57 protein-coding genes, 2 pseudogenes and 1 other annotated feature (2 of these 60 cut by a window edge) are annotated in these 57,671 nt (G+C 45.5%); of the genes and pseudogenes, 43 read left to right on the plus strand and 16 right to left on the minus strand.

Features of this window, described 5'->3' with window-relative positions:
• From CDO84_RS00275 to CDO84_RS00290, 4 genes are all read left to right on the plus strand, one after another.
• A protein-coding gene (locus tag CDO84_RS00275; protein WP_040084329.1) for a DUF4885 domain-containing protein crosses the window boundary here: on the plus strand, nucleotides 1–15 show its end. It extends 1,170 nt beyond the left edge of the window; 15 of the gene's 1,185 nt are visible here — the last part of the coding sequence; its start codon lies off the left edge, out of view; its stop codon occupies nucleotides 13–15.
• Nucleotides 16–330: 315 nt separating this feature from the next.
• Complete coding sequence (locus tag CDO84_RS00280) at nucleotides 331–1,719, plus strand: amino acid permease (RefSeq protein WP_014662593.1); 1,389 nt, start codon at nucleotides 331–333, stop codon at nucleotides 1,717–1,719.
• A 111-nt stretch (nucleotides 1,720–1,830) separates the two neighbouring features.
• On the plus strand, nucleotides 1,831–2,079 hold the full coding sequence (gene csgA / locus CDO84_RS00285) for a sigma-G-dependent sporulation-specific acid-soluble spore protein CsgA (protein WP_003234887.1): 249 nt from the start codon (nucleotides 1,831–1,833) through the stop codon (nucleotides 2,077–2,079).
• Between the two features lie 18 nt (nucleotides 2,080–2,097).
• The gene (locus CDO84_RS00290; RefSeq protein WP_003234886.1) at nucleotides 2,098–2,289 is read left to right on the plus strand and encodes a DUF5370 family protein; all 192 of its coding nucleotides are present in this window, start codon (nucleotides 2,098–2,100) and stop codon (nucleotides 2,287–2,289) included.
• Nucleotides 2,290–2,315: 26 nt separating this feature from the next.
• On the opposite strand, the gene blaOXA is transcribed toward CDO84_RS00290, so the two are convergent.
• Entirely contained in the window at nucleotides 2,316–3,119 is an 804-nt protein-coding gene (gene blaOXA / locus CDO84_RS00295) for a class D beta-lactamase (RefSeq protein WP_040084328.1), read from the minus strand.
• Nucleotides 3,120–3,291: 172 nt separating this feature from the next.
• On the opposite strand from blaOXA, the gene cypC reads away from it, so the two are divergent.
• Nucleotides 3,292–4,545 carry a CYP152 family fatty-acid peroxygenase CypC gene (gene cypC / locus CDO84_RS00300; protein WP_040084327.1) on the plus strand — a complete coding sequence of 418 codons (1,254 nt, stop codon included), beginning with the start codon at nucleotides 3,292–3,294 and terminating at the stop codon, nucleotides 4,543–4,545.
• Between the two features lie 39 nt (nucleotides 4,546–4,584).
• Here cypC and CDO84_RS00305 read toward each other — a convergent pair whose 3' ends face one another.
• Nucleotides 4,585–4,845, minus strand: a complete 261-nt coding sequence (locus CDO84_RS00305) for a hypothetical protein (protein ID WP_003234883.1) — start codon at nucleotides 4,843–4,845, stop codon at nucleotides 4,585–4,587.
• A gap of 266 nt (nucleotides 4,846–5,111) precedes the next feature.
• Between CDO84_RS00305 and CDO84_RS00310 the strand changes: the two genes are divergently transcribed.
• Nucleotides 5,112–6,731, plus strand: a complete 1,620-nt coding sequence (locus CDO84_RS00310; RefSeq protein ID WP_040084326.1) for a glutamate/serine transporter AimA — start codon at nucleotides 5,112–5,114, stop codon at nucleotides 6,729–6,731.
• 206 nt (nucleotides 6,732–6,937) lie between these two features.
• Complete coding sequence (locus tag CDO84_RS00315) at nucleotides 6,938–8,566, plus strand: Na/Pi cotransporter family protein (protein ID WP_040084400.1); 1,629 nt, start codon at nucleotides 6,938–6,940, stop codon at nucleotides 8,564–8,566.
• Between the two features lie 25 nt (nucleotides 8,567–8,591).
• On the opposite strand, the gene CDO84_RS00320 is transcribed toward CDO84_RS00315, so the two are convergent.
• Both CDO84_RS00320 and glpT read right to left on the minus strand, forming a co-directional pair.
• Nucleotides 8,592–9,482, minus strand: a complete 891-nt coding sequence (locus CDO84_RS00320; RefSeq protein WP_040084324.1) for a glycerophosphodiester phosphodiesterase — start codon at nucleotides 9,480–9,482, stop codon at nucleotides 8,592–8,594.
• Between the two features lie 98 nt (nucleotides 9,483–9,580).
• Nucleotides 9,581–10,915, minus strand: coding sequence for a glycerol-3-phosphate transporter (glpT, locus tag CDO84_RS00325; RefSeq protein ID WP_040084398.1), 1,335 nt, complete (start codon nucleotides 10,913–10,915; stop codon nucleotides 9,581–9,583).
• Between the two features lie 292 nt (nucleotides 10,916–11,207).
• On the opposite strand from glpT, the gene CDO84_RS00335 reads away from it, so the two are divergent.
• The 3 genes from CDO84_RS00335 (at nucleotide 11,208) to CDO84_RS00345 (ending at nucleotide 13,710) form a co-directional block, all read left to right on the plus strand.
• Nucleotides 11,208–11,456 (plus strand): YbeF family protein, encoded by a 249-nt coding sequence (locus CDO84_RS00335; RefSeq protein ID WP_040084322.1) that lies wholly within the window; start codon nucleotides 11,208–11,210, stop codon nucleotides 11,454–11,456.
• 89 nt (nucleotides 11,457–11,545) lie between these two features.
• On the plus strand, nucleotides 11,546–12,463 hold the full coding sequence (locus CDO84_RS00340; protein ID WP_040084320.1) for a bifunctional helix-turn-helix transcriptional regulator/GNAT family N-acetyltransferase: 918 nt from the start codon (nucleotides 11,546–11,548) through the stop codon (nucleotides 12,461–12,463).
• On the plus strand, nucleotides 12,460–13,710 hold the full coding sequence (locus CDO84_RS00345; protein WP_040084315.1) for an MFS transporter: 1,251 nt from the start codon (nucleotides 12,460–12,462) through the stop codon (nucleotides 13,708–13,710). Before CDO84_RS00340 ends, CDO84_RS00345 begins: the two co-directional genes overlap by 4 nt.
• 34 nt (nucleotides 13,711–13,744) lie before the next feature.
• Here the strand turns inward: CDO84_RS00345 and CDO84_RS00350 are convergent, their stop codons facing one another.
• From CDO84_RS00350 to CDO84_RS00360, 3 genes are all read right to left on the minus strand, one after another.
• A complete protein-coding gene (locus CDO84_RS00350) occupies nucleotides 13,745–14,161 on the minus strand; it encodes a hypothetical protein (protein ID WP_040084314.1) in 417 nt (138 codons plus the stop codon).
• A 291-nt stretch (nucleotides 14,162–14,452) separates the two neighbouring features.
• Complete coding sequence (locus tag CDO84_RS00355; RefSeq protein ID WP_014662605.1) at nucleotides 14,453–15,373, minus strand: DMT family transporter; 921 nt, start codon at nucleotides 15,371–15,373, stop codon at nucleotides 14,453–14,455.
• A complete protein-coding gene (locus tag CDO84_RS00360; RefSeq protein WP_014662606.1) occupies nucleotides 15,370–16,197 on the minus strand; it encodes an AraC family ligand binding domain-containing protein in 828 nt (275 codons plus the stop codon). Before CDO84_RS00360 ends, CDO84_RS00355 begins: the two co-directional genes overlap by 4 nt.
• 190 nt (nucleotides 16,198–16,387) lie before the next feature.
• Between CDO84_RS00360 and purT the strand changes: the two genes are divergently transcribed.
• From purT to trhO, 11 genes are all read left to right on the plus strand, one after another.
• Nucleotides 16,388–17,557 carry a phosphoribosylglycinamide formyltransferase 2 gene (gene purT / locus CDO84_RS00365; protein WP_269429582.1) on the plus strand — a complete coding sequence of 390 codons (1,170 nt, stop codon included), beginning with the start codon at nucleotides 16,388–16,390 and terminating at the stop codon, nucleotides 17,555–17,557.
• 144 nt (nucleotides 17,558–17,701) lie between these two features.
• Nucleotides 17,702–18,643, plus strand: a complete 942-nt coding sequence (gene mpr, locus CDO84_RS00370) for an extracellular metalloprotease Mpr (protein WP_014662610.1) — start codon at nucleotides 17,702–17,704, stop codon at nucleotides 18,641–18,643.
• A complete protein-coding gene (locus tag CDO84_RS00375; protein ID WP_040084312.1) occupies nucleotides 18,606–19,004 on the plus strand; it encodes a YbfJ family protein in 399 nt (132 codons plus the stop codon). The genes mpr and CDO84_RS00375 overlap by 38 nt, the downstream gene beginning before the upstream one ends.
• A gap of 171 nt (nucleotides 19,005–19,175) precedes the next feature.
• Entirely contained in the window at nucleotides 19,176–20,060 is an 885-nt protein-coding gene (locus CDO84_RS00380) for an enantioselective carboxylesterase CesB (protein WP_040084311.1), read from the plus strand.
• 198 nt (nucleotides 20,061–20,258) lie between these two features.
• Nucleotides 20,259–20,792, plus strand: coding sequence for a CDP-diacylglycerol--serine O-phosphatidyltransferase (gene pssA, locus CDO84_RS00385; RefSeq protein ID WP_040084308.1), 534 nt, complete (start codon nucleotides 20,259–20,261; stop codon nucleotides 20,790–20,792).
• Entirely contained in the window at nucleotides 20,783–21,271 is a 489-nt protein-coding gene (locus CDO84_RS00390; protein WP_014662613.1) for a DedA family protein, read from the plus strand. The genes pssA and CDO84_RS00390 overlap by 10 nt, the downstream gene beginning before the upstream one ends.
• On the plus strand, nucleotides 21,264–22,055 hold the full coding sequence (locus CDO84_RS00395; protein ID WP_040084306.1) for a phosphatidylserine decarboxylase: 792 nt from the start codon (nucleotides 21,264–21,266) through the stop codon (nucleotides 22,053–22,055). Before CDO84_RS00390 ends, CDO84_RS00395 begins: the two co-directional genes overlap by 8 nt.
• Nucleotides 22,056–22,109: 54 nt before the next feature.
• Nucleotides 22,110–22,388, plus strand: coding sequence for a hypothetical protein (locus CDO84_RS00400; protein ID WP_040084304.1), 279 nt, complete (start codon nucleotides 22,110–22,112; stop codon nucleotides 22,386–22,388).
• Between the two features lie 104 nt (nucleotides 22,389–22,492).
• Complete coding sequence (locus CDO84_RS00405) at nucleotides 22,493–23,833, plus strand: erythromycin esterase family protein (protein WP_040084303.1); 1,341 nt, start codon at nucleotides 22,493–22,495, stop codon at nucleotides 23,831–23,833.
• Between the two features lie 108 nt (nucleotides 23,834–23,941).
• The gene (locus tag CDO84_RS00410) at nucleotides 23,942–24,820 is read left to right on the plus strand and encodes a helix-turn-helix transcriptional regulator (RefSeq protein ID WP_040084301.1); all 879 of its coding nucleotides are present in this window, start codon (nucleotides 23,942–23,944) and stop codon (nucleotides 24,818–24,820) included.
• A gap of 208 nt (nucleotides 24,821–25,028) precedes the next feature.
• On the plus strand, nucleotides 25,029–25,997 hold the full coding sequence (gene trhO, locus CDO84_RS00415) for an oxygen-dependent tRNA uridine(34) hydroxylase TrhO (RefSeq protein ID WP_040084299.1): 969 nt from the start codon (nucleotides 25,029–25,031) through the stop codon (nucleotides 25,995–25,997).
• A gap of 34 nt (nucleotides 25,998–26,031) precedes the next feature.
• Here trhO and gltP read toward each other — a convergent pair whose 3' ends face one another.
• The 3 genes from gltP to nagB form a co-directional block, all read right to left on the minus strand.
• Nucleotides 26,032–27,276, minus strand: coding sequence for a glutamate-aspartate/proton symporter GltP (gltP, locus tag CDO84_RS00420; protein WP_014662618.1), 1,245 nt, complete (start codon nucleotides 27,274–27,276; stop codon nucleotides 26,032–26,034).
• Between the two features lie 144 nt (nucleotides 27,277–27,420).
• Nucleotides 27,421–29,316: a glucose-specific PTS transporter subunit IIBC gene (gene ptsG / locus CDO84_RS00425; RefSeq protein WP_040084298.1), complete on the minus strand. Its 1,896-nt coding sequence runs from the start codon at nucleotides 29,314–29,316 to the stop codon at nucleotides 27,421–27,423.
• A 20-nt stretch (nucleotides 29,317–29,336) separates the two neighbouring features.
• On the minus strand, nucleotides 29,337–30,086 hold the full coding sequence (gene nagB, locus CDO84_RS00430; protein ID WP_040084296.1) for a glucosamine-6-phosphate deaminase: 750 nt from the start codon (nucleotides 30,084–30,086) through the stop codon (nucleotides 29,337–29,339).
• 218 nt (nucleotides 30,087–30,304) lie between these two features.
• On the opposite strand from nagB, the gene gamR reads away from it, so the two are divergent.
• The 3 genes from gamR (at nucleotide 30,305) to CDO84_RS00445 (ending at nucleotide 32,601) form a co-directional block, all read left to right on the plus strand.
• Nucleotides 30,305–31,012 carry a transcriptional regulator GamR gene (gene gamR / locus CDO84_RS00435; protein ID WP_014662621.1) on the plus strand — a complete coding sequence of 236 codons (708 nt, stop codon included), beginning with the start codon at nucleotides 30,305–30,307 and terminating at the stop codon, nucleotides 31,010–31,012.
• A gap of 33 nt (nucleotides 31,013–31,045) precedes the next feature.
• Nucleotides 31,046–31,321: a DUF1648 domain-containing protein gene (locus tag CDO84_RS00440; RefSeq protein ID WP_014662622.1), complete on the plus strand. Its 276-nt coding sequence runs from the start codon at nucleotides 31,046–31,048 to the stop codon at nucleotides 31,319–31,321.
• A gap of 209 nt (nucleotides 31,322–31,530) precedes the next feature.
• The gene (locus CDO84_RS00445; RefSeq protein ID WP_040084294.1) at nucleotides 31,531–32,601 is read left to right on the plus strand and encodes a branched-chain amino acid aminotransferase; all 1,071 of its coding nucleotides are present in this window, start codon (nucleotides 31,531–31,533) and stop codon (nucleotides 32,599–32,601) included.
• Between the two features lie 35 nt (nucleotides 32,602–32,636).
• Here the strand turns inward: CDO84_RS00445 and mmuP are convergent, their stop codons facing one another.
• The 4 genes from mmuP to CDO84_RS00465 all read right to left on the minus strand — a co-directional run bounded on the left by mmuP (nucleotide 32,637) and on the right by CDO84_RS00465 (nucleotide 37,685).
• A complete protein-coding gene (gene mmuP, locus CDO84_RS00450) occupies nucleotides 32,637–34,049 on the minus strand; it encodes an S-methylmethionine permease (protein WP_040084293.1) in 1,413 nt (470 codons plus the stop codon).
• A gap of 120 nt (nucleotides 34,050–34,169) precedes the next feature.
• Entirely contained in the window at nucleotides 34,170–35,117 is a 948-nt protein-coding gene (mmuM, locus tag CDO84_RS00455; protein WP_040084291.1) for a homocysteine S-methyltransferase, read from the minus strand.
• A 126-nt stretch (nucleotides 35,118–35,243) separates the two neighbouring features.
• Nucleotides 35,244–36,680: an alanine/glycine:cation symporter family protein gene (locus CDO84_RS00460; protein WP_014662627.1), complete on the minus strand. Its 1,437-nt coding sequence runs from the start codon at nucleotides 36,678–36,680 to the stop codon at nucleotides 35,244–35,246.
• Between the two features lie 21 nt (nucleotides 36,681–36,701).
• Nucleotides 36,702–37,685 (minus strand): glutaminase, encoded by a 984-nt coding sequence (locus CDO84_RS00465; protein ID WP_014662628.1) that lies wholly within the window; start codon nucleotides 37,683–37,685, stop codon nucleotides 36,702–36,704.
• A 301-nt stretch (nucleotides 37,686–37,986) separates the two neighbouring features.
• On the opposite strand from CDO84_RS00465, the gene glnK reads away from it, so the two are divergent.
• From glnK to CDO84_RS00540, 15 genes are all read left to right on the plus strand, one after another.
• The gene (glnK, locus tag CDO84_RS00470; protein WP_081483657.1) at nucleotides 37,987–39,219 is read left to right on the plus strand and encodes a two-component system sensor histidine kinase GlnK; all 1,233 of its coding nucleotides are present in this window, start codon (nucleotides 37,987–37,989) and stop codon (nucleotides 39,217–39,219) included.
• Nucleotides 39,220–39,229: 10 nt separating this feature from the next.
• Nucleotides 39,230–40,174 (plus strand): glutamine utilization two-component system response regulator GlnL, encoded by a 945-nt coding sequence (gene glnL, locus CDO84_RS00475; RefSeq protein WP_040084290.1) that lies wholly within the window; start codon nucleotides 39,230–39,232, stop codon nucleotides 40,172–40,174.
• A gap of 225 nt (nucleotides 40,175–40,399) precedes the next feature.
• The gene (kdgD, locus tag CDO84_RS00480; RefSeq protein ID WP_040084289.1) at nucleotides 40,400–41,326 is read left to right on the plus strand and encodes a 5-dehydro-4-deoxyglucarate dehydratase; all 927 of its coding nucleotides are present in this window, start codon (nucleotides 40,400–40,402) and stop codon (nucleotides 41,324–41,326) included.
• A 29-nt stretch (nucleotides 41,327–41,355) separates the two neighbouring features.
• The gene (gene gucD, locus CDO84_RS00485; protein ID WP_040084287.1) at nucleotides 41,356–42,822 is read left to right on the plus strand and encodes an alpha-ketoglutaric semialdehyde dehydrogenase GucD; all 1,467 of its coding nucleotides are present in this window, start codon (nucleotides 41,356–41,358) and stop codon (nucleotides 42,820–42,822) included.
• Between the two features lie 84 nt (nucleotides 42,823–42,906).
• A complete protein-coding gene (gene gudP, locus CDO84_RS00490; protein WP_014662633.1) occupies nucleotides 42,907–44,274 on the plus strand; it encodes a glucarate transporter GudP in 1,368 nt (455 codons plus the stop codon).
• A gap of 36 nt (nucleotides 44,275–44,310) precedes the next feature.
• Entirely contained in the window at nucleotides 44,311–45,678 is a 1,368-nt protein-coding gene (gudD, locus tag CDO84_RS00495) for a glucarate dehydratase (RefSeq protein ID WP_040084285.1), read from the plus strand.
• Between the two features lie 69 nt (nucleotides 45,679–45,747).
• Nucleotides 45,748–46,449, plus strand: coding sequence for a FadR/GntR family transcriptional regulator (locus tag CDO84_RS00500; RefSeq protein ID WP_040084284.1), 702 nt, complete (start codon nucleotides 45,748–45,750; stop codon nucleotides 46,447–46,449).
• Between the two features lie 92 nt (nucleotides 46,450–46,541).
• A complete protein-coding gene (gene garD / locus CDO84_RS00505) occupies nucleotides 46,542–48,074 on the plus strand; it encodes a galactarate dehydratase (RefSeq protein WP_040084283.1) in 1,533 nt (510 codons plus the stop codon).
• 278 nt (nucleotides 48,075–48,352) lie between these two features.
• Nucleotides 48,353–49,273, plus strand: a complete 921-nt coding sequence (mphK, locus tag CDO84_RS00510; protein WP_040084396.1) for a macrolide 2'-phosphotransferase MphK — start codon at nucleotides 48,353–48,355, stop codon at nucleotides 49,271–49,273.
• A gap of 56 nt (nucleotides 49,274–49,329) precedes the next feature.
• Nucleotides 49,330–49,577, plus strand: a binding site (T-box leader).
• Nucleotides 49,578–49,674: 97 nt separating this feature from the next.
• On the plus strand, nucleotides 49,675–49,836 hold the full coding sequence (gene rtpA, locus CDO84_RS00515) for an anti-TRAP regulator (protein WP_003234807.1): 162 nt from the start codon (nucleotides 49,675–49,677) through the stop codon (nucleotides 49,834–49,836).
• Nucleotides 49,837–49,856: 20 nt separating this feature from the next.
• Nucleotides 49,857–50,795 (plus strand): DMT family transporter, encoded by a 939-nt coding sequence (locus tag CDO84_RS00520; RefSeq protein WP_040084282.1) that lies wholly within the window; start codon nucleotides 49,857–49,859, stop codon nucleotides 50,793–50,795.
• 96 nt (nucleotides 50,796–50,891) lie between these two features.
• Nucleotides 50,892–51,572 carry a two-component system response regulator YcbL gene (ycbL, locus tag CDO84_RS00525; protein ID WP_080478300.1) on the plus strand — a complete coding sequence of 227 codons (681 nt, stop codon included), beginning with the start codon at nucleotides 50,892–50,894 and terminating at the stop codon, nucleotides 51,570–51,572.
• Between the two features lies 1 nt (nucleotide 51,573).
• Entirely contained in the window at nucleotides 51,574–52,509 is a 936-nt protein-coding gene (locus CDO84_RS00530; RefSeq protein ID WP_040084281.1) for a HAMP domain-containing histidine kinase, read from the plus strand.
• A 91-nt stretch (nucleotides 52,510–52,600) separates the two neighbouring features.
• Nucleotides 52,601–53,524, plus strand: a complete 924-nt coding sequence (locus CDO84_RS00535; RefSeq protein WP_040084280.1) for an ABC transporter ATP-binding protein — start codon at nucleotides 52,601–52,603, stop codon at nucleotides 53,522–53,524.
• 18 nt (nucleotides 53,525–53,542) lie between these two features.
• Nucleotides 53,543–54,229: an ABC transporter permease gene (locus tag CDO84_RS00540; protein ID WP_080478301.1), complete on the plus strand. Its 687-nt coding sequence runs from the start codon at nucleotides 53,543–53,545 to the stop codon at nucleotides 54,227–54,229.
• Here CDO84_RS00540 and CDO84_RS21300 read toward each other — a convergent pair.
• Nucleotides 54,196–54,325: pseudogene (locus CDO84_RS21300) on the minus strand (hypothetical protein); the annotation flags it as partial. The gene CDO84_RS00540 and the pseudogene CDO84_RS21300 sit on opposite strands and share 34 nt — an antisense overlap.
• Entirely contained in the window at nucleotides 54,285–54,671 is a 387-nt protein-coding gene (locus CDO84_RS00545; RefSeq protein ID WP_014662645.1) for a YndM family protein, read from the minus strand. The pseudogene CDO84_RS21300 and the gene CDO84_RS00545, both read right to left, overlap by 41 nt.
• 366 nt (nucleotides 54,672–55,037) lie before the next feature.
• On the opposite strand from CDO84_RS00545, the gene cwlJ reads away from it, so the two are divergent.
• The 4 genes and pseudogenes from cwlJ to phoD all read left to right on the plus strand — a co-directional run.
• Nucleotides 55,038–55,466 (plus strand): cell wall hydrolase CwlJ, encoded by a 429-nt coding sequence (gene cwlJ / locus CDO84_RS00550; protein ID WP_014662646.1) that lies wholly within the window; start codon nucleotides 55,038–55,040, stop codon nucleotides 55,464–55,466.
• Between the two features lie 91 nt (nucleotides 55,467–55,557).
• Nucleotides 55,558–56,248 (plus strand): annotated as a pseudogene (locus CDO84_RS00555) (VWA domain-containing protein).
• A gap of 80 nt (nucleotides 56,249–56,328) precedes the next feature.
• Nucleotides 56,329–56,505 (plus strand): hypothetical protein, encoded by a 177-nt coding sequence (locus CDO84_RS00560; RefSeq protein ID WP_003234785.1) that lies wholly within the window; start codon nucleotides 56,329–56,331, stop codon nucleotides 56,503–56,505.
• Between the two features lie 18 nt (nucleotides 56,506–56,523).
• On the plus strand, nucleotides 56,524–57,671 hold the 5' portion of the coding sequence (gene phoD, locus CDO84_RS00565) for an alkaline phosphatase PhoD (protein WP_040084278.1). Its footprint extends 604 nt past the window's final position; the window shows 1,148 of its 1,752 coding nt (coding positions 1–1,148); its start codon is at nucleotides 56,524–56,526; its stop codon lies beyond the right edge, outside the window.

Genomic DNA, 57,671 nt, shown 5'->3' on the forward strand with positions numbered 1-57,671 from the left:
GGCGTAAATTATTAGGTAAGCTGTTCATTTGGAACAGCTTATTTTTTATGAAAATCTAAAAATTATAATTTTAATATTCAAATAATTTTATTATTTTTATATAGAAGATTTTAAATGAAGTGAATGATTCAAAACTTAGCACAAAGGTGTTTACCTGAAAAAAACAATTGTATTTTCCAGAGAAATTTATTATGATGAAATAAGTAATTTAGGAGATTATATAACAATTTTGAGTTTGAATTTTCTGATTGTTATTACTGATTGATGTGAGGGCAAGCAGATCTGCTGTTTTCTCATTTGTGAGTATTTTTGTGAGGAGGAGGAAGAGGAGTGGCAAATAAAGAATTAAAGAGGGGCCTGGGCGCGCGTCATATTCAGATGATCGCCTTGGGCGGCACGATCGGTGTTGGCTTGTTTATGGGGTCTGCCAGCACAATTTCATGGACTGGCCCATCTGTCCTTCTGGCTTATGCAATATGCGGAATTTTTATCTTTTTTATTATGCGTGCGATGGGTGAAATGCTGTATGTCGAGCCGAGCACAGGTTCTTTTGCGACATTCGGCCATCAATATATTCATCCGATGGCAGGTTATATAACAGCATGGAGCAACTGGTTCCAGTGGATTATCGTCGGCATGTCAGAAATTATCGCTGTCGGTACTTATATGAAGTATTGGTTCCCGGATTTGCCTGCTTGGATACCTGGTATCGTGGCAATGGTGATTCTTGGCGCAGCGAATTTAATTTCTGTTAAGTCGTTTGGTGAATTTGAATTTTGGTTTGCGATGATTAAAATCGTGACGATTATCTTGATGATTATTGCGGGGATCGGAATTATTTTCTTCGGTTTTGGCAACGGCGGAGATGCGATCGGATTGTCGAACCTGTGGTCTCACGGGGGCTTCTTTGCAGGAGGTTTCTCAGGTTTCTTCTTTGCACTGTCGCTTGTCATTGCGGCTTATCAAGGAGTTGAGCTGATCGGGATTACAGCGGGCGAAGCGAAGGACCCGCAAAACACGCTAAGAAACGCGATTCAAAGTATTATCTGGCGCATTTTGATTTTCTACATTGGCGCTATTTTTGTGATTGTGACGGTGTATCCTTGGGATGAGCTCAATTCACTCGGAAGTCCGTTCGTGTCAACGTTCTCGAAAATCGGAATCACGGCAGCGGCCGGCATTATTAACTTTGTCGTGATTACAGCGGCAATGTCGGGCTGTAACAGCGGCATTTTCAGTGCGGGCCGCATGCTGTATACACTGGGTGTAAATGGACAAGCACCGAAGTTCTTTACGAAGATTTCACGCAACGGTGTGCCGCTGTATGGCACAATTGCGGTGCTGATCGGTTTGGCTGTCGGTGTTGTACTAAACTATATCGCGCCGCCGAAGATCTTTGTCTATGTATACAGCGCAAGCGTGCTTCCTGGGATGATTCCTTGGTTTATCATTTTGATCAGTCATATCGGATTCAGAAAAGCGAAGGGCGCCGCATTAGATAAACATCCATTCAAGATGCCATTTGCCCCTTTTACAAACTATTTGACGATTGCTTTCTTGCTGATGGTTCTGGTAGGCATGTGGTTTAACGATGATACTCGTATCTCTCTGATTGTAGGCGTGATTTTCTTAGCGCTTGTGGTCATTAGTTATTATGTGTTTGGGATAGGCAAACGCACACAAGCCAATTTGACAAAAAGCCAACAAGCAGCTGAATAACGATAAAAAAGAGACATTCACGGATGTCTCTTTTTTTATTTTTCGCGTATGTATTTTCCCTGTTATAGCAAGCTATAGGGTAAAGATAGCAGAAGGAAAGGTGTTCATAAAATGGATGTTACACTCGGTTATTTGCGTGAATCACTTTCGAATCATCTTGAAAATGAAGTCTGCCAGCGGATTTGCAAGAAAATGCTGGCGAAGCGGTATGCGAATGAAGAGGAATTTGTAAAAGACTTAGATGATAATGAAATGTCTTTTTTGAACCATGTATTAGAAAAGGAAATTAAGTATGCGCAGAATGAACAGGATCAAAAGCGGGCTAAGGAATTAAATGAGGTGTATGAATTACTGCTTTGAGAAAGGCGGGAAAAAGGAATGGGAGCAATTGAACGAAGCGGATATACTTTTCAGCCGGAGTTTAGCGTTGTCCGTCAAAACGGAGCCATCCATGTGTACCATCAAGGAGAATTTGTGGAAGAAATCGAATTTGAATTTAATGGAGAATATCCTGATCATGATTTGATTGAAGAGCTTGTGAATCATTATTGTTTTGAGCATGAGATTTAGAGCCCTGCCATGCAGGGCTCTTTCATTTATGATGTGATCAAGCCATACTTTTTCAGGATATTCACGGTGATGTTTTTGGCTTTTGTGCCGGAATCATCGACATTGGTGACAAAGACATAAGAGCCATGCTCAGTTTTGATGAATCCAACAAACCAGCCTAATCCCATATCGGTCAGGCGGGTTCCGGTTTTCCCGTAAAGCGTGTAATGATCGCCTTCCTCTTGAATCATCATGCGCTTGACGGTTTTCATCACCGGTTTGTCAAATGGAAGCTCCTCTTTAAATAACTTCTTCAAAAAGGCTTCCTGTTCCAGCGGCGAAATTGTCAGAGAGCTTTGCAGCCAAAACTGATCGATTCCCCCGCTGATATCCTCGTTGCCGTAAGATAGTGTATGAAGCCATGTTTTCATTCTTTCCTCGCCGATATCCCGTGCTAATGCTTGATAATACCAGATTGCGGATTCGCGCATGGCCGAGCCAAGCGTATGGTCGCGGTTCCATGATTCGAATTCACGCTTGACCCCGTCCCATCGTTTAACATCGTATTCATCGCGTACAGCTTTGACCTGCAAACCGATTAAGGCATTTACGACCTTAAAGGTGGACTGCGGAGTTTGTCGTTGATTTGCCCGTTCTCTGTTGTAGACAAATGTCTGATCCTTTTGCAAATCGTGGAGAATGAAGGTTCCATCCGTATCCTTGAATTCATCATCGACATTCATTCTGCTGACATTCAAGTGTTTTTCATGAGCAGATGATGCTGCGTGGAAGGAGAAGCCGCCGATCCCTGCAATACTCAGCACAAGCACAACATATATCCATTTCTTCATTTTGTTCTCCCCTTTGTTTTGATTAACTACCTTTTCTCTCTTTCGTTTGTTCTTCCTTTAAAAAATAATCAAAAAGCGCTTAAATTTGGATTTGCAAACAAATACTGTTACTGGGTTTATATTCGGAAGATAACGTGAAAATAGAGGGTAAAAAGGAAGGCAGGGTAAGCGGATGAATGAGCAGATTCCACATGACAAAAGTCTCGATAACAGCCTGACACTGCTGAAGGAAGGGTATTTATTTATTAAAAACAGAACAGAGCGCTACAATTCAGATTTGTTTCAGGCCCGTTTGTTGGGAAAAAACTTTATTTGCATGACTGGCGCTGAGGCGGCGAAGGTGTTTTATGATACGGATCGATTCCAGCGGCAGAACGCTTTGCCGAAGCGGGTGCAGAAATCGCTGTTTGGTGTCAATGCGATTCAGGGAATGGATGGCAGCGCGCATATCCATCGGAAGATGCTTTTTCTGTCATTGATGACACCGCCGCATCAAAAACGTTTGGCTGAGTTGATGACAGAGGAGTGGAAAGCAGCAGTCACAAGATGGGAGAAGGCAGATCAGGTTGTGTTATTTGAAGAAGCCAAAGAAATCCTGTGCCGGGTAGCCTGCTATTGGGCAGGTGTTCCGTTGAAGGAAACGGAAGTCAAAGAGAGAGCGGATGACTTCATTGACATGGTCGATGCGTTCGGTGCTGTGGGACCGCGGCATTGGAAGGGAAGAAGAGCAAGGCCGCGTGCGGAAGAGTGGGTTGAAGTCATGATTGAAGATGTGCGTGCCGGCTTGCTCAAAACACCTGCCGGAACAGCGCTGCATGAAATGGCGTTTCACAAACAAGAAGATGGAAGCGAGTTGGATTCCCGGATGGCATCCATTGAGCTGATTAATGTACTGCGGCCTATTGTGGCCATTTCTTACTTTCTTGTGTTTTCAGCCTTGGCGCTTCATGAGCATCCGAAGTATAAGGAATGGCTGCGGTCTGGAAGCAGCCGGGAAAGAGAAATGTTTGTGCAGGAGGTCCGCAGATATTATCCGTTCGGCCCGTTTTTAGGTGCGCTTGTCAAAAAGGACTTTGTATGGAATAACTGTGAGTTTAAGAAGGGAACATCGGTATTACTTGATGTATATGGAACGAATCACGATCCTCGTCTATGGGATCATCCCGATGAATTCCGGCCGGAACGATTTGCGGAGAGGGAGGAAAATCCGTTTGATTTGATTCCTCAAGGCGGGGGGCACGCCGAGAAAGGCCATCGCTGTCCAGGGGAAGGCATTACAATTGAAGTCATGAAAGCGAGCCTGGATTTTCTCGTCAATCAGATTGAATACGACGTTCCGGAACAATCACTGCACTACAGTCTCGCCAGAATGCCGTCATTGCCTGAAAGCGGCTTTATCATGAGCGGAATCAGGCAGAAAAGGTAAATCAAAAGCTCTCTTCCTTATCGAAGAGAGCTTTTTTGATTACTTCTTTTTTTCATCGTAGTATTGGACGGGATACATGGAGCCTTCTGATACCATTTTGTTGTCCTCGATATCTTGCGGGTCCGGGTGGCCGGCTTTATCGACTGGGAACGTTTCCATGTCTGGCTGTTTTGTTATTTTCATCTTCATGCTGTGAATGAATTCTCTTGCTTTTTGGCGATTTGACGGGTCTTTTAATAGATAAGAAGTGATGCCGACAGTTGAAACAGCGAGACCTGAAAGTAACAGTTTTTGTTTCATGGTGATACTCCTTTCTATTTTAAGAGTAGTGTTTCCTGTATCATTCCCGTTTTGGTTATAGCTAAACCTATTAAGTTTTTATCATTCGCATTTTCAGTAAATTCCATTTTTGAAAAACTAGTGACTTCATTCCTGTATTGGAAGGTAATATACATTGATTTATTATTATTTTAGTCAAAATTCGATAAATATTGACAAGGTCAAGTAATCAGAATAATAATATAACTAGCAAGAGAATGCCATCATACATGAAAGGTGTTTACGATATGAATCAATTGCATCGAAGAATGGGAACGTTTTCCCTCATGATGGTCGGGCTCGGGTCGATGATTGGCTCAGGCTGGCTGTTCGGGGCGTGGCGTGCGGCCCAAATAGCAGGACCAGCTGCTATTATTTCATGGATTATTGGAATGGTCGTCATTTTATTTATTGCTCTTTCTTATAGTGAATTAGGATCTATGTTCCCTGAAGCCGGGGGAATGGTAAAATATACGCAATATTCACACGGTTCGTTTATCGGTTTTATCGCAGGCTGGGCCAACTGGATTGCGATTGTGTCCGTTATTCCGGTTGAAGCCGTTGCCTCTGTTCAATATATGAGCTCTTGGCCTTGGGAATGGGCAAAATGGACAAGCGGTTTGGTGAAGAATGGAACACTGACTGGGGAGGGACTGGCATTTGCCTCTGTATTGCTTCTCATTTATTTCCTGCTGAACTACTGGACAGTCAATCTATTTTCTAAAGCGAATTCATTCATTACAATTTTTAAAATTATTATTCCGGGTCTGACGATTGGAGCTTTGCTGTTTGTCGGATTCCACGGAGAAAACTTTACTGACGGTCAAAGCGTTGCGCCGAATGGCTGGGCGAGTGTGCTGACAGCGGTGGCCACTTCCGGTATCGTTTTTGCGTTTAATGGTTTCCAAAGCCCGATTAATATGGCGGGTGAAGCAAAAAATCCGGGGAAATCAATTCCGATTGCAGTTGTCGGTTCTCTTTTCGTAGCAACAGTCATTTATGTCCTGCTGCAGATCGCCTTTATCGGAGCGGTGAACCCTTCTGATATTGCTCACGGCTGGAGCCACCTGAACTTTAATTCTCCTTTTGCTGATTTGGCGATTGCGCTGAATATTAACTGGCTTGTGATCGTGTTATATGCGGATGCATTTGTATCACCTTCTGGAACTGGGATTACGTATACGGCGACAACGTCCCGAATGATTTACGGAATGGAAAAAAACAAATATATGCCGAGTATATTCGGGAAGCTTCACCCGATTTACGGTGTGCCGAGACAAGCCATGTTCTTTAACTTGATTGTTTCGTTCATCTTTTTGTTCCTGTTCAGAGGGTGGGGCGTGTTAGCGGAAATTATTTCTGTTGCTACGTTAATTTCTTATATCACCGGCCCGGTTACAGTGATGACATTGAGACGGACGGGGAAAGACCTGTACAGGCCTCTTCGTTTAAAAGGCTTAAACGTGATTGCGCCGCTTGGATTTATCTTTGCGTCGCTGGTGCTGTATTGGGCCCGCTGGCCGTTAACAGGACAGGTGCTGTTTATTATCCTGATCGGTCTGCCGATTTACTTCTATTATCAGGCGAAGGCGAAATGGAAAGGGTTTGGCCGAAACTTTAAAGCAGGCGTCTGGATGGTGTTTTATCTGCTGGCCATGATGGTCATTTCTTATTTGGGCAGTGATAAATTCGGCGGCCTGAATGTCATTCATTATGGCTGGGATATGGTTCTGATTGCGATGGTATCACTTGTATTCTATGTGTGGGCGCTGAAGAGCGGCTACCAGACAGAATACTTAAAGGATGCGAAAGAAATAAATTCTCAGCTGCTTAATGGACAGTCAGAAGCTGCTGCAGGAAAAGAATAAATGAAAAACCTTGCGCGGAGGGCGCAAGGTTTTTTTGTTGATTTGGTCCATATCGAAATGTTACACCATTGTAAATTCAATTTGGGTTTTAAAGGCCCATTGTTAAGTTAGTGTAAATTTGTTAGAAGATTCATTTACATTCATATGAACTTGAAACATAATCATAGGGAGTTTTGCTGATATATGTCGAGACAGAGGTGAAAGCGTTGACGATTGATATCCAAACATTACTGTTCGAATTCTTTGGGGGTCTCGGTATTTTCCTAATTGGAATTAAGTTCATGGGAGAGGGACTTCAGAAATCGGCTGGGGATAGATTGAGAAATATATTAGACCGTTTTACAAGCAATCCGCTGATGGGCGTATTGGCGGGCATCATTGTGACGGTTTTGATTCAAAGCAGCTCGGGAACGACGGTAATTACCGTCGGGCTTGTCAGTGCGGGCTTTATGACGCTTCGTCAGGCCATTGGCGTTATTATGGGAGCCAATATTGGAACAACGGTTACCGCGTTTATTATCGGGATTGACATAGGGGCTTATGCATTGCCGATTATTGCTGTCGGCGGATTTTTACTGTTTTTCTTTAAGCATAAACATGTGCAAAATGCCGGCCAGATTGTGTTTGGGTTTGGGGCTCTGTTTTATGGGCTGGAGTTAATGAGCGGCGGCATGAAACCGCTCCGTTCACTTGAGGCATTTCATGATTTAACTGTCAGTATGAGCTCTAATCCGTTACTAGGTGCTGTCATTGGGACTTTGTTTACGGTTCTTGTGCAAAGCTCCAGCGCCACGATCGGCATCTTGCAAGGTTTATTCTCAGATGGGCTGATTGATATTAACGGTGCGCTGCCAGTGTTATTCGGTGATAATATCGGGACGACGATCACCGCGGTTCTTGCATCTTTAGGTGCATCTGTTGCGGCGAGGCGTGCTGCTGCTACTCATGTGCTGTTTAACCTAATCGGGACAGCAATTTTCCTGATTTTTCTTAAGCCGTTTACAGCATTGATTTTGTCACTTCAGGCTTCGATGGGGCTTGATCCGAAAATGACAATTGCATTCGCACATGGAATCTTTAATACGACCAATACGATTATACAGCTTCCTTTTGTCGGGATATTGGCTTTGATCGTAACAAAACTGATTCCGGGCAAGGATTCAATGGTCGAATACAAGTCGCATCTTGATCCGATTTTTATTGAACAATCACCATCTATTGCTCTCGGACAGGCAAAAGAAGAAGTGATCCAAATGGGGAATTTTGCGGTGCAGGGGCTGGAAGTCACAAAGCAGTTTTTGGTAACAAAACAGCCAAAATATGCGGCCAATGCTTATCAGATAGAGGATGCGGTTAACAATCTCGACCGGAAAATTACCGATTATTTGATCGAACTTTCTTCAAGTTCTCTCTCAGAGCACGAGTCTGAGGAGCATCATATGTTGATGGATACGGTCAGAGACATTGAAAGAATCGGAGATCACTTCGAAAATGTGATTGAATTGATAGAATACCAGCAGGCGCATCGTGTGGTTATAACTGAATCTGCCATGACGGATTTAACTGAAATGATGGATTTGACGATTTCTACTGTGAAGGCGTCCATTGAAGCTTTGCACCACAATGATGCAAAGATAGCTGAACAAGTCATTGAAAAAGAAGATGACATTGACAAAATGGAACGGAAGCTTCGCAAAAAGCATATTATCCGTTTGAATGAAGGGCTGTGTACTGGACAAGCGGGCATCGTCTTTGTTGATATGATCAGCAACCTGGAGCGTATCGGCGATCATGCGGTCAATATTGCTGAAGCTGTTATTGGTGAAAATCAATGAGGAAAAAGCATAGAATCCTAGGATTCTATGCTTTTTTGTAGTCTTTTTTCACCTTCTGAAAGATATCAGCGTAATTCGTAAACACCCCTGTCACGCCCCAATCAAGCAGGCGGCGCATATCTGCTTCTGTATTGACTGTGTAAGGGTGCAGCAGGAGGCCGTGGCTGCGGATCATACGGACGTTTTCTTGATTCAAAGCTTTATAATCCGGGCCTGCACCAACAGCGTATGTTTTGATTTCTTCCAGTTCAGCATCTGTCATTGCCGCCATTTGTTTGGCTTCCAGCAATTGAACGGTCGGCAGTTTTGGCTGTAATTGATGGACTTTTAACAGGCTTTCTTTGCTGAACGATTGAATGATCACCTGGCCGGGCTTAGAATGTTTGCCCAGTAATTTATGTTTCTGCAAGGAAGCGATCAGTTTTTCTTCCATACCAGGGTAGGTGTCAGGCGATTTTGTTTCAATGTAGTAGTTCGCGTGCTTTCCGAAACGGTCTAATACTTCTTCTAATGTAGGAACTTTAAGGCCGGCGTACTGCGGCTTCGCTTTTTCCGGATAAGCTTCATTAAACCAAGAACCGGCGTCCAGCTTCTTAATGTCTGCGAGCGTATGGTCTTTCACCCAGCCCGTTCCGTTTGTGGTACGGTTCAGTTTTTCGTCGTGCATGACAATCAATTTCCCGTCTTTTGTCATTTGCAGATCCAATTCAATATAATCTGCTTTCATTTTTTGAGCGGTTTCGTAAGACAGAATCGTGTGCTCAGGCACATATCCAGAAGCCCCTCTATGCGCAACAGTCAGGATACGGTCAGGCGACAGCAGGTTTCCTTTTGACGCTGCCGACACAGGCGTTACCATAAATGAGAGTAAGCCTAGCGACAGAACAACCAAGACAAGTATTCTATTTTTTCTCATGATTTCTCCTCCTTATTGATAAAGACTACCTGTCTTTCATATTAAAAAACGGATGTAAACGGCGTGTTGGAAAATGATTAATCTTTTATGTGGCTTTTTTAAACGTGCTCTGCCCGTTTGCCTGTATTCCATGTCAAAGCTAAGAAGACGATAGCAAGAATGCAGGAAGAGATCAGCATGATAAAGCCGCCGTTCCAATCAAACCGGTCAACGACAAAGCCCATAATGGCGTTTGCGAAAGCAGATCCGCCGATGTATCCGAAAAATCCGGTCAAACCGGCTGCAGTTCCGGCTGCTTTTTTCGGTGCTAGGTCAATCGCTTGCAGGCCGATCAGCATAACAGGTCCGTAGATTAAGAAGCCAATGCTGATCAAGGCGATATTGTCTACGAGCGGGTTGCCGGCCGGATTCAGCCAGTACACCAATACGGCAATGAAAACACCCGCCATAAACAAAACGCCTGCCGGTGCCCGGCGGCTTTTGAAGAATCGGTCACTGATCCAGCCGCACAAAATGGTTCCCGGTATGCCGGCATATTCGTAAAGAAAATAGGACCAGCGCGAGTCTTCAGGAGAAAAGCCTTTGGCTTCTGTTAAGTAAGTAGGCGCCCAGTCAACCACGCCGTATCGCACGAAATAGACAAATACATTGGCAAACGCGATATACCAAAGAAATTTGTTATTCAGCACATATTGAAAAAGGATTTCTTTTGTTGTTAATTCCTTTTCCTGATTTTTAAAAGCGTGTTTTGGATAGTCATTCCGATACTCTTCAATTGGCGGGAGTCCGCAGGATTGAGGCGTATCACGAACCAATAAAACAATTAAAAATGAAATGATAATGGCGATGATGGCAGGGAAGAAAAACACGCTTTTCCAAGTGACGAACATCGCGATGCCAAGAGTGACAAGCGGAGCAAGAATACCGCCGCCTATGTTATGTGCGACATTCCAGATCGACATTTTTGTGCCGCGTTCACTTATAGAAAACCAATGGGCCATTGTCCTGCCGCATGGCGGCCAGCCCATTCCTTGAAACCATCCGTTGATAAACATAAAAATAAACATGATGGTGACGCTCGAAGTCACCCACGGCATTGAAACGAATAGAATATTGACGATTGCTGATAGAAATAAGCCTGTTGCGAGAAAATATCTCGGATTACAGCGGTCAGACACCATTCCCATGATGAATTTGCTGAAGCCGTACGCAATGGACACAGCGGCCAGCACCAAACCTAGTTCTGTTTTGGAAAATCCCTGTTCCTGCAGATAAGGAATGGCAAAGGCAAAGTTTTTCCGCAGCAGGTAGTAGCCTGCGTAGCCAATGAAAATACCAATGAATACTTGCAGCCTGAGCCGTTTATAAGCCGCATCCATCTTTGAATCATCCAGTCTCTCAATGTGAGGAGCCGGTTTAAATATATGAAGCATCAAAAATTATCCCCCTTTGCTGTTTGTGCTGGATGTATGCGTGCCTCCTTTCTGAAAAACAAAAAGAGCCAGAAAACACCCCTTGTCAAAAGGGGTTGGATTCCTGGCTCTCCTCATCTCCATCCAAGCTATTAACTTATTATGATAGCGCTTTCTTAAGTTATCATAGTCTAGAGTGAATGTAAACGGGTAATTTCAAATTGGGTATTGAGAAAGTAAATATAATCCTTTTACTAAATGGAGTTATGTTTTTTTACTGGCAGCATAAAAATCTTGAGGGAGGCTGTTGCAGGTGGATGAATTAGATATCGCATTCGGTATTTTACCGTTAGGAATTATGCTGTTGTCGATTGTCGGGACTTGTATTTGTAAAAACGCGTATCTGATGCCAATGCTTAGTTTGGTGATTTCTCTAGTGCTCACCTTTACCATTTTTAATGAATCATTTTTGGGATGGGCTGTAGTCTATAGCTTGATTTCCCTGGCTTTATCCTATATCACATTGATTGTGATAAGGAAAAAGAAAGAATCAGGAAAATAAAATCCTCACTTTCTAACGGATTGTTGACTGAGGCAACTATATGTGATTATAATTGGCTTAGTCAACGATATTAGAAAGTGGGGATTGATTTGAAAACAAGTGAATCATCTATCGGATTAAGATTCAGAAAGTTCAATCGATTTTATACAAACGTCCTTGGTTTCCTTAATGAGCACATTTACGACAGCCCGTTTTCCTTAACGGAAACACGGATATTATTTGAAGTTTATAATACGCCTAATTGTACGGCAAAAGCCCTTCAGGATAAGCTGGGGCTTGACCGGGGATATGTCAGCAGGATTGTGAAGCAGTTTGAAAAAGAAGGTTTGATCTATAAACAGAGGAGCAAAGATGACGCCCGCCACCATTATATTTTTGTCACAGAAACCGGAAAAACGATTTATAAAAAGCTGGAGGAGAAAGCCAACGAACAAGTGGAACTGATGCTGAAGGAAATCAACCAAAAGGAGCAGCACAAGCTTGCCGAGGCGATGGCAGAGATTGAAGTGATCCTTTCACAGTCGCTTTCTGCCAGAACATCTGAGATATCGATTAGAGATTATTTTCTGTCGGATGATCTTCAACTCCTTATTGAGAAACAAAGACAATTTTACGCGGAGGCTCACGGCTGGGACGACACGTTTTTAGCTTACCTTCAGGAGACATTTGACGCTGACATCGAAAACATATGGATTGCGGAAAGCGGCGGGAAATTTGCCGGCTCTGTCGGGCTGGTCAAGCATGATGATAAGACAGTCCAGCTCAGATGGTTTCTGGTTGATGCGGCTTTTCGGGGCAGGGGGCTCGGCACTCAATTGCTGGAGCATCTGGTTGCATACTGCCAAGACATGAAATTTGACCGCATTTTCCTTTGGACGGTGAGCACCATGGCTGAGGCTCGTCCGCTCTACGAAAAATTTGGATTCAGGATAAGTGAAGTGAAACAAGAAGCGCCATTATGGGGACAGCAGCTGACAGAAGAACGGTGGGATTTGGAGCTGGCATGAAAAGACTGCACTATGCTTGGATCATCGTCTCCGTCACCTTTTTGATCTTATTGGCGGTTCAGGGGGTGCGGCTGTCGTTTGGTGCATTTGTGGAGCCGTGGGAACGGCAATTTTCAATGGATAGAAGCACCATCTCGTTGATTTCGACGATGAGCTTTATTGTTTACGGCATATCACAGCCTGTGATCGGCCGGCTTGTGGACAAGTGGGGTGCTCGGGCTGTTTTGGCATGGAGTGCGTTACTGACAGGCGTCAGCATTTTCTTAACATACCTTGTGACTTCGCCTTGGCAGCTGTTTTTGCTTTATGGGCTGGGTGTCTCGCTTGGGGTTGGCGGAGCATCGAATGTGGCAGCAAGTGTATTGGTCGTCAATTGGTTCAGCAAAAAGCGGGGACTAGCCTTTGGGATCATGGAAGCAGGATTTGGCGCGGGGCAAATGCTTCTCGTCCCTGGCTCACTCATGCTGATCCATTGGTTTAGCTGGAAGCTGACGGTTGTGGTGTTGGGGCTGCTGTTAATCGTGATTGTTTTTCCGGCTGCGCTGCTGATGCTGAGGAACAATCCTTCAGAAAAGAAGACAGAGCCGATAGGCGGACTGGCTGCTTCAGAAAAAGACACAGCACCTAAAACAACTGCTCTTTCAGTGACCGGGATGTTTCGAATGAGGCAATTCTGGTTTTTGATATTGCCGTTTTTGATCTGCGGATTTACGACCGTGGGGCTGATGGATACCCATTTGATTCCCTTTTCTCACGATCACGGCTTTTCCACGACGGTCACGAGTGCCGCTGTCAGTCTGCTGGCAGGCTTTAATATTGCCGGCATCTTACTGTCGGGAATTGTAGCGGACCGGTGGAGCAGCCGGAAAATCCTTTGCTTTTTATATGCGGTGCGCGCGATGTCGATCGTGATTCTCATATACAGCCACGAGCCCTACTTGCTTTTAGCCTTTGCGATTCTGTTTGGGTTAGTGGACTTTGCAACGGTAGCACCGACTCAAATGCTCGCCACCCAGTACTTTCAAAACTACTCGATCGGCCTCATGATTGGCTGGCTCTCACTCGCCCACCAGATCGGATCGGCACTTGGCGCGTACGTGCCTGGCGTCATCTATACGATAACAGGTGAGTATACACTGGCTTTTTATTTGTCGATTGGAATGCTAGTGCTGGCGAGCGTGATGAATGTGATGCTGAGGGAGCCCGCGGCGGTCACGCGTGACAGTGCGGCTGTGATAGAGAAGTGATAAGGGCAGAGGGGAAGCATCTCTGATTTCGGAATTATTCAGAGATGCTTTTTTTGTATTTTTGTTCTAACACGAAGTCGATCATACCGACAATGCGGGCATTTTCGGATTTTTGCTTGAAGCGCTCAGAGATTTGAACTTTTCTTGAAAATGGGGAAACACCAAATACCCATATTAGGCCAATTAACACAAAAAACATTTGTACACCCATTTCTATTAAATCATTGTAATGAGAACTGAAAAAATAAATATATAAGGTTATTAGTGTCACTGTAAATACGATTTTGACAGTGTGTTTGAATGTGAGCTGTGGTTCAATTAAACACACTTTCATTTGGTTGAGTGTGAAAGAGTCTTGTTTCATTAGGTAAGAAAGTAAATCGTTATCGTTTTGACTGATAGGGTACAAATCGGTTTCTATTTTTTTTGTGATTTCCTGATATTTATGCATTCTCTAAAAGGACCCATGGAGATCAAGACTATTAATAATGTACGGAAGAGTCCTGCAACTGCTCCTGCTTCAGGGCCTATTTTAAATGTAATCGAAGTCTTAAGTCCAGAAGTAGCGCTGTTACATATTGCAACGTCAAAAAGGTACAAATTAAGTATTCAATGTTTGAGTTATTGAATGACATAAAGTTCAGTCGGTAAGCTAAGACTGTTAGATAGATTTTGATAAAGTTGATTTGGAACCCAGTGAGCGCCGTTTGTGTCTGCCCATACACCCCGTGTATAGATGCCGTTAAGCATCCATTCTAGATCCGTTCTCCATCAGCTTCGCTTTCGGTTTCAGCTCTGAAATGTAGAGGCCTAAAAGTGTAAGCGCGCCTCCTAGAAGAGCGATCCATGTCATGTTTTCGTGCAGAATCAGGACAGAAGCGGCGATCGTGATAACCGGGACCATGTAAATATACGCACTGGATTTGACGGCTCCGAGCACGCCAACTGAATAATTCCAAGTGGCGAAGCACAGGGCGGAAGCGCCAATGCCTAGGAAAAGCATGTTAAGTGCATTCGAAGCGGATGAAAATCGGCTCAGGCCAAAATGGAAGTCGAACAAAAATAAGGCGGGCACCATAAACAATAAGCCGTACAAAAATACTCTCTGTGTCAGCTCGATGATGTGGTATTCGTAAGCGCTTAATTTTTTCATGAATATCGAGTAGCCTCCAAACACGAGAGCGGCCCCGGCTGCCATGATGTCTCCGAGCGGATTCAGACGCAGTACCACATTGCCATTAAATGTAATCAATAAAAGCCCGATCAGTGCCGAGACAAATCCAATGAAAAAAGTCAGACGCAGTTTTTCGCCTTCGAGCAGAAAATGGGCCAAAACCGCAGTGATCATCGGTATAATGGACACGATCATGCCGACATTGGAAGCGTATGTATAGGTGAGAGCTATATTTTCTAATAGAAAGTATAAGGTTACGCCAAATAAACCAGCCCCGGCAAACAACAGTTCCTGCCGCCAATTTCTGAACGGAATCATGTTGGGACGAACGAGGATCAGAGCGATAAAGCCCATCAAAAACCGATAAAATAATATTTCCATTGGAGAGAAGTCAGCCAGCAGAACTTTGGTCGAAATAAAGGTCGTCCCCCAAATCAGAATGGTCACAATGGCTGCGATATGCCCGGAAGTTTCTCTTTGTATGTTCATCTGTGAAGCTCCTTTTCAAAAATCTTCATGTATTGCTTCGGTGTCAGCCCCACCTGCCGTTTAAAAAACTTCGTCATATGGCTCTGATCACTGAACCCTGTCTGAAATGCGGCATCAATTGGTCTTACCCCTTGTTCAAGAAGTTTTTTCGCTTGATTAATCCGGATTGTTTCCATATAGCTATTAGGCGTAATTCCTTTTTGTTTTGTAAACGAACGCAATAAATGATACTTGCTCCATCCTGTTAATTCACTCAAATCATTGAGCGTGACGTTTTCGGCATAATGCTCTTCTAAAAATTCGCAAACCAATTTGACTTCGTCGGATGGTTCGGGAACGCTATTAAGGAACGTAACATCCGAATAGTGGCGAATCAGCTCTTCCAGCAGATGAAGAAACAGCTCCTCCTTACGCAAAGCTTGTTTTTCGTCTGATATCAAAATATGCAATTCCTGCAGGCTGGCTGTCAGCTCATGGCGGAATAACACATGCTGGGAGAAATAAGGGAGATGCCCGGCGCCGGTAATTTCCTTCACTGCCTTCTCCATGACATCCGGCATGACATTGATACACCGATAATCAAGCGTCCGGCCGTCAATCTGTTCACAGCTATGCGTGTCACGGGGGTTAAAGAGGAGAAGATCACCTGGATTGATGATATATTCTTGATCCTGACAGGCCAGATACCGTTGCCCTTTTTCAATAAATCCAATCACATAATAATCGTGAAAGTGGTTCGGGAACTTTTGCATAATCCCCTTGAAGCGGTAGGCTTCTATATGAAGATGTGGGTCAAGCTGCAGTGTGCGGGTTTCGTTTTGCATGGGATGCCTCCTGTCGGTATGGTGGTCTTGGATTAAGTGTAGCATGGTTTTGGGGGATTTCTTGTATGATGTTGCTGTTTAAAAAGCTAATCTTTATTGGCCTGCTTTCGTTTAGGAATCAAATTATAATATTTTCTATTTTAATAAAAATTTATTTTTCAAATATTTCAGTTATAATGGTTTGGAACAGATAGGAGGGGCAAAGATGTATCAATCAAAGAAGGTTTTATTGTTAGGTTCAGGTGAGTTAGGTAAAGAGGTAGTGATTGAAGCCCAGCGTCTTGGGGTACAGACGGTGGCAGTTGACAGTTACCAGCATGCTCCGGCGATGCAGGTGGCGCATAACAGCTATGTCGTTGATATGCTTGACCCCGAGCAGATCAGAGCCATCATTGAGAAAGAAAAGCCGGATTTGATTGTGCCTGAGGTTGAGGCGATTGCGACGGATGAATTGCTGAAGCTTGAAGAAGAAGGATTTCACGTTATCCCGAATGCCCGTGCGGCCAAGCTGACGATGGATCGGGAAGGCATCAGACGGCTTGCGGCGGAAACGCTTGGACTTGCGACGGCTGGCTATGAATTTGCGAATACATATGATGAATTTATACAAGCGGCAGCTCAGATCGGTTTTCCTTGTGTCGTTAAGCCCTTGATGAGTTCTTCTGGAAAAGGCCAAAGTGTGTGCCGCTCTGAAGCGGATTTAGAGAGCTGCTGGGAGACGGCGATGGAAGGCGGACGGGTGAAAAACGGCCGCGTGATCGTTGAGGAGTTTATCCCTTTCGAATCAGAAATCACACTCTTAACCGTACGTGCGGTTAACGGTACGGCATTTTGTGAGCCGATCGGTCATGTGCAAAAGGACGGGGATTATATCGAATCGTGGCAGCCGCATGATATGACAGAGCAGCAAATAGAAGAAGCGAAGCATATTGCAAAAGCAATCACGGATGAGCTTGGCGGATACGGCCTGTTTGGTGTTGAGCTGTTCCTTGCGAAAGATAAGGTATATTTCAGTGAGGTATCTCCCCGTCCGCATGATACAGGCCTTGTCACGCTGGTAACGCAAAATTTGTCAGAATTCGCGCTGCATGTCCGGGCGATTCTCGGCTTTCCGATTACAGAAATCACACAGCTTTCTCCTGGCGCCAGCAGGCCCCTCAAAGCACCAGAAGAATTAGCGGATTACACTGTTGAAGGACTGGAACACGCACTGGCAGTCCCACAGACACAAGTGCGCGTCTTTGGAAAGCCAATAACGAAAGCCGGACGGCGTATGGCAGTTGCGCTTTCTGCTGCTGATACAGTCGAAACGGCGAGAGAGAACGCTAAGAAAGCATTGGATCAGCTAACGATAAAATAGAGTTTGAGCAGGCTTTGTCATCGCACAAGGCCTGTTTTTTTTCTCTCTCCATAAAAGTTTTATCATAAGAATCCGAAACCTGATTATAATGTAAAAGTCTTCCATCAATACGGGTGGTTGACACTAAAGGAGGGAGATGACAAAATGAAATTAGTTCCAAGATTCAGAAAACAATGGTTCGCTTACTTAACGGTTTTGTGTTTGGCTTTGGCGGCAGCGGTATCTTTCGGTGTACCGGCAAAAGCAGCAGAGAATCCGCAAACTTCTGTATCGAATACCGGTAAAGAAGCTGATGCCACGAAAAACCAAACGTCAAAAGCAGAACAGGTTTCCGCACCTTATGAGGGAACTGGGAAAACAAGCAAATCGTTATACGGCGGCCAAACGCAACTGGAAAAAAACATTCAAACCTTACAGCCTTCGAGCATTATCGGAACTGATGAACGCACCAGAATCTCCAGCACGACTTCTTTTCCATATAGAGCAACCGTTCAGCTATCAATCAAGTATCCCAACACTTCAAGCACTTATGGATGTACCGGATTTTTAGTCAATCCAAATACAGTCGTCACGGCTGGACATTGTGTGTACAGCCAGGATCATGGATGGGCTTCAACGATAACCGCCGCGCCGGGACGCAATGATTCTTCATATCCATACGGAACTTATTCCGGCACGATGTTTTATTCAGTCAAAGGATGGACGGAAAGCAAAGACACCAATTATGATTACGGAGCTATTAAATTAAACGGTTCTCCTGGAAACACGGTTGGCTGGTACGGCTATCGGACTACAAACAGCAGCAGTCCCGTGGGCCTTTCCTCGTCAGTGACAGGATTCCCGTGTGACAAAACCTTTGGTACGATGTGGTCTGATACAAAGCCGATTCGATCTGCTGAAACGTATAAGCTGACCTATACAACCGATACGTACGGCTGCCAAAGCGGATCGCCTGTATATCGAAACTACAGTGATACAGGGCAGACAGCTATTGCCATTCACACGAACGGGGGATCGTCATATAACTTGGGAACAAGGGTGACGAACGATGTATTCAACAATATTCAATATTGGGCAAATCAATAAATACAGCAAACTAGCCATATTCATATCTATTTTGTTTTTATGCGGATGCAGTTCGCAGACGCATTCTTCACAAAAAGAAATGACGATTCCTGTCACTCTTCATGTGGAGGATGCTAAGGGGCTTCCGGTCGAAGGAGTTCAAGTGACGATTGTCAAAGCGCCTGCGTCAGATGAGGAGCCGAATACAGAGATCGGCGAGATACTCGGTAAAACAGACAAAAACGGAGACATCAAATGGGATACCAGTAAAAAAGGCGATTATTCAGTCGCGTTGACGAAGGGTGAAACATCAGTAACCCATCAAATTTCATTAACAGAGGATAAAAAAGATCATGCCATTCCATTGGTCTTCAAAGAATAGCAGTTTCCCTGATTTTAAGGGAAACTGCCTTTTTTATTGATCACAGGAAGCCAAACTATATACTGGAAATTTATAATATGAGATAATAAGAAATAGGTATTTTTTCTTACGAGACAAAAGGGGCGCTATCCTTTCATTTATATCAATCAAACCCGGAGGAAAAAGAAGAAGATGACACAAGATTCGATGCAGCTTGCCGCGGTAGAAAGCGGTCTTCGCTTTTACAAGGCGTATAATCAAAGCCTTTCTTTGTGGCCGATTGAGTCGGAAGCATTCTATGTTTCTACTCGTTTTGGAAAAACACATATCATTGCAAGTGGGCCAAAGGGCGCACCTTCGCTCATTTTGCTTCACGGAGGCCTTTTTAGCTCTGCGATGTGGTATCCGAATATTGCGGCGTGGAGCAGTCAATTTCGTACATATGCGGTCGATATAATAGGAGACAAAAATAAAAGTATACCATCAGCAGCGATGGAAACAAGAGCTGATTTTGCAGAATGGATGAAAGATGTCTTTGATTCTCTTGGACTTGAGACAGCACACCTGGCCGGTCTTTCGCTTGGCGGCTCCCATATCGTGAATTTTTTGCTTCAAGCGCCTGAAAGAGTAGAGCGGGCGGTTGTTATGAGTCCCGCTGAAGCGTTTATTTCATTTCATCCGGATGTCTATAAATACGCTGCGGCGCTTACAGGGGCAAGAGGAGCCGAAGCATATATCAAGTGGATCACAGATAACAGATATGATCTGCATCCTTTACTGCAAATCCAAATTATGGAGGGTGCGGCGTGGCAGGATGAACAAAGGAACCTGAAGCCGACAGAAAATGGCTTTCCGTACGTGTTCACAGACCAGGAATTGAAATCAATACAAGTCCCGGTACTGCTGATGTTCGGTGAGCACGAGGTTATGTACCATCAGCAAATGGCTTATGAGCGGGCGTCGGTGCTGGTGCCGGGAATTCAGGCTGAAATCGTAAAGGACGCCGGACACCTGTTATCTCTGGAGCAGCCAGAGTACGTCAATCAACGCGTTTTGTCCTTTTTGGGCGGAGAATAAATGAGTATAAGGCATGAAAAGATTGGCATTCATTTTTCAAATGGTAACAAATGTTGTATAATAATAGAATTTGAATGCTGCTTTTTTGGGGGCATTTTATGTTATCATGCTTATTGAAGAAATTTTTTCCTGAAACGCTATTCGATTACTATCGTCGAATAATATAGATGGTTTTACAATTGGAGGTTTGGTTACACTGTGAATTACATCCCCTGTATGATTACGATAGGAAACTTCATTTGCGGATTGCTGGCGATTCATTCCTTGCTCTATCACAACATTCATTCAGCAGTGCTATTCATTTTTACCGGCATGTTCCTTGATTTCTTTGACGGAATGGCTGCACGTAAGCTGAATGCCGTTTCTGATATGGGAAAAGAATTGGATTCGTTTGCCGACTTGGTTACGTTTGGGGTGGCTCCCTCTATGCTTGCTTACAGTGTCGCGTTGTATACCCTGCCATTTATAGGGATCTTATGCGCATTGACGTACAGCATTTGCGGAATGCTTCGTCTCTCTAAATTTAACATTGAACAAAGCAAACTCCCGACATTTATTGGTATGCCGATTCCATTTGCGGGCATGTGCCTTGTTATTCTAAGCTTCACCTATAACCCGATCCTTCTGGCAATCGGCGCTTGCGGACTTTCATATTTAATGGTGAGTAAAATAAAATTCCCTCATTTTAAAAAACATGCGGCAGAAAACCTGGAGTCCGGGAGATGGAATTAGTTCAGCAGCTCATAGCGGATTACGGTTATCTCGCTATTTTTTTGATGCTCGTATTAGGGATTGTAGGATTGCCGATTCCAGATGAAGTGATGATGACCGTTGTTGGCTATTTCACGCATACCGATGTATTGAATTATGAGCTTTCGATATTGATCAGTTTTGTCGGGGCTTTGTTAGGTATGCTGATCAGCTACATGATTGGCAGAAAAGCCGGACGCCCGTTTATCGATAAGTACGGCAAGTGGGTCGGCTTAAAAGAAAAAAGAATGATGAAAGTGGAAAAATGGATGAAGAAATACGGTCCATATTCTCTTATTTTAGGTTATTTTATTCCCGGCGTCCGACATGTGACATGCTACTTTTCGGGGATCGGCAAAATGGATTTGAAAACGTATATTGCGTTTGCGGCAATCGGCGCCTTTTTGTGGTGCTTTGTTTTTATTACAATCGGAAGGGTAATAGGGATTATTCATGTTTAATACGGCTGTAAAGATTCTGTATCGATCATTGATAGAGCTGACGAATCATCGTCTGTCATCCTATCTGATTAAAGGATTTTGCGAGTCGAAAATCAGCAAACCGGTCATTCCGCTGTTCTCAAAACATTTTCGGCTGAATTGGGATGATGTGGACGGGACGGCTGCTGATTACGGATCGCTGTCCGAATTGTTCATTCGACAAATTAATCTGGAGCGGCGCCCTGTTTCAAAAGAGGCGCATGCGGTGGTTAGCCCTGTTGACGGTGTGGTTCAGACGGTAGGAATCATCAACCCGAATCAAACCTTTACGGTGAAGGGAAAAGATTACTCATTCGCTGAGCTGACTGGCTGTAAAAGCGCAGACCATCAATACAACGGCGGATACTTCGTTGTGCTGTATCTAAGCCCGCGTCATTATCACCGTTTCCATTCTCCGATCAGCTGCAGGTATCAAAAGCTGGCCGAGCTCGGAAATCGCTCATATCCGGTCAATCAATTAGGGTTGAAATACGGAAAAGATGTGCTGTCGAAAAATTATCGGTTTGTGTACGAACTGAATGGCGGCAGCCGAAATGTCCTGATGATTCCTGTCGGGGCGATGAATATTAATTCTATCGTGCAGACAAATACCCGTGCTGAATTGGAGATCGGCGAGGAGCTGGGATACTTTTCATTTGGATCAACCGTCATTTTGATTTTTGAAAAAGACGCGTTCCAGCCGTCCGCCAATTTAACAGAAGGCCAAGAAGTTCAAGTCGGAGAACTGATAGGTTACGAAGAGTAAAAAGAGGAGCTTGCATAGACGCAGCGCCTCTTTTTTTGAAGAAAGGTGAGACCCATGGAGAAACAAATCATCAGCTGGATTACAGATTATCAGAACACCGGAGATGAAGCTGTCCTGAGGCAAGTGCGGGAATCGTGCTGGCCGATCATTGAAGCGGTTTTGCAAGAGACGGCAATAGATGAAGAGCAAGCGAACAATTTGCGCGAAAAAGGAATCGAGCGATTTCCCTTTATCATCAGCAAATACCAAGCGGATGTGCAGCTTCCGGTTGAGACATTTTTACGAAATACATATCGGTTTTACTTTCATCAGGTGATGAGAGAATCCAGCTAAAGCTTCTTTCAACAGAGAAGCTTTTTTTGTTGGCAGAAAAAGGAAACTTTTTCAATATCTATCTCGTAACGACTAGAGAACCTAATAGAAAAGGAGAGATAGAATTGAAACGAATAATAGTGAGAATGACCCTGCCGCTGCTGATCGTTTGTCTGGCGTTTTCTTCTTTTTCAGCCTCCGCTCGTGCTGCTTCTGAAGAAAAACATTGGGATTCCTGGATTGAACGACATGCACAGCCACTTGATGCTTCACATGCTTCAAACAAAGACTTTCGATTCCTGAAGAAGGTGCTGAAAGGGAAACGAATTGTTCAGTTAGGAGAAACGACACATGGCGCTGGCGAAATGAATGCCACAAAGGTCAGAATGATCAAATACCTCCACGAAGAGCTGGGATACGATGTATTGGCCTTTGAGTCCGGCTTTCCTGATACAAATGCATCCTACCTTAATATGGACCAATTAACCCCTAAAAGCACGATGAAAAACTCCATTTACGCTGTATGGCACACAGAAGATGTCGTTGAATTGTTTGATTACATGAAAGAGCAAAAAGAGAAAGGCGATCCGCTGATCCTTACCGGTTTTGATATTCAAAGCATGAAGAATTCATTCAATGATGCTGCAACTCAATGGGTAAAAGCGGTGAACCCGGAAAAAGCAGAGCTGCTTTCCCAATCAGAAAATGATTTTTCAACATTAGTGACAGACAGCAATACGTTTGATGAATTTTCGCAAAAGAAGGAAAAGCTTGTGAAAAACTATCAAGAGCTGATCCAATTCGCTGAAACACATGCCCCAGAGCTAAGAGTTAACCTTCCGAAAGAGCCAAAAGCTTATGAGATGTTTATGCATTCCCTTCAGCTGAGAATTGATGTCATGGAAACGTATATGCTGGAAGAAATGAAAGAAAAACTAGAGGACTATCCCAAGAATATTGAGGATTTTTCATTCTTTATGAGAGACCGCATGATGGCTGAACAATTTCAGTGGGTAGCCGAAACCCTTTATCCGAAAAAGAAAATCATTGTCTGGGGCCACAATTACCATCTTCGCAAACAGAATACGAAAATGATAAAGGACTGGGTACAGCTAAACGGCCCTAACATGGGTGATTATTTGCCGGAGCGGCTGAAGAAACAAACATATACGATTGGCATTTATGCTTACTCTGGTGCAAGTCTGAATAGTTCCGATAATAAGACGGTTATGCCGGTTACAAGCCCGCCGCCGTCTGGAAGTCTTGAAGCTTTGCTAAAAGCTGCGGACCATCCTGCTCTCTTTGTTGATTTTCTCCATACAAAAAACAAGAAAGGCACTTCGTGGATGTATACCCCGCGGACTGCGCTCTATTGGGGGAACATGGAAGAGCAGATGATCCTGAAGGAACAATATGACGGTGTCATTTGGCTGGAGCATATCACGCCGTCAGTCATTATCAAGTGACCAGTGTCCCCTGTGCTCTAACAGGGGATTTTTACATATCGCAAAAATAATCAAAACATATAATCAGTGATCCATTATTCTAAAACAGAAAGGAGATTAGAGCGTGCAATGTATTATGAAAAGGCTGTCCAGAAAACAATCAATTGGATTGAATCACATTTACATGAGCAAATATCAAACGAGGATATTGTAAACGTTTCAAGCTTTTCAAAATTCCATTTTCATCGGATTTTTCAAAAAGAAGTCGGTATGTCGGTTGCTTCTTATATTCGCTTAAGACGTCTTGCGAATGCGGCAGCGGCTTTGCTTTATACAGATCTTCGTATTATCGATATTGCTTTGTATTTTCAGTTTGAATCTCAAGAAGCATTTACGAGGACGTTCAAAAAGATGTATCACATGCCGCCAGGTGCATACCGAACATTTATGAAACGCTTTACTTCAAAAAAGGAGGAATCTTACATGGAGAAAAAAATGAAGGGCTGGGTATTGAGCGGGAGCCATCCGTTCCAATTCGAAATGGGGATTGACCGGGAAAATGTACATCAGGGAAAAGCTTCAGGGTATTTAAAGTCAACAATGGTGCAGGATATCGGTGAATTTGCGACGATGATGCAGCAATTCAAAGCAGGCCGCTATCTTGGAAAAAGGCTTCGTCTATCAAGTTTTATCAAAACAAAAGGAGTGCAGCATTTTGCCTCGCTTTGGATGAGGGTTGACAGTGCCGCTGATGATGTTCTCCAATTTGATAATATGAGCAACAGACCTATTACTGGAACAACCAATTGGAATCATTATGCTATCGTTTTAGATGTTCCAGAAAATAGCGCAGTGATATCCTTTGGCGTTCAATTAGCTGGACCGGGGCAGGTGTGGATGGATCATGTTGTTTTTGAAGAGGTAGATAAGAGCGTACCTTCAACAAACCTTGAAATGCCGGGAGAGCTTTTAGATGAACCGGTAAATTTATCTTTTGAAGAGGAATGATAATAATAGTTTTCAGATAACTACATTTATTAGTAAGTTAATGGAAAATACTATCCGTCATTCAGAAACCCTTGAGCCACGCAGGTTTGTAAGAGTTTGGATATTTTTATCAGTCTGGGCGGATCTGTTCATCTTTGCGGCATTTTCCTGTATGATATAGTAAGAGTGTGCATAGCAACTAACTATAATTGAACAGGGTGTTTATAACATGGAAAAACAATACAGAGTATTACTTTACTATAAATATGTTCCGATTGAAGAACCAGAGGCGTTTAGAGAGCAGCATCTGGCTTTTTGTAAGGAGCTTGGTTTGTTAGGCCGTATCCTTGTTTCTTCTGAAGGAATTAACGGTACGGTATCAGGAACGGTTGAACAGACTGAAAAATATATGGAAACAATGAAAGCTGATCCTCGTTTTGCGGACATGGTATTTAAAATTGATGAAGTAGAAGGCCATGCCTTCAAAAAAATCTTCGTGCGCCATAAAAAAGAGCTTGTCACGCTTCGTCTTGAAGATGATGTCGATCCGAATGAAACAACAGGTCAACATTTGAAGCCAGCAGAATTTTATGAGAAGATGCAGGACCCAAACACAATTGTAATCGACGCGCGTAATGATTACGAGTACGACCTTGGCCATTTCAGAGGTGCAGTCCGTCCTGACATCGAAGCCTTCCGCGAATTACCGGAATGGATCGAAGAACACAAAGATATGCTTGAAGGCAAAAAGATTTTAACGTACTGTACAGGCGGCGTACGCTGTGAAAAGTTTTCAGGATGGCTGGTGAAGCAAGGCTTTGAAGATGTAGCCCAGCTTGACGGCGGCATCGTGACATACGGAAAAGATCCTGAGGTGCAAGGCAAGCTTTGGGACGGCCAGTGCTACGTATTTGATGAAAGAATCAGCGTGCCTGTCAACCGTGTCGAGCATGTGATTGTCGGAAAAGACTACTTTACAGGAGAACCGTGTGAGCGTTATGTGAACTGCGCGAATCCATCTTGCAATAAAAAAATGATATGCACACCGGAAAATGAGTATAAATATATGCGCAGCTGCAGCCACGAGTGCCGCACGAATCCAAGAAACCTGTATGTGAAAGAGCATAATATGACAGAAGAAGAAGTAAATGCAAGACTGGCAGCGATTGAAACAGAAGAACATGCTTCTGTTGAATAATGGAAAGAACACCTCGGAATGAGGTGTTCTTTTTTTATAAGCTTTCGGTTTGGCTGTTTGCGGAAACCCATTCTTTTTGGCGGAAGGCTTTTTCCCATTTTGACACCACGATGCAGGCGATCGCATGTCCCGGAACGTTCACGCCTGTTCGCGCCATGTCCATGACACGGTCAACACCCGCGATAATGGCAACGCCTTCAGCCGGCAGTCCTACAGCATTGGCAGTCGCCAGCAGCACAACAAGCGAGCCAGAGGGAACAGCTGCAATGCCTTTACTGGTCATCACAAGCACAAGCATCATGAGGAGCTGCTGGGACAATGTCATGTCTACATGAAAGGCCTGCGCCAGAAAGATACAAGAAATCGATAAATATAAGCTCGAGCCGTCACAGTTCAATGACAAGCCGGAGGGAATGACGAATGATACCACTCGTTTGGGACAGCCGTATTTCTCCATTCTATCCATCAGCTGAGGGAGAATGGTTTCAGTGCTGGTGGTGGAAAATGCAATTAAAAACAGATCCCATATCATTTTCAATACTTCGAAATACTTAATCTGAAAGATGAGACCGACAAGCGGAAAGAGGACAAAGAGGATTAGGAACAGGCCAAGGAATACTGTGCCAACCAGCTTAAACATAGGAAGGAGGAGTTCAATGCCATATTGGCCTACAGAAGCTGCCATCAGGGCTAACACGCCGATAGGAGCAGTGACCATAACGATTTGCGTGAGTTTGAACATAATTTGAGCGGCGGATTCAAAGAAATTCATCACGGGTTCAGAGGCTTTGCCAATACCGGCAGCGGCGACACCGAATAAAATCGCAAAGAAAATTACGGCAAGCAAATCATTTCTGGCCATGACATCAATAATGTTTGTAGGGATAATATCGAGGATCATTTGTTTGAAATCAACAACTTTTTCAGTGTAGCCTGACAGTTCATTGATATCTTTTTTCGCCAAATGGGAAAGATTAAGACCGACACCTGGTTTTAAGACATTTGCTAATAAAAGACCGAGCGCCAATACAAGCGTGGTAATCACTTCGAACCAAATGATTGTCTTGATACCGAGGCTGCCCATTTTTTTCATGCTCCCGCTTCCTGCGGCTCCGATGACAATGGTAGAAAACACAATCGGCACAACAATCATTTTAATCAAGCGGATAAATCCATCTCCGACAGGCCTGAGTGCCATCCCGAAATCAGGAAAAAAGTGGCCGATCATCGCTCCGGCAGCCAAAGCGATTAAAATTTGAAACGCGATTAATTTTTTCAAATGAATCCCCCTTTAGAATGATAGAATGAAGGCATATTCATATCATTCGTGATTCTAATGCAAACCCCTTTTTTCAAGTTATTTTATTTTGGTAACGCTTTCATTATGTTGGCGAAAAAGTCCCCCGCAGCAGGGGGGACTTTTTTACTTCATTTGAATGTGCTTCATATTATCTTCAGAGATATTTGTAAAAATAACCGGTGTTACGGCTGAAGCGGCATGCTGCTTGATGTAATCAAGATCAAATGTGAGAAGCAGTTCACCTTGTTTGACGGCTTGTCCGCTCGTGACATGTGCTTCAAAGCCTTCCCCATTCAATTTGACAGTATCAATGCCGACATGAATCAGGATTTCGGTGCCTCCGGCGCTCATAAAGCCGATGGCGTGTTTTGTTGGAAAGATCGAGACGATCTCGCCGTCCGCAGGTGCAACGACTTTTCCTTCTGTTGGATTAATCGCGAACCCCTCGCCCATCATTCTTTCTGAAAAGACTTGATCAGGCACGTCCCCCAGAGAGACTGTTTCTCCTTTGAGCGGATAAATAAAGGCCTCGTCGGAAACAGGATTTTGCTGCTTGTCCGTTTCCGTGTCCAGCGCGGCGGCGGTGTCAGGGACGCCTCCGGCCATGATCGTTTTGATGTCGTCTTTTAAGGCATCGGATTTTGTTCCGAATATCGCCTGAAAGTTGTTGTTGATTTCGAGCACACCTACTGCGCCAAGCCGTTTTAATTCATCTTTGCTGACTTTGCTTGGCTGATGAACGGTCACGCGAAGCCTTGTGATACACGCATCCAGATTAGCGATATTTTGCTGTCCGCCCAAGGCCTGCAGCACGTGAAAGGCAAGCTGGTCTTTTGCGACTGGAGCTTTCTCCTCATTCTGACCGTCTTCATCTGTGTCACGGCCAGGCGTTTTCAAATTCCATTTCAGAATCGCAAATCGGAACAAATAATAATAAATGAAAGCAAACACGATCCCGACAGGAATGACAACCCAGCCGTTTGTTGACAGTCCGTAGTTCAAGACGTAGTCAATTCCGCCGCCTGAGAACGTATAGCCGTGGCGGACATGGAATAAATCACAAACGACAAAGATGACACCGGCAAGAATAGAGTTAATCAAATAGAGCACGGGTGCAACGAATAAGAAAGAAAACTCAACCGGTTCTGTAATTCCGGTCAGCATAGATGTGAGCGCCGCAGAAATCATAACGCCGGAGATCATTTTTTTCTTTTCCGGACGCGCGGTATGGATAATGGCAAGAGCAACTGCCGGCAGACAGAAAATCATGTAAGGGAAATCCCCCATCATAAAGCGCCCTGCTGTCGGGTCTCCCGCGAAAAACCTTGTCAGGTCGCCGGTTACGGTGTTGCCTGTTGACGGGTCTGTGTATTCTCCCATCATAAAATAGAAAGGTGTATAAAAAATATGATGCAGGCCGAAAGGAATCAGCAAACGATAGATCGTTGCATAAAAGAACAGGCCGACTGTTGAATCGGCAATTAAACTGCTGGCTGCGTTAATTCCATTTTGGATCAGCGGCCAAACGAATGAGAAAATGACACCGATCACTAATGAACTGACGGACGTAATAATCGGGACAAAGCGTTTTCCAGAGAAAAATCCAAGGACCGGATGCAGCTCGATTGATGAAAACCGCTTATATAAATAGGCGGCGAGAAGCCCGATGATGATTCCTCCGAAAACTCCCATATCAATCAGGTGCTCGGCTCCTTCATACGGAGGCTGAAGGCCGAGTAATTTTCCCATATTGTCGAGGGTAACGGTTAAAATTAAGTATCCAATGACAGCGGCAAGTCCGGCTACACCTTCGCCGCCGGCTAATCCGATCGCAACCCCGACGGCGAAAATCAGCGGAAGATTATCGAATACAACGCCGCCCGCATCCTTTATAATAGGGATGTTCAGTAAGTCTTTGTCTCCGAAACGGAGCAAAAGGCCCGCTGCCGGCAGGACGGCAACCGGAGTCATCAACGCCCGGCCAAGCTGCTGCAGAATTTGAAATGCCTTTTTAAACATGACAGTCTCCTTTTATTGTTTTATGAGTATGGTGCACTCTTTAATTTTTGAGCTGCTTTATTATCGACGATAACGGTTACATGATTGTGTTTTTGAAGAATGGAGGCCGGTACATCTGTCGTGACAGGACCTTCAGCCATCTTTTGAATGGCGTCTGCTTTTTCCTCGCCGCTTGCTAAAAGCACAATATGTTTACTAAATTCCATGATGGTTTTAATGCCCATTGAAATCGCGAGTCTCGGCACCAGCACCGGATCACCGCCGAAGAATCTGGCATTTGCCTGTATCGTGCTTTCTGAAAGCTTCACAACACGTGTCCGGTCCTCAAAATCAGATCCCGGTTCATTGAAACCGATATGGCCATTGGCGCCGATGCCGAGAATCTGGACATCAATGCCTCCCGCCTGGCGGATGAGATCTTCGTATACCTTGCATTGAGCCTCAAGCTGCGGATTGTCTCCTTGCGGGATATGAATATGATCAGGCTGCATATTGATATGCTGAAAAAGATGCTCATACATAAATTTGTTATAGCTTTGAGGATGAAATGGAGAGAGACCAGCGTACTCATCCAAATTAAATGTAGTAACCTTTGAAAAATCAATTTCACCTGCCTGATAGTCTGAAATCAGCTGCTTGTACAAGCCGACCGGCGTGCTTCCGGTTGCCAGGCCGAGAACGGCATCTTTCTTAGCTTGTATTTGCTCTTTAATAATGGTAGCGCTTAACTTACAGAGTTCATCGTAGTGATTAGCGATCAGAATCTTCATGTGACACCCCCTCAAAGAGATAGACAAGCACCATATTTGTTATGACCAATTTTCGATACTTGTCATTACGAATTTAGCACCAGCGTTATCAAACTGTCAATATAAATTTCTGAAAATTTGTTATAAAGGAAGGATACAAATCTTTCATATTGGGATGGCAAATGGTATTATGGTCTCAATGAAAAAGAACGGATTGCATACAGAATGGGGAGAATGAAATGACAGCTTTATATTCTGTTATCAAGTTTAAAATCATTGAATTAATTAAGTCGGGCAAATATCAGGCGAATGATCAGCTGCCGACGGAGAGTGAGTTTTGCGAACAATATGATGTCAGCAGAACAACTGTGAGACTGGCCCTGCAGCAGCTAGAGCTTGAAGGATATATTAAGAGAATTCAGGGGAAAGGGACGTTTGTATCGGCGGCAAAAATACAAACGCCGATTCCGCATAAGATTACGAGCTTTGCAGAACAAATGAGAGGCCTGCGTTCCGAATCAAAAGTGCTTGAGCTTGTGGTGATACCCGCTGATCACTCCATTGCCGAGCTTTTGAAAATGAAAGAGAATGAACCTGTCAACAAGCTTGTCAGAGTCAGATACGCCGAGGGGGAGCCTTTGCAGTATCATACCTCGTATATTCCCTGGAAGGCGGCACCGGGGCTGGCGCAGGAGGAATGCACCGGCTCGCTGTTTGAATTGTTAAGGACAAAATACAATATTGAAATCAGCAAGGGAACGGAATCGATCGAACCGATTTTAACGGATGAAACGATCAGCGGCCACTTATTAACCAATGTCGGAGCGCCTGCGTTTTTATCAGAATCCCTTACCTATGATAAAAATGAAGAAGTGGTGGAATATGCACAAATTATTACGCGGGGAGACCGAACGAAATTCACCGTAGAACAGTCATATCATTCATAAAGCAATACGTGATAAGAAGGGAATGGTCGTTCTATGTTTCTATTGACGAATGAAAAAGTGCTGTGGGGAGCTGTAATTGTTGCATTCATCCTTTCAATCGTGTTTTACCCTTTTCTGCCGGCGCAGATGCCGATTCATTATGATGTAGCGAACAGCCCGGATCTGACAGTGAACAAGCTGGCGGGGACTGTGCTGCTGCCTGTTTTGATGGTGGTGTTTGCATGGGCGCGGAAGATCAATTGGCAATTAGTGTTCGCAGTGTATATTTTGCTGATTTGCCACGTTGTCGTCCTTTGTTTAGCGGTCTAAATCAAACAGCCAGAATAAAACTGGCTGTTTTTCTTTAATTTCAGCTTCATCTGACAATGAATGTGGTGTATAATAGCTGATGATCCTAAAGAATATTCTGAAATTTATCGGTGTGGAGCGGCGTATCATGAAAGGAAGGGCTGTATATTTTTTGCAGCTTTAAAAAGACTGAATATTTAAACAATTGTATGAAAGGTGTGCTGATCAGATTGAATAAGCTTATTGAACGAGAAAAAACTGGATATTATAAGGAAAAGCCCGACCCGTCTTCCTTGGGGTTTGGACAATATTTTACAGATTATATGTTTGTGATGGACTACGAAGAGGGAATTGGATGGCATCATCCCAGAATTGCACCGTACGCACCGCTTACGCTCGATCCGTCTTCCTCTGTTTTTCATTACGGCCAGGCTGTTTTTGAAGGGTTAAAAGCATACAGAACAGAGGATGGCAGGGTGCTCCTGTTCCGTCCGGATCAAAATATCAAACGGCTGAACAGATCGTGTGAGCGAATGAGCATGCCCCCTTTAGACGAAGAGCTTGTGCTTGAGGCATTGACGCAATTAGTTGAGCTGGAGAAAGATTGGGTTCCAAAGCAAAAAGGAACGTCACTTTATATTCGTCCTTTTGTCATTGCCACAGAACCGAGTCTCGGTGTGAAGGCATCCAGGAGCTATACATTTATGATCGTGCTTTCGCCTGTCGGCTCCTATTATGGCGACGATCAGCTGAAGCCGGTTAGAATCTATGTCGAAGATGAGTATGTGCGGGCGGTCAACGGCGGAGTCGGATTTGCAAAAACGGCTGGAAACTACGCGGCCAGTCTTCAGGCACAGCGGAAAGCGAATGAGCTGGGCTATGACCAGGTACTGTGGCTGGACGCCATTGAAAAGAAATATGTGGAAGAAGTAGGGAGCATGAACATCTTTTTCGTCATAAACGGGGAAGCTGTCACACCTGCTTTAAGCGGAAGCATTTTAAGCGGGGTGACACGCGCGTCTGCGATTGAATTGATTCGAAGCTGGGGCATTCCGGTTCGTGAAGAGAGAATATCAATTGATGAGGTGTATGCAGCCTCTGCACGCGGAGAATTGACAGAGGTCTTCGGCACAGGCACGGCAGCCGTCGTTACGCCTGTCGGTGAACTCAACATTCATGGAAAAACGGTGATTGTAGGCGACGGGCAAATCGGGGACCTCTCGAAAAAGCTGTATGAAACGCTAACAGATATTCAGCTTGGCAAGGTAAAAGGCCCGTTCAACTGGACAGTGGAAGTGTAAAAATTGAAAAAGAACCTGCCTTCAGGCAGGTTCTTTTATTTTGAATGGGTCATATCAGCAGCCGGCAGGCTTTTGCGGTTTTTCACATAATACATTGCATAGCAAATGGCCATAAACGGAACGCCGCAATACAGTGCGATTCTTTGATTCGGATCAAAGGCAATGCCAATGACGGAAGCCAGGCATAACAGAAACGCTGCAATCGGCACGATCGGATACAAAGGCGTTCTGTATTTCAAATCAGTAACTTTGTTTCCCGCTTCGATATAACGTTTTCTGAACATGAATTGAGATGCAGCGATTCCCATCCACACGACAACGACAGCAAAACCGGAAATCGACACGAGCACAACGTATACAGTGTCTGGTGCAAATACACTGGACAGCAGCGACAGAATGCCGCCGATCATGCTGAACACCAGCGCGTTAAACGGGGTTCCTTTTGATGTCAGCTTTGCAAATGTCGGATGAAGCGTTTTTTCTTTTGATAAAGACCACAGCATCCGGGAAGAAGCGTAGAGTCCGGAATTAGCCGCTGACAGGATCGCTGTCAGGATAACAAAGTTCATGAGATCGGCCGCGTATGGTACACCGACTCTATCAAAGACAGCGACAAACGGGCTTTTGATGACACCTGCATCTTGAATCGGAATCAGCCCTGACAGCACAAAAATTGTTCCGACAAAGAAGAGTGAGAGGCGCCAGACCGTTGTTTTAATCGCTTTTGGTATCGTCTTGTCCGGATCAACACTTTCACCCGCTGCGATTCCGATCAGTTCCGTTCCCGAAAAGGCGAAATTGACGGACAGCATCGTCATCAATATCGGAACAAATCCATTGGGAAAGAGCCCGCCTTCCGCCGTGAAGTTAGACAGCATCGGAGCGGATTCTCCGCCTTTGATGGGGATGAGGCCGAACATGGCAGAACCGCCTAAAAGAATAAATAATATGATGGCTAATACTTTGATGCTGGAAAACCAAAATTCTGATTCAGCGAAAAACCTGACCGAAAATGCGTTAAGCAAGAAAATGAACAGCGCAAATACGGCACTCCACATCCAAACCGACGTATGGGGAAACCAGCGTTGCATTAACAGGCCGGCTGCTGTGAATTCCGATCCCAATGCCACGGTCCATGTCAGCCAGTACAGCCAAGCGACCGTAAAGCCGGTGCCAGGCCCTATGTATTTGGCCGCATAGGTGTGAAAGGCGCCGGTCACAGGCATGGCGACTGACAGCTCACCGAGGCATAGCATGACCAGATAGACAATTCCGGCCCCGACTAAGTAGGCAAGTATCGTTCCAGCCGGGCCTGCCTGCTGAATGGTATAGCCAGAGCTTAAAAACAGTCCTGTTCCGATGACACCTCCTAAGGAAAGCATAAAGAGGTGCCGGCTTTTCATACTTCTCTGAAAGGTTGTCTCATTCTTGTTGTGAGCAGAGTCCATCTTTTTCCAACTTTCTATCGGCGATTTATTTCCTTCCTAATAAAAAATCTCATGTCAGGAAGTGACACGAGACTCCGGCGAACCGGCTTTAAGTTAGAATATACAAACAATTTCGATAAGTCAAGTTGTTTTTAAAGAGCGGACCCAAGCCGCGATTTCTTGAATATCTTCGGGTTTTGTCCGGCAGCAGCCGCCGATCAGCTTCGCACCTTTTTCATGCCAGATGCGGGCGCTTGCCCCGTAAGATTCTGCGCATGCTGCGCCGTTCCACGTTTTAGTTTCCGGATCATATTGCTCACCTGAATTCGGGTAGACGATGATCGGCTTTGACGTGTTCTTTTTTAACTCCTCTATCAAGGAAGAAATATGCTGAAGCGGCGTACAATTGATGCCGAGCGCTGCAATTTGGCGATGTTCATCAAGCCAAGCCGCGCAGTCAGCGGCCGGTGTTCCGTCACTGATATGTAGGCCGTCTTTGGCACTGAAGCTGATCCACGCATACGTTTCGGGAAATTCCTTCAACAGCCGCACAATCGCTTTTGCTTCAGTCAGACACGGGATCGTTTCGCATGCCAAAACATCAGCTCCGGCTTCAATCAGCGCTTTCATCCGGGGACGATGAAATTCAATCAGTTCATCTTCTGATATTGCATAGTTGCCGCGATACTCAGAACCATCTGCAAGATAAGCGCCATAAGGGCCTACAGAAGCCGCAATGATCGGTTTTGGCCGATTCAAACGGTTCTCTTCAAACGACCAAAATTCATCACGTGCTTCAGCTGCGATGCTGACGGACAACTCGATGAGCCGGCGTGCTTCCGCTTCGCTCAGCCCGCGTGCGGCAAAGCCTTCAAATGTGGACTGATAGCTGGCGGTGATCGCACAATCGGCACCTGCTGCGAAATAATCAGTATGAACTTGTTTAATCAGGTCCGGCTCTTCCATCAGGATTTTTGCCGACCACAGACTGTCGTTCAAGTCACAGCCCTTGCGTTCAAGCTCGGTCGCCATGGCGCCGTCTAGCACAATAAGCGGGAATGTATCTAGTATGTGTTGGATAGGATTCATAGAATGTACCGATGCCTTCTTTCAGATTTTTTAAAAAGATATGAAAATCGTAATGGAGGCTTACGTGTTTGTCAATAAACGCAAATAGAGAAAGGTGTTCAGCCCATATGTCTGAACACCTCTTTTTTATGATATTTGTTTGTTGTGTGAGTCTGACGATGTATCAGAAAGCGGCCAGCATTCAATGCCGTTGTGGTTTTTGAGCACATCTTTATAGAAGACCGGATCTTTGCCAGCTTTTTTCTGGCGTGTATAGTCTTTCAGCGCTGTAAAAACGACCTTTGATAATAAGAAAATTGCAATTAAATTCACGACGACCATCAAGCCCATGAACAAATCAGCAAGATCCCAGACGAGCTGGACTTTGGCGACACAGCCAAACACAATCATCGCCAGCACGCCGATACGGTAAACGAATATTAGTTTTTTGCTTTTGTTCAAAAAGCCAATATTGGTTTCGCCATAATAATAGTTTCCGATTAAAGCACAGAATCCGAATAACAAAATCAGAATGGCGAGAAAGCCTGATGCCCATGATCCGACATGGGAGCTTAGAGAGGCTTGTGTCAAGGCGATTCCGCTCAGACCCGGAGTATGATAGGCATCCGAAAACAGAATGATAAAGGCGGTGCTTGTACAAATGACCAGTGTATCAGTAAGCACACCAAAAGCTTGGATCAGCCCCTGTTTGACGGGATGGCTTGTTGTGGCGGTGGCAGCGGCATTCGGTGCGCTCCCCATTCCCGCTTCGTTTGAAAAGATTCCCCGTCTGACGCCTTGCATGAGTGCCGCGCCCAAAGCCCCGCCGGCGGCCTGGTCAAAACCAAACGCATTTTTCACGATTAGCGCAAGCACATCTGGCAGCTGCGTAATGTTGGTGAAAATGACGAAAAACGCAACTCCGATATACAGAACAGCCAATACGACGACAATGGATTCAGCCAATTTTGCAATGCGCTTGACTCCGCCGAAAATGATCGTGCCGAATACAGCAATTAAAATGAGTCCCAATGTCAGGCGGTTTGTGCCGAACGCGTTTTCAAAGGCAAGGCTGACTGTATTGGATTGAACCGAGTTGAAGACGATACCGAACGATAGGGTGATTAACACAGCGAACAGCGCGCCCATCCACCTTTTGTTCAGCCCTTTTTCCATGTAATACGCCGGCCCGCCGCGGAAGCCGTTTACATCTTTCACTTTATAAATCTGAGCCAGTGTGCTTTCCACAAAGCTGGATGCTGATCCGATAATGGCGATAATCCACATCCAGAAGATTGCACCGGGCCCGCCGAGTGCAATGGCGATGGCAATGCCCGTAATATTTCCCGTTCCGACACGGGCTGCCATGCTGATGCAAAAGGCTTGAAACGGAGAAATGGTGTTTTTCGACCGGGAAGCAGCACCTTCTCTTAACACTCTCACCATTTCTTTCAACATGCGAACCTGTAAAAACTTAAGCCTGAACGTAAAATAGATTCCAAGAGAAAGAAGCAATACAATTAATAGCTTTGACCACAAAAGATCATTTGCGATACCGACGATATGTTCCAGGATTTGCTGCATACAATCACCTCTTTTTTATGTTTAAAAAATACTGAGTTCCCACTCCTGTGCCATATGCTTCAGCAGCATACCCCCGGTGAGGCTGTTGCCGTATTCGTCAATGGCAGGCCCGTAAATGCCGATACCGCATCCGGATTGAAAAGGCTGTTCTCTTCTGGCGCTTGGAGGAACCAGCGCCATGATGCCGCCGGAGACGCCGCTTTTGGCCGGCACGCCGACAAACGCCGCATATTTGCCTGAAGCATTGTACATGCCGCACGTCAGCATTAACGCCTTGGCCAATTTTGCCACATCTTTTGGAATCACCTGCTCGCGTCGAATCGGATGATACCCGTCATGGGCAAGGATCAGGCCGATCAACGCGATGTCTTCTGTGGTGCTCTCCATGGCGCATTGCTTCAAGTACACCTCAAGTGTTTCTTCTACGTCAGCTTCTAAAAAGTTTGTTTCTTTTAAATAGTAGGCCAGCGCCCTGTTGCGGTGGGCGGTTTCCCATTCAGAACGGAACACTTCCTCATTAATTCTCGGACGTTTTCCTATTAAGGTTTCCATCACCGAGTATAGAAACTCGAGCTTTTTGTATGCCGATTCACCGGGAAGAATCGAGGCGATGGTAAGGGCACCCGCGTTGATCATGGGATTAAACGGCTTTCCCGGCTTGTTGATTTCGAGCCGAATGATTGAATTAAAGGCGTCGCCTGTCGGTTCGACATCTACGCGGTCCAGCACATAGGGAATGCCGCGGCTCATGCAGGCGGCGATAAAGCTGATCACTTTGGAAATGCTTTGCAGGGTAAAAGGGACGTTCCAATCTCCGGCATGTATCATCGTTCCGTCAGGCTCCAATATACAAATGCCGAGCTGTGAGTCATTGACTTTTCCTAAAGCGGGGATATAGTTTGCACTTTGTCCATTGGCGGCAAAGGGGCGATAATGCTCAACCCAATGATGCAGCTGTGACGCCGGGTTTATTTCTTTCAGAGTCTCTTTTATCAATTCTTTCATCGAATTCCTCCTCACTGATTTTCTTCTTTAAGGACTGAGGTTTATCAAAGCGAAGGCTGAAGGGGCGTTAAACGCTTTCATAAAAGCGGATGGTATATTTACTGTATAATGGCGACTACAGAATCATACAAAATACGACAAAAACATTTTGAAAATAAGCAGTAAGATTTATAAAAACCTGATTTTCTGGGTCAAAAGCAATTTGCAGGTTTTCTCCCGTTTCTCCAAAATAAAAAGCGAGGATGTGATCATCATAAAACTGGAACGTTTTATCGAAAAAGACGGATATATACTGGCTCTCATGCTGATTACGGTGCCGCTGGCCGGTGAACTGAAATTTTATCCCCTCAATGAAGAATTCCGGGTCAGCTTTGGCGCACCGGTTTTTTTCTTCTTTTTATCGTTGTTGCGGCATGTGCCCGCTGTGCTGCCGGGTTTTCTGACTGGAGCGGCTGTGTTTATCTTTCGCGTCTTTCTGGAATTATGGGGCGGAGGGCACAACGGATTGACTCCGATTCTGTATGACCAAGCGTCTAGCTTTTTCTTTTATATGACTTACGCCTGCCTGTTTTACATACTAAAGGCCAATCGTTTCCGTGAACGGCCGATTATGCTCGGTTTCATCGGGTTTATGATTGAAGTTGTGTCAGATTGTGTCGAGCTGGCTGTGCAATTTCTCATTTTTCATACGGTTGTCACGCCTGAGGAAATTACTGACATTGCGGTGATTGCGATTTCTCACACATTTATCGTGATGAGCTTTTATAGTGTGCTGAAGCTGTATGAAACACAATCGAGAGAAAAACAGACAAGGCAGCAGCATGAGCACATGCTGATGATCGTTTCTAATTTATATGAAGAAACGGTGCACCTAAAAAAGACTTTGAAAACGACAGAGAAAGTGACAAACGATTCGTATCAGCTCTATCGGGAAATGAAGGGCAAGGATCATCAGCTCAGCGGCAGAATCCTGAGACTGGCCGGGGAGATTCATGAAGTGAAAAAGGACAACCAGCGGATATTCGCTGGGCTTTCAAAACTGATTTCGAATGAGAGTTTGAGAGATTATATGAGGGCCTCTGATTTGCTGCAGCTCGTGATTCGAATGAATGAAAAGTACGCTGAAGCACTGGGAAAGCAGATTGATTTTTACTGCTCCATAGAGGGAGAGCATGACGAATATCACGTATTTATTGTGCTTTCGATCATTAATAATCTAACGGCAAATGCGGTAGAGGCTATGGATGAAGAGGGAATGATCAGCCTGAGGCTCCATAAGTTAAATGAGAGTATGGTAGAATTTCAGGTGGAAGACAATGGTCCCGGTATATCTGAAAAAATAGGGGAGATTGTGTTCGACCCGGGCTTTACTTCAAAATATGACGAATTCGGCACGCCTTCTACGGGAATAGGACTTTCCTATGTGAAGGAAATCGTGACTGAACTAGATGGGGATATTACGTTTAATAATCAGCAGCGGGGAGTGGTGTTTGCCATCAGGCTGCCTGTCCGGCATTTGATTCAGAAAGGGTGAACCGAAAGCTATGCGTTTTTTTATCGCTGATGATGACCGTGCGGTACGGTCGATTTTAAGGCAGATCATTGAGGACGAGGATCTTGGGGAGGCTGCTGGTGAAGCAGACGACGGAAGCCAAGTGGAAGGGCATATGCTGCAGTTCAAACAGATTGATATTTTATTAATCGATCTGTTAATGCCCGGAAGAGACGGCATTGAGACCATTCGTGAGATCCAGCATACGTACTCCGGCAAAATCGTCATGATCTCTCAAGTGGAGGCGAAGGAAATGGTCGGAGAAGCGTACTCGCTTGGCATCGAATATTTTATCCATAAGCCGATTAACCGCATTGAAATTGTTACGGTTCTCCAAAAGGTGAAGGAGCGGATTGAGCTTGAACACTCGATTGGAGCCATTCAGCATTCACTAAGCCGGCTTGTCAATCGGACTGATCGGAAAGCGCGTCCCCAGCAGAAGAGTGACAGCGGTTTAAAAGAGGCGGGAGCATTTCTGCTGTCCGAGCTGGGCATGATGGGAGAAGGCGGCGCGCAGGATCTCATGGCGGTCCTGCAGTATTTAGCAGAATACGAGCAATCCGATCCGCACGAAAAACAAAGCCCTTCGCTAAAACAAATATTCACCCAAGTAGCCGAACGGAAGCTGGGGACAGGGGCCTCTCAGACGGAGGTCAATCGGGAAATGAAAGCCTCAGAGCAGCGTATCCGCAGAGCGATTATCCATTCGCTGCACCATTTTGCATCACTGGGGACAACTGATTTTTCGAATCCAAAATTTGAAACCTATGCGTCGAAGTTCTTTGATTTTCCGGTAGTCAGCCAGAAAATGAAAGAACTCCAATCCAAGGATGCAAAACCTCTCGCCCCTGCTAGAATAAATATGAAAAAATTCATCCACGTGTTTTTTTTGGAAGCGAAGCTTTTGCACGAGACGATGAAACAAAGAAGGATATAAACCAAACAGCCGGCTGATCCGGCTGTTTTTTTGCTGCGCAGAATCCCGGCGGGACAGCGATTTACTGTTTTTTTATAAAATATCAGAAAATAAAGATATTGACTTATTGTTTATTTGTCTTACAATTAAACAAAAGAATATATGGAAAGGAGAGGATGTGAAATAAAGATTAATAAAGCGCTTTCAGTTAGAGGCTGTATACACAAATAATAGGAGGTTATGTTGATGAGCCGTATCAGAAAAGCACCCGCTGGCATTTTAGGTTTTCCGGTTGCTCCTTTTAACACACAAGGAAAGCTGGAGGAAGAAGCTCTTTTTCAAAACATTGAGTTTTTGCTGAAAGAGGGCTTAGAAGCGATATTTATCGCTTGCGGGTCTGGTGAATTTCAATCTCTCAGCCAGAAGGAATATGAGCAAATGGTGGAAGTCGCAGTCTCGGCAGCTGGGGGAAAGGTGCCGGTTTACACTGGGGTGGGCGGCAACCTCAGCACAGCGCTTGAATGGGCGCAGCTGTCGGAGAAAAAGGGCGCCGACGGCTACTTGATCCTGCCCCCGTATTTGGTGCATGGCGAACAGGAGGGACTGTATCAGTATGCGAAAACGATTATTGAAAGCACTGACTTGAATGCGATTCTCTATCAGCGTGATAACGCCATTCTCGCTGTAGAACAGATCAAACGCTTGACTGAATGTGAACAGCTTGTCGGTGTCAAAGACGGGGTAGGGAATATGGATTTAAATATTAACCTCGTCTATACGATCGGCGACCGCTTGGGATGGCTCAATGGAATGCCGATGGCTGAAGTGACGATGCCGGCTTACCTGCCGATCGGGTTCCACTCTTACTCTTCAGCGATTTCAAATTATATCCCGCATATTTCGCGAATGTTCTATGATGCATTGAAAAACGGAGATGCCGAGCTGGTGAAGGAAATCTATCAGCATGTGATTCTCCCAATCAACGATATTCGCAAACAACGAAAGAGCTACGCCGTATCCTTGATTAAAGCGGGGATGGAGATCATGGGGCTGAATGTAAGAAATACAGCCAGACCGCCTGTCGGCCCGGTTGAAAAAGAACATTATCAGCAATTGGAAGCGATTTTGAAGCAGGCGGCTGACCGTTTTCCGAAAAAAGCCGCAACGGTTTGACCAGAAAAAACACGAAAGGGGCAATGGGCATGTCTGTGATCACGGAACAAAACACGTATCTCAACTTTATTAACGGAGAGTGGGTTCAGTCTCAATCAGGCGATATGGTCAAGGTCGAAAACCCTGCCGACGTGAATGATATTGTCGGTTATGTACAGAATTCAACAGCTGAGGATGTGGAACGTGCCGTCGCCGCCGCCAATAAAGCCAAAACGGCTTGGAGAAAGCTGACGGGTGCCGAGCGAGGCCAATACTTATACAAAACAGCGGATATCATGGAGCGGCGCTTGGAGGAAATCGCCGCCTGTGCAACGCGTGAAATGGGCAAAACACTGCCGGAAGCTAAGGGAGAAACAGCCCGGGGGATTGCCATTCTGCGCTATTACGCCGGAGAGGGCATGCGCAAAACGGGTGACGTCATTCCGTCTACTGACAAAGACGCCCTCATGTTTACCACCCGTGTCCCGCTCGGTGTGGTCGGCGTGATTTCTCCATGGAATTTCCCTGTGGCGATTCCGATTTGGAAAATGGCGCCGGCACTGGTATACGGCAATACCGTTGTCATCAAACCGGCGACAGAAACAGCTGTGACATGCGCGAAGCTCATTGCCTGCTTTGAGGAAGCGGGGCTGCCGGCAGGGGTCATCAATTTGGTGACAGGCCCGGGCTCTGTTGTCGGGCAGGGGCTTGCTGAGCATGACGGTGTAAACGCCGTTACGTTTACCGGTTCAAATCAAGTCGGAAAAATCATCGGGCAAGCCGCTTTAGCGAGGGGAGCTAAATATCAGCTTGAAATGGGCGGCAAAAACCCTGTTATCGTAGCTGATGACGCTGACCTTGAAGCTGCGGCTGAAGCTGTCATTACGGGGGCCTTTCGTTCAACCGGCCAGAAATGCACCGCGACAAGCCGTGTCATCGTACAAAGCGGCATTTATGAGCGCTTTAAAGAAAAACTGCTCCAGCGCACAAAGGATATTACAATCGGAGACAGCTTAAAAGAGGATGTCTGGATGGGACCGATCGCCAGCAAGAATCAGCTTGATAACTGCCTGTCATACATTGAGAAAGGCAAGCGGGAGGGCGCTTCCCTTTTAATGGGAGGAGAAAAGCTGGAGAACGGAAAGTATCAAAACGGCTATTATGTTCAGCCTGCCATCTTTGACAATGTGACATCTGAGATGACGATTGCCCAGGAGGAAATCTTCGGTCCGGTGATTGTCTTGATCAAGGTTGATTCGATGGAGGAGGCGCTGGACATCGCCAATGATGTGAAGTTCGGTTTAAGTGCATCCATCTTCACGGAAAACATAGGCAAAATGCTTTCTTTCATTGAAGAAATCGATGCCGGACTGGTTCGGGTCAATGCAGAAAGCGCAGGCGTTGAGCTGCAGGCGCCTTTTGGCGGCATGAAGCAGTCGAGCTCCCACTCCCGCGAACAGGGTGAGGCGGCGAAGGACTTTTTCACAGCGATCAAAACCGTTTTTGTGAAGCCGTAATGGTGCTGGAAAGAGGCGTATGTCTCTTTCCCAGCTTTATCACAGCCAGCATATGATTCTCTACTTTGAAAAGGAGAAGATACTATGAAAAAAGACTATGCGAGTGTTACACCGGCGGGCAAAAAAACGTCTGTGCGCTGGTTCATCGTGTTTATGCTGTTTCTTGTGACCTCTATTAACTACGCGGATCGAGCGACGCTTTCCATCACCGGAGATTCCGTCCAGCATGATTTGGGGTTGGATTCGGTCGCCATGGGATATGTCTTTTCTGCCTTTGGCTGGGCCTATGTCATCGGACAGCTTCCGGGCGGCTGGCTGCTGGACCGTTTTGGTTCAAAGACTATCATTGCGTTAAGCATCTTTTTCTGGTCGTTTTTTACGCTGCTGCAAGGGGCGATTGGCTTTTTCTCAGCCGGCACAGCGATTATCCTGCTATTTGCACTGCGTTTTCTGGTAGGCTTATCAGAAGCGCCTTCATTTCCCGGAAACGGCAGAGTTGTTGCCTCATGGTTTCCAAGTTCCGAGCGCGGGACAGCTTCAGCCTTTTTTAATTCAGCACAATACTTCGCAATCGTCATATTTTCTCCTTTAATGGGCTGGCTCACCCACTCTTTCGGCTGGCATTCCGTCTTCGTTGTCATGGGGGCTGCGGGGATTCTTCTGGCTGTCATCTGGCTAAAAACGGTGTATGAACCGAAAAAACACCCAAAGATTAACGAAGCTGAGCTTGCGTACATCGAACAGGGCGGCGGGCTGATTTCCATGGATGACAGTAAAAGCAAACAAGAAACAGAATCGAAATGGCCGTATATCAAACAGCTGTTAACGAACCGCATGCTGATTGGCGTGTACATCGCGCAATATTGCATTACGACTCTCACCTATTTCTTTCTCACATGGTTTCCGGTATATTTGGTTCAGGCCCGCGGCATGTCTATTCTAGAAGCTGGGTTTGTCGCCTCCCTGCCGGCGCTGTGCGGATTTGCCGGCGGCGTGCTTGGAGGTATTGTGTCCGACATCTTACTCAAAAAAGGCCGTTCACTGACCTTTGCTAGAAAAGTGCCAATCATTGCCGGCATGCTGCTGTCTTGCAGTATGATCGTCTGCAACTATACAGCTTCAGCGTGGCTCGTCGTTGTTATTATGTCGCTCGCGTTTTTTGGAAAAGGCTTCGGCGCACTGGGCTGGGCTGTCGTGTCGGACACGTCTCCGAAAGAGTGTGCAGGACTGAGCGGCGGTTTGTTCAACACTTTCGGAAATATTGCCTCGATTACAACACCGATTATTATCGGTTACATCGTCAATGCCACAGGATCATTTAATGGCGCGCTCGTGTTTGTCGGCGCTAATGCGATTGTTGCGATCCTCAGCTATTTGCTGCTGGTCGGCCCGATTAAACGGGTCGTGTTAAAGAAACAAGAACAAGACCCCGATCAATCATTGCCTGTCTAATATTTATGAAAGCGCTTTATAAAAGGAGGAGAAAGCATGGGTTCATCGATACAAGAGCAGGTTCAAAAAGAAAAGAGATCGAATATTCCCTCAATTTCAGAAATGAAGGTGATTCCGGTTGCGGGACATGACAGCATGCTGCTGAATCTAAGCGGAGCGCACAGCCCGTTTTTCACCCGGAATATCGTAATCTTAACAGACAGCAGCGGAAATCAGGGAGTCGGTGAGGTGCCAGGCGGAGAGCGTATTCGCCGCACACTGGAGCTGGCAGAGCCGCTTGTTGTCGGAAAATCTATTGGTGCGTACCAGGCGATATTGCAAAGGGTCAGAAAGCAGTTTGGCGATCAGGACAGGGGAGGACGCGGAATCCAGACTTTTGATTTGCGCACCACTGTGCACGCCGTCACCGCATTGGAAGCGGCTTTGTTAGATTTACTTGGAAAATTTCTTCAGGAACCTGTCGCAGCTTTGCTTGGCGAAGGGAAGCAGCGCGATGAAGTGAAAATGCTTGGTTATCTTTTTTACATCGGTGACCGAAAGCGGACGACCTTGCCGTATCAAAGCGATGAGCAGTCAGATTGTGCGTGGTTCCGTCTGCGCCATGAGGAAGCGCTGACGCCGGAGGGCATTGTGCGTCTTGCCGAATCCGCACAGGAGCGCTATGGCTTTCAGGATTTCAAGCTCAAAGGCGGGGTGCTGCGGGGAGAAGAAGAAATCGCAGCTGTTACCGCCTTATCGAAACGTTTTCCGGAGGCAAGAATCACCCTTGATCCGAACGGGGCATGGTCATTAGAGGAGGCTATCGCATTATGCAAAGGAAAGCAAGATGTACTCGCGTACGCTGAAGATCCATGCGGGGATGAGAACGGCTACTCCGCTCGCGAAGTGATGGCTGAATTCCGCCGCGCGACAGGGCTTCCGACTGCGACAAATATGATTGCGACAGACTGGCGGGAAATGGGTCACGCGATTCAGCTTCATGCGGTGGATATACCGCTGGCTGATCCGCACTTTTGGACGATGCAAGGGTCGGTGCGGGTTGCGCAAATGTGCCATGATTGGGGTTTGACATGGGGCTCACACTCCAACAACCACTTTGATATTTCCCTTGCGATGTTTACCCATGTGGCAGCAGCGGCTCCGGGGCGCATCACGGCGATTGATACCCATTGGATCTGGCAGGACGGCCAGCGATTAACGAAACAGCCTTTTGAGATTACCGCTGGCTGTGTCAAAGTCCCGGATAAACCTGGGCTAGGCGTCGACATTGATATGGAACAAGTGGAAAAAGCGCATGAGATATACCGGAAAATGAATGTAGGCGCCCGAAATGACGCGATCTCTATGCAGTTTCTGATCCGCAACTGGGAATTTGACCGGAAGCGCCCGTGTCTTGTGCGATAAGTTTTATTGTAAATATTGTCATATCGGCTATTTTGTCTTACAATTGAACAACTGAAGGGAGAGTTGTTCGTGTACGAAGGTTTAGAGGATTTGAAAGTCGATACAGTCAATCGGAAAACATTAGCCAAACAGGTCATCGAACGGATTGTCCATTTATTATCGAGCGGCCAGTTGAGGGCCGGAGACAAATTGCCGACAGAAATGGAACTGATGGACATTTTGCATGTCAGCAGGCCGGTGCTTCGGGAGGCGCTCAGTTCACTTGAAACGCTGGGCGTCATTACGAGAAAAACCCGCGGGGGCACATATTTCAACGATAAAATCGGCATGCAGCCATTTTCCGTCATGCTTGCCTTGGCGACTGATAATCTTCCGGCAATCATTGAAGCGCGGATGGCGTTAGAACTAGGGCTTGTGACGATTGCCGCGGAAAAAATCAATGAGGATGAGCTTCAGCGTTTGCAGAAGACAATCGACGATATTGCCAACAGCACTGACAATCTTTATGGTGAAGCGGATAAAGAGTTCCATCGAATTATAGCGTTAAGTGCCAATAATCCCGTTGTAGAGGGGATGATTCAATCCCTCTTAATCACCCATGCGAAAATTGACAGCCAAATTCCGTACAGGGAGAGAGATGTAACGGTCGAATATCACAAAAAAATCTACGACGCCCTTGCCAATAGAGATCCTTACAAAGCGCATTACCACATGTATGAGCATCTGAAATTTGTCCGTGACAAAATTTTAAAAGGGCTGGATGAAAAATAATGGTGAGATAGCCGCAGTTGAAACGTAGGAGCTGCGGTTTTTTTAAAACCAATTTAGAAAACGCTTACTAAGATATGAGGAGTGATTTTCATATGGCGATGAACCTAAGGCAAAACCAAGCGCCCCTCTACATCAAAGTGAATGACACAGATAACACGGCGATTATTGTAAATGATGGAGGACTGCCAAAGGGCACTGTTTTCTCATGCGGGCTCGTCCTTGAAGAGGATGTCCCTCAAGGCCATAAGGTGGCCTTAACCGATCTCAATCAAGGGGATGAGATCGTGCGCTACGGAGAGGTGATCGGATTTGCTGATGAGACGATCAAGCGCGGAAGCTGGATACGGGAATCCCTCGTGAGAATGCCCGATCCTCCGGCGTTAGGCGATCTTCCTCTCGCAAACAGAGTGCCGAAGCCGCTGCCCCCTCTTGAAGGATATACATTTGAAGGATACCGAAATGCGGACGGCAGTGCGGGGACAAAAAATATTCTCGGCATCACCACAAGTGTTCAATGTGTCGTTGGCGTATTAAATTATGCGGTCAAACGGATCAAAGAAGAGCTGCTGCCGAAATACCCAAATGTCGATGACGTTGTGCCGCTGCATCATCAATATGGATGCGGCGTGGCGATCAATGCGCCCGACGCCGTCATTCCGATCCGCACGATTCAAAATCTCGCGAAGCATCCGAACTTCGGCGGAGAAGTAATGGTAATCGGATTGGGATGTGAAAAGCTCCTTCCGGCAAGAATTGCCTCTGAGAATGATGATGACATTCTATCGCTCCAGGATCATCAAGGTTTTGCGGCGATGATCCAATCCATTTTGGAAATGGCGGAGGAGCGGTTAATCAGGCTGAACAGCAGAACCCGTGTGACATGCCCTGTTTCAGATCTGGTTATCGGTCTGCAATGCGGCGGCAGTGATGCGTTTTCCGGCGTGACGGCGAACCCTGCCGTGGGGTATGCGGCTGATTTATTGGTTCGCGCAGGTGCGACGGTTTTGTTTTCTGAAGTGACAGAGGTACGTGATGCCATTCATTTATTAACGCCGCGGGCTGTCAGTGAAGAGGTCGGACAATCGCTGATCAATGAGATGAAGTGGTATGACAGCTATCTCCGGCGGGGAGACGCAGATCGAAGCGCAAACCCTTCACCAGGCAATAAAAAAGGCGGATTATCCAATGTTGTGGAAAAAGCGTTAGGCTCGGTGGCGAAATCAGGCACTAGCCCTATCTCCGGCGTGCTCGGCCCAGGTGAAAGGGCAGAGCAAAAAGGCCTGCTGTTCGCGGCGACACCGGCAAGCGATTTTGTGTGCGGCACCCTGCAGCTGGCTGCGGGCATGAATCTGCAGGTGTTTACGACAGGGAGGGGAACACCGTACGGCCTGGCGGCTGCACCGGTGCTGAAAGTATCGACGCGGCATTCATTATCAGAGCATTGGGCGGATTTAATCGATATCAATGCGGGCCGAATCGCGACAGGAGAGGCCAGTATCGAAGATGTAGGCTGGGAAATCTTCAGAACGATTTTGGATGTGGCAAGCGGCCGCAAACAAACGTGGGCTGACCGTTGGGGCCTTCATAATGATTTGTGCTTGTTCAATCCTGCTCCAGTGACTTGATTCATTTTTTATAGCGAAGAGATGGAATATGCTGTAAAATGCAATTAACGTCTAGGAAACGGAGGGGTTACAGCATGGCATTCATTAGATTCCGAGTGACACGAATTCAATAGTGAACAATTCTCGCCTGAATGAGGGAGAATCGGGATGAATCCGCCTATGTATGAGCCCTTATATGGTTATCAAAAAAGAGGGTGGCGATGCCTGCCTTCTTTTTTTGTACCTTCAATATCCCTTCTCTCTACTTCAGGCCGGAGCATGAGAAAGGGGAAATGGGGATGACAAACCTTACCGAAAAACAGCTAATTACAGAGATTGTCGGGTTTGCACGCAGCCAAGGTTTGACGGTTCATTCAAAGAACGCGCAATTGAATGAAACCGGAATGGACTTTCAAGTCGTATTTGCCGAGGACGATACAGGTATGCAATGGGTGCTGCGAAAGCCGCGTCGCAGTGATGTTGTGGAAAGAGCATCTGCGGAAGGCAAAACGCTTGCCTTTCTCCGCGCGAATCTGACAGCTGATGTGCCGGATTGGAGAATTCACACACCGGAATTGATCGCTTACCCAATGTTAAAAGGAACGCCGGCGGCTGAAATTGATTTGGAACAGAAACAATATGTATGGAACATGAATCATCAGCCACCATCAGACGATTTTGTTCATACACTTGCCGGCATACTGGCAGAATTACATGACACAAATCAAACAGCTGCCGGACAATCGGGAATAGAAGTGATAAAGCCAGAAGATTTCAGGCAAATGACAGCAGACTCTATGGTTGATGTGAAAAATAAGCTTGGTGTATCTAGTCAGCTTTGGGAAAGATGGCAAACGTGGATAAATGATGATGCATACTGGCCTGGTTTTTCTGCACTGATACACGGCGATCTCCACCCGCCGCATATTCTTATCGACCAAAATGAACGTGTCACAGGGCTTCTGGATTGGACAGAAGCGAAGGTTGCCGATCCAGCCAAGGATTTTGTTCTTTATCAAACCATTTTTGGGGAAAAAGAAACTGCCCGTTTACTTGAACACTATGATCGAGCAGGCGGCCGAATATGGGCAAAAATGCAGGAGCACATTTCAGAGATGCAGGCGGCGTATCCGCTGGAAATCGCCAAGCTCGCTCTGCAAACACAGCAGGAGGAGCACGTTCATATGGCGCTTGAAGCACTCGGTGTAACATCGGATTAAGAATTGACTTCATTTCATGAACCAAGTATTATAAACTTTACAAATAATAGAACGGAACAACAATCGTGAGGAAGAGTAAGTACGCATCAGAATGGAGGTTCAGAGAGTCGGTGGCAGGTGTGAACCGATCCTCCCCTGATGCCGAATGGGCTTCTGAATTGCTTTGCTGAACGGATAGTAGGCGATGCCGGGTTTCTCTCCCCGTTACTAAGAGAGGAGTATTGAAACATAGGTTTTCTGTACTTAGAGTGAACGGCTGTATAGCTGTTAATAAAGGTGGTACCGCGAGACCCTCGTCCTTTGCATAGGATGGGGGTTTTTTTGTGTTTCTTAAAGGAGGTGACGGCCAATGGACGATGGCTGGTGGTGCATAGCAGATGAATAGGAAAGGAGGATGTCAAATGGTCATTGCAACTGATGATCTTGAGGTCGCATGTCCTAAATGTGAAAGAGCGGGAGAAATTGAAGGAACACCATGCCCGGCCTGCAGCGGGAAAGGTGTTATTCTGACTGCCCAAGGATATACGCTTCTGGATTTTATCCAAAAGCATTTGAATAAGTAAAGGAGAATAGCTGAGCTGAGATGAGAAAAGAAGAGAAGAGGAAGTTTCGCGAGGCCGCTTCAGGTACAATTTTTTTGCTGATCGGAACGGTTTGTTTTGCGTCTAAGTCAATTTGGATTAAATGGGCCTATCAAATGGGTGCTGAGCCAGACGCGGTGTTGTTATACAGACAGCTGTTTGCTGTTCCGCTGTTTTGGCTGATTTTCTTGTTTTACCGTCCTTCAATGCCAGACGGCAATAAAAAAGGAGACCTAGTGAAGGCCTGTGTCGCGGGCGTGTTTTGTTTTTTTCTGTCTCCCTTGCTTGATTTTATCGGGCTGAACCATGTATCCGCAATGGTTGAGCGTATATTGCTTATGAGCTGTCCGATATTTGTAATCCTATTTACAGCGTGTCGTGATCGGAATATGGTTACAGTTCAGGACCTTTTCACAGTGCTGGCGGTCATGTTTGGCCTTTTCTTTGCGCTTGGCGGATGGGATACTGAGCTCTTTCAGGCAAATATGATTGGATCTGCATTCATTTTGTTATCCTCGGCCGTCTATGCTGGTTATCTTGTTCTTTCCGGGCGGCTCGTCCATCAAATCGGAGGCATCCGTCTTAATGCGTACGGGATGACAGCTGCCGGAGCGGCCATGATGCTTTACATTGGCATCAAATCGACAATCGGTCTGAATACACCAATAGCAGCATATCCGCCTGCTGTCTATGGTTTGTTTGTGTTAATCGCAGTCGCGACTACTGTGATTCCATTTGTGCTGATGCTTGAAGGCATAAAACGAATAGGAGCACAGCGAGCTGCCGTCATTTCAATGGCAGGGCCTGTCCTGACGATTTTCTATGGGGCTTTATTTCTTGGTGAACGGCTTCGGCTTATTCAAGCCATCGGGTGTGGTGCCGTATTCTTTGTCATTACGGTGATGGAATACAAGAAGCTGAAAACAGGAAAAAATGAATAATTTTTATAAAACACACACGTTTTTCAATTACAATAAGTGTAATTACGTGTGTGTTTTTTGATTTTGTAAAGGTTAGGTGAGAAGATGCAGAGCATATTGCTTGTGGAAGACGACCACTCAATCAGTGAAATGGTGGATCATTATTTAACTAAAGAAGGCTTTCGGATTGTACATGCTTTCGACGGAGAAGAGGGCATCCGGCTGTTTCAGCAGAGTTCATACGATTTAATCCTCCTCGATATCATGCTCCCGAAGCTGAACGGCATGGATTTTCTGAAAATCATCCGGGAAAGAAGCAATATACCGGTCTTAATGATTTCGGCAAAAGACGGAGAGGTTGACAAGGCATTGGGATTGGGTTTTGGGGCGGATGATTATATCGCCAAACCGTTTTCGATGATTGAGCTGACAGCAAGAGTAAAAGCCGCGATACGAAGGGCGACGCAATATTCAGCAGAGGAACCGGCTGAGAATAAGGTGATCCGGATTCACCAGCTTGCGATCGATATAGACAATGTCTCAGTTATGAAAAATGGAGAACCGCTTCAGCTGACATCAACAGAATGGCAGCTGCTGTGTCTATTTGCGGCAAATCCTAAAAAAGTGTTTACGAAAGAACAAATCTACCGTTCTGTCTGGAATGAAGAGTATTTTGGCGATCAAAACATTATTAACGTACATATGCGGCGGCTTAGAGAAAAGATTGAAGATGACCCCTCCTCCCCTCAATATATTAAAACGCTATGGGGCATCGGTTATAAATTAGGAGAGTTTTAGAATGACAGTGCTATGGATGGCCGCCGTCATCGTTCTGGCGTGCCTGAATGTGATTCAATTCATAATGAAAAAGAAGCGAGACGGGAATTTGGCATATATGGCAGAACAGCTTGGCTCCATGCTCAGGCAGGATTCGGCGGGGCGAATTTTGCTTCCTACAGACGATCAAGCGCTCAAAGACTTGCTTGTTAACATCAATCTTTTCCTTGAGAATCGTCAGCAGATCAGTGCCCGGTTTGCGAAAACAGAGCATTCCATGAAGCGAATGCTGACCAATATGTCGCACGACCTGAAAACGCCGTTAACGGTCATTCTCGGTTATATCGAAACCATCCAAAGTGATCCGAACATGCCAGACGAAGAGCGGGAAAGATTGCTGGGGAAGCTCCGCCAGAAAACAAATGAACTCATTCAGATGATCAATTCCTTTTTTGATTTAGCGAAATTAGAATCTGAAGATAAAGACATCCCAATCACCAAAGTGCATATGAACGACATATGCAAACGCAATATCCTGCATTATTATGACGCAGTTCAGTCTAAAGGCTTTCGTGCAGCCATTGATATCCCGGATACGCCGGTGTATGCGCAGGCGAATGAAGAGGCTCTGGACAGAATCCTGCAAAACCTATTGTCAAATGCGATTCAGTATGGCGCGGCCGGCAAGTTAATCGGACTGACGCTGTCATATGATGAGACGAACATTGCCATCACCATATGGGATCGCGGAAAAGGGATAAGTGAAACCGATCAGCAGCGGGTGTTTGAAAGGCTGTACACACTTGAAGAATCCAGAAATAAAGCATTTCAAGGAAGTGGTCTCGGTTTAACCATCACAAAGCGGCTTACAGAAAAAATGGGGGGCGCTATATCTGTCAAAAGCAAGCCGTACGAACGGACTGCATTTACGATCACATTGAAACGCATGACATTTTAAACGTAAGAATTTCGTAAGGTTTGAGAAATAAAAATGACAGGGCTCGCCGCTACAATAGAAAACAGGAAAAGAGAGGGAAGGAGAAACAAATTTGACTTATATCGTACAAACAAACGGACTGACCAAAACGTATCAGGGCAAAGAGGTTGTATCCGATGTCAGCATGCATATTAAAAAAGGTGAAATCTATGGCTTCCTCGGCCCGAACGGCGCGGGGAAAACAACTATTATGAAAATGCTGACTAGCCTTGTTAAACCGACAAGCGGTGAAATCAGCATCCTTGGGAATAAGCTCACCCACACGTCATATGAGGTGCTGGGGAACATCGGCAGCATGATTGAATATCCGATTTTTTATGAAAACCTGACAGCTGAAGAAAATTTAGAGCTGCATTGTGAATACATGGGATACCACAATAAAAAAGCCATTCAAGAAGTGCTGGATATGGTGAATTTAAAACAAACCAACGAGCAGCACGTCAAAACCTTTTCGCTCGGAATGAAGCAGCGCCTTGGAATTGCGCGTGCCATCCTCACAAAGCCGGATCTGCTTATTCTGGATGAGCCGGTGAATGGGCTTGATCCTCTCGGCATTAAAAAAATCAGGCAATTGTTTCAAGTGCTGAGCAAAGAATACGGGATGACACTGTTGATCTCAAGCCACTTGCTGAGTGAAATCGAACAAATTGCGGACACGATTGGCGTCATTCGGGACGGCAGACTGATTGAAGAGGTATCAATGGAGGATGTCAGAGGCCAGAACACTGAATACATTGAGCTTGTTACATCGAATCAGACAAAGGCCTGCTTTGTGCTTGAGAAAGAGCTGCATTTAACGAACTTTAAAATCTTAAATGAGAAAACGATTCGAATTTACGAGGCTGAAGCCTCTCAGTCTGACATATCCAAAGCGTTGATTTTGAATGATGTAGACATTGAATCAATGAACAAAAAGTATACGTCGCTGGAGGATTATTTTATCAACTTGATCAACGGCAATAGCATCAGTGCGTAAAGGAGGAGAGACACGTTGCTGAATTTGATCAGAATTGAATTAAGAAAAATGAAAATAGGCTGGTATGTCAGAGGCGCCCTCATTGCCAACCTGATTATTATGGGCTTTTTATGGCTGATCAGTTATTCCGAAAAAGCTGATGGCGGGGTTTCGTTCCAAAGCATGGAGGAAGCGTTTCTCATCATCGGCACCTTTGTCAGATCAGTATTTATCATTTTTGGCGCAGTGCTGATCGCAAAATTGGTGATTTCGGAATATAAAAACAAAACCATTCTTGTGATGTTCACGTACCCGATCAGCCGTAAAAAACTGCTTACAGCTAAGCTCATGATCGCGGCCGGACTGACGTTTATCACGATTTTACTTTCGAATATACTCATAGCCGCAGTTTTCTTTGGGTTGAACTCGATATACCATTTTACACCAGGTGAGTTAACTTCTGAAATCATTTCTCAGCAGGCGGTAAAAATGGCGGTTTTCACTTTTGGCGCCGCTGGAACGAGTTTAGTTCCCATCTTTTTTGGGATGCGTAAACACTCCGTTCCAGCAACCATCATTTCGTCTATAGTGATTGTAACACTCACTAGTCAAACAAGTCCGGGCTTCTCAATTTCATCTGTTGTGTATATCCCATTATTTCTAGCAGCCCTCGGTTTCATTTTTTCCTGTTTGGCGATCAGGAATGTAGACAAACAGGATGCTTGAAATAACGCGCCCGCAAAATCACAAAAGGCCGATGCTGTCAGCGCCGGCCTTTCTATTATGAGTCTGTTCTTGTTTCAAGATAATGCTTCTTGCCAATCTCTTTGCTCATCATATAGAAATGGAAGCAATATTCACCGATTGCCATGGCGATCGCGCCGAATAAAGCCGCCAACGCAACTTCACCGCCAGTCATCCCCAGGGAGAGCGGCATGCCCATCAGCCAGATCACGAGAAAGGCCAAGCCAAAATCAGCCAAAGTTGCAATCATATTATTCCATCTCGGCAATACATACAGATCCCCAAGCAAATAAGAAATAACCCCTAACACTATCGTCATTAACAGCGTATCTCCAAACGTGAAACCAAAGCCCAGACCAAGCACCAGATACAACACAATAATCGTCATAATACCTTTAATCGCGAGCGCTTTCACATGTGTCATTGCATTTCCTCCTTTTGTCAGTTGATTTGTTATGTATAATTCCTCAAATGTAAAAACTTAAACCTTATTTCGTACTTTTTCGGATCCATATATAGGAGGAGATCACAGTGATGCTGATGTTTATGCTTTTCGGAGGCGGGTGCAAAAATTGCTGGGAGAGGGGGGCCAGCGCCCATACGTCAGCGGAAATTGCGGCGGCCGTCTCGCACCAGACGCTGCCTTGACGGCCAACCGCCCATTTTTCTTTGCAGCAAACAAAATGTTTGGTGTTTTTAGATGAATTAATTTAAAAACTTCTCCTGTCCCTCCGTCATCACTTCTGAAGTAATGAAATATGATGAAAAGAGATCAAGGGGAGGTGACGTGATGGCGGTCGTGAGAGCAACGAGTGCGGATGTCGATTTGATGGCAAGGCTGCTCAGAGCGGAAGCGGAAGGCGAAGGCAAGCAGGGGATGCTGCTTGTCGGCAATGTTGGAATTAATCGGCTGCGGGCGAATTGCTCAGATTTTAAAGGCCTCCGCACCATCAGGCAGATGATTTATCAGCCACACGCGTTTGAGGCTGTGACTCATGGATATTTTTATCAAAGGGCGCGAGATAGCGAGCGTGCCCTTGCACGCCGGTCGATTAATGGTGAAAGGCGCTGGCCTGCAAAATTTAGTTTATGGTACTTCAGGCCGGAGGGAAACTGTCCCGCCCAGTGGTATAACCAGCCGTTTGTGGCCAGGTTTAAGTCACACTGCTTTTATCAGCCGACGGCGGAGACGTGTGAAAATGTATATAACACATTTTAGAGACAGGACACCGTTCAAATTGAACGGTGTTTTTCTTTGAAGAAATGCAATGGAAAATATTCCTGTGAAAAGAACTGACGGAGATGACAGAATGGTAACAATCGACCTGCAAAAGAAAAGTGTAATGATCGTACTGGAAAAAAGCAAATAACGAAGGTGATGGCTCGTGTCGGACTGGTTCTTGATATAACGGGACGGTTCAACATGTGGTGGAGCGGAATTTGGCAGTGGCTGATCAGTTTGATGAGTTGCTGGATGTATGTGTGTATGATAATGAATATTCCCGATAAAAGCCAGTTTCAGAAAAGGATTTTTCGGGCTATGTCGAGCGTGGAATTTAAAATAATGACCGCTTGCATAAATTCGGCAGAAATGATGAGCCGCCGGTCATGAAGGACATGTTGCGCAAATATGTTGCGGAGGAACCGAGCTCGTATCCCGCTTTCATTGTTTTTATCAATGACGGAGGCTGTAAAAAGTCAATCAAACCAATTATTGAAGCCTCCTTTGATAAAACGGTGTTCTGGCAGTTTGGCGGCATTGGAAAATTGATTTTCTCAATAAACTCCATACGCTAGAAGGGCGTGTCGTTGGTAACACGAACTTCCTGTATATCGAAGAAATTGACCGCATTTCTGATGAGGAGCTTTATGATGCTCTGCCCTGCTGAATTTCCATTTTGGCTGAAAGAAGCGAAGGAAAAAGGAATTGTAAGAGATCAAGAGCCCTCTGCTGAAAACCCGAAAAAGAAGGGCTTTTTCAGCAGGTTGTTTTCGAAATAACTGATAAGGCACTGAGCCATTCTGCGAAATAGCTCGGTGTTTTTGTTTTTTTTAAGATCATGTGAAGAAAAATAGGCCGAATGGGCGGCTTGCAAACGACAGGATATGCAGAAAACGCGTCATTCAGCCAGCTTTCGGCATGTTTCAGCGGCAGGCTTGTGAGGGAAGACCTGTTTTTGATGTTCAGCGCTTACAATCGGTTCACACTTCTTCACAGTCGTTTAACAATGATTTCCTATAATGGAGACGATCAATGAGAAGAGAGGGGATCTTGAATGGCATACGACAGTCGTTTTGATGAATGGGTACAGAAACTGAAAGAGGAAAGCTTTCAAAACAATACGTTTGACCGCCGCAAATTTATTCAAGGAGCGGGAAAGATTGCAGGACTTTCTCTTGGATTAACCATTGCCCAGTCGGTTGGGGCCTTTGAAGTAAATGCTGCGCCTAAATTCTCAAGCTATCCGTTTACATTAGGGGTAGCGTCAGGTGATCCGCTTTCTGACAGTGTCGTGCTCTGGACGCGCCTGGCACCAGATCCGCTGAATGGCGGGGGAATGCCGAAGCAAGCGGTGCCTGTCAAATGGGAGGTTGCAAAGGATGAGCATTTCCGCAAAATCGTAAGAAAAGGCACTGAAATGGCTAAACCGAGTCTTGCCCATTCCGTTCATGTGGAAGCGGACGGGCTTGAGCCGAACAAAGTGTACTATTACCGTTTCAAAACCGGACATGAACTAAGCCCTGTCGGAAAAACAAAAACACTGCCTGCCCCTGGCGCTAATGTGCCGCAAATGACCTTTGCCTTTGCTTCCTGCCAGCAATATGAGCACGGATATTATACGGCCTACAAGCATATGGCGAAGGAAAAGCTTGATCTTGTCTTCCATCTCGGTGATTACATATATGAATACGGGCCGAATGAGTATGTATCAAAAACGGGCAATGTCCGCACGCACAACAGCGCGGAAATCTATACGCTGCAAGACTATCGGAACCGTCACGCCCAATACCGCTCTGATGCCAATCTTAAAGCAGCACATGCTGCGTTCCCTTGGGTTGTGACATGGGATGATCATGAAGTCGAAAACAACTATGCCAATAAAATACCGGAAAAAGGACAGTCGGTTGAAGCATTCGTGCTCCGCCGCGCGGCAGCATACCAGGCATACTATGAACATATGCCGCTCCGCATTTCCTCTTTGCCGAATGGCCCAGATATGCAGCTGTACCGGCACTTTACGTACGGAAACCTGGCGTCCTTCAATGTGCTTGATACCCGCCAGTACAGAGACGACCAAGCCAATAACGACGGCAATAAGCCTCCTTCTGATGAATCGCGCAATCCGAATCGGACCCTGTTAGGAAAAGAACAGGAGCAGTGGCTCTTCAACAATTTGAGCAGCTCGACCGCTCACTGGAATGT

Origin of the sequence: Bacillus sp. MD-5, assembly GCF_002201875.1 — a bacterium.
In the GTDB taxonomy this organism is placed as follows: domain Bacteria; phylum Bacillota; class Bacilli; order Bacillales; family Bacillaceae; genus Bacillus; species Bacillus stercoris.

Excerpts from the sequence above, each read along its gene's own strand:
- csgA (WP_003234887.1), top strand. The coding sequence starts at position 1,831 with ATGGATGTTACACTCGGTTATTTGCGTGAATCACTTTCGAATCATCTT.
- CDO84_RS00290 (WP_003234886.1), top strand. The coding sequence starts at position 2,098 with ATGGGAGCAATTGAACGAAGCGGATATACTTTTCAGCCGGAGTTTAGC.
- blaOXA (WP_040084328.1), bottom strand. The coding sequence starts at position 3,119 with ATGAAGAAATGGATATATGTTGTGCTTGTGCTGAGTATTGCAGGGATC.
- cypC (WP_040084327.1), top strand. The coding sequence starts at position 3,292 with ATGAATGAGCAGATTCCACATGACAAAAGTCTCGATAACAGCCTGACA.
- CDO84_RS00305 (WP_003234883.1), bottom strand. The coding sequence starts at position 4,845 with ATGAAACAAAAACTGTTACTTTCAGGTCTCGCTGTTTCAACTGTCGGC.
- CDO84_RS00310 (WP_040084326.1), top strand. The coding sequence starts at position 5,112 with ATGAATCAATTGCATCGAAGAATGGGAACGTTTTCCCTCATGATGGTC.
- CDO84_RS00320 (WP_040084324.1), bottom strand. The coding sequence starts at position 9,482 with ATGAGAAAAAATAGAATACTTGTCTTGGTTGTTCTGTCGCTAGGCTTA.
- glpT (WP_040084398.1), bottom strand. The coding sequence starts at position 10,915 with ATGCTTCATATATTTAAACCGGCTCCTCACATTGAGAGACTGGATGAT.
- CDO84_RS00345 (WP_040084315.1), top strand. The coding sequence starts at position 12,460 with ATGAAAAGACTGCACTATGCTTGGATCATCGTCTCCGTCACCTTTTTG.
- CDO84_RS00350 (WP_040084314.1), bottom strand. The coding sequence starts at position 14,161 with ATGCATAAATATCAGGAAATCACAAAAAAAATAGAAACCGATTTGTAC.
- CDO84_RS00355 (WP_014662605.1), bottom strand. The coding sequence starts at position 15,373 with ATGAACATACAAAGAGAAACTTCCGGGCATATCGCAGCCATTGTGACC.
- CDO84_RS00360 (WP_014662606.1), bottom strand. The coding sequence starts at position 16,197 with ATGCAAAACGAAACCCGCACACTGCAGCTTGACCCACATCTTCATATA.
- mpr (WP_014662610.1), top strand. The coding sequence starts at position 17,702 with ATGAAATTAGTTCCAAGATTCAGAAAACAATGGTTCGCTTACTTAACG.
- CDO84_RS00375 (WP_040084312.1), top strand. The coding sequence starts at position 18,606 with ATGTATTCAACAATATTCAATATTGGGCAAATCAATAAATACAGCAAA.
- CDO84_RS00380 (WP_040084311.1), top strand. The coding sequence starts at position 19,176 with ATGACACAAGATTCGATGCAGCTTGCCGCGGTAGAAAGCGGTCTTCGC.
- CDO84_RS00390 (WP_014662613.1), top strand. The coding sequence starts at position 20,783 with ATGGAATTAGTTCAGCAGCTCATAGCGGATTACGGTTATCTCGCTATT.
- CDO84_RS00395 (WP_040084306.1), top strand. The coding sequence starts at position 21,264 with ATGTTTAATACGGCTGTAAAGATTCTGTATCGATCATTGATAGAGCTG.
- CDO84_RS00400 (WP_040084304.1), top strand. The coding sequence starts at position 22,110 with ATGGAGAAACAAATCATCAGCTGGATTACAGATTATCAGAACACCGGA.
- CDO84_RS00410 (WP_040084301.1), top strand. The coding sequence starts at position 23,942 with ATGTATTATGAAAAGGCTGTCCAGAAAACAATCAATTGGATTGAATCA.
- trhO (WP_040084299.1), top strand. The coding sequence starts at position 25,029 with ATGGAAAAACAATACAGAGTATTACTTTACTATAAATATGTTCCGATT.
- ptsG (WP_040084298.1), bottom strand. The coding sequence starts at position 29,316 with ATGTTTAAAAAGGCATTTCAAATTCTGCAGCAGCTTGGCCGGGCGTTG.
- nagB (WP_040084296.1), bottom strand. The coding sequence starts at position 30,086 with ATGAAGATTCTGATCGCTAATCACTACGATGAACTCTGTAAGTTAAGC.
- gamR (WP_014662621.1), top strand. The coding sequence starts at position 30,305 with ATGACAGCTTTATATTCTGTTATCAAGTTTAAAATCATTGAATTAATT.
- CDO84_RS00440 (WP_014662622.1), top strand. The coding sequence starts at position 31,046 with ATGTTTCTATTGACGAATGAAAAAGTGCTGTGGGGAGCTGTAATTGTT.
- mmuP (WP_040084293.1), bottom strand. The coding sequence starts at position 34,049 with ATGGACTCTGCTCACAACAAGAATGAGACAACCTTTCAGAGAAGTATG.
- mmuM (WP_040084291.1), bottom strand. The coding sequence starts at position 35,117 with ATGAATCCTATCCAACACATACTAGATACATTCCCGCTTATTGTGCTA.
- CDO84_RS00460 (WP_014662627.1), bottom strand. The coding sequence starts at position 36,680 with ATGCAGCAAATCCTGGAACATATCGTCGGTATCGCAAATGATCTTTTG.
- CDO84_RS00465 (WP_014662628.1), bottom strand. The coding sequence starts at position 37,685 with ATGAAAGAATTGATAAAAGAGACTCTGAAAGAAATAAACCCGGCGTCA.
- glnK (WP_081483657.1), top strand. The coding sequence starts at position 37,987 with ATGCTGATTACGGTGCCGCTGGCCGGTGAACTGAAATTTTATCCCCTC.
- glnL (WP_040084290.1), top strand. The coding sequence starts at position 39,230 with ATGCGTTTTTTTATCGCTGATGATGACCGTGCGGTACGGTCGATTTTA.
- kdgD (WP_040084289.1), top strand. The coding sequence starts at position 40,400 with ATGAGCCGTATCAGAAAAGCACCCGCTGGCATTTTAGGTTTTCCGGTT.
- gucD (WP_040084287.1), top strand. The coding sequence starts at position 41,356 with ATGTCTGTGATCACGGAACAAAACACGTATCTCAACTTTATTAACGGA.
- gudP (WP_014662633.1), top strand. The coding sequence starts at position 42,907 with ATGAAAAAAGACTATGCGAGTGTTACACCGGCGGGCAAAAAAACGTCT.
- gudD (WP_040084285.1), top strand. The coding sequence starts at position 44,311 with ATGGGTTCATCGATACAAGAGCAGGTTCAAAAAGAAAAGAGATCGAAT.
- garD (WP_040084283.1), top strand. The coding sequence starts at position 46,542 with ATGGCGATGAACCTAAGGCAAAACCAAGCGCCCCTCTACATCAAAGTG.
- mphK (WP_040084396.1), top strand. The coding sequence starts at position 48,353 with ATGACAAACCTTACCGAAAAACAGCTAATTACAGAGATTGTCGGGTTT.
- rtpA (WP_003234807.1), top strand. The coding sequence starts at position 49,675 with ATGGTCATTGCAACTGATGATCTTGAGGTCGCATGTCCTAAATGTGAA.
- CDO84_RS00520 (WP_040084282.1), top strand. The coding sequence starts at position 49,857 with ATGAGAAAAGAAGAGAAGAGGAAGTTTCGCGAGGCCGCTTCAGGTACA.
- CDO84_RS00530 (WP_040084281.1), top strand. The coding sequence starts at position 51,574 with ATGACAGTGCTATGGATGGCCGCCGTCATCGTTCTGGCGTGCCTGAAT.
- CDO84_RS00545 (WP_014662645.1), bottom strand. The coding sequence starts at position 54,671 with ATGACACATGTGAAAGCGCTCGCGATTAAAGGTATTATGACGATTATT.
- cwlJ (WP_014662646.1), top strand. The coding sequence starts at position 55,038 with ATGGCGGTCGTGAGAGCAACGAGTGCGGATGTCGATTTGATGGCAAGG.
- CDO84_RS00560 (WP_003234785.1), top strand. The coding sequence starts at position 56,329 with ATGGGCGGCTTGCAAACGACAGGATATGCAGAAAACGCGTCATTCAGC.